46 protein-coding genes and 1 pseudogene (1 of these 47 cut by a window edge) are annotated in these 57,671 nt (G+C 60.0%); 38 read left to right on the top strand and 9 right to left on the bottom strand.

Going from position 1 to position 57,671, the window contains the following annotated elements:
- Positions 1 to 9: 9 nt before the first annotated feature.
- The gene (locus AC1VNY_RS15480) at positions 10 to 564 is read right to left on the bottom strand and encodes a hypothetical protein (protein ID WP_482405794.1); all 555 of its coding nucleotides are present in this window, start codon (positions 562 to 564) and stop codon (positions 10 to 12) included.
- Positions 565 to 2,455: 1,891 nt separating this feature from the next.
- Here AC1VNY_RS15480 and AC1VNY_RS15475 point away from each other — a divergent pair.
- The 3 genes from AC1VNY_RS15475 to AC1VNY_RS15465 all read left to right on the top strand — a co-directional run bounded on the left by AC1VNY_RS15475 (position 2,456) and on the right by AC1VNY_RS15465 (position 9,130).
- The gene (locus AC1VNY_RS15475) at positions 2,456 to 5,560 is read left to right on the top strand and encodes an efflux RND transporter permease subunit (protein WP_482405793.1); all 3,105 of its coding nucleotides are present in this window, start codon (positions 2,456 to 2,458) and stop codon (positions 5,558 to 5,560) included.
- A 791-nt stretch (positions 5,561 to 6,351) separates the two neighbouring features.
- Complete coding sequence (locus tag AC1VNY_RS15470; protein ID WP_482405792.1) at positions 6,352 to 7,302, top strand: sulfite exporter TauE/SafE family protein; 951 nt, start codon at positions 6,352 to 6,354, stop codon at positions 7,300 to 7,302.
- A gap of 688 nt (positions 7,303 to 7,990) precedes the next feature.
- Entirely contained in the window at positions 7,991 to 9,130 is a 1,140-nt protein-coding gene (locus AC1VNY_RS15465) for an MFS transporter (protein ID WP_482405803.1), read from the top strand.
- Between the two features lie 250 nt (positions 9,131 to 9,380).
- On the opposite strand, the gene fcl is transcribed toward AC1VNY_RS15465, so the two are convergent.
- Together fcl and gmd are read right to left on the bottom strand one after the other, a co-directional pair.
- Positions 9,381 to 10,424 (bottom strand): GDP-L-fucose synthase, encoded by a 1,044-nt coding sequence (fcl, locus tag AC1VNY_RS15460; RefSeq protein WP_482405791.1) that lies wholly within the window; start codon positions 10,422 to 10,424, stop codon positions 9,381 to 9,383.
- On the bottom strand, positions 10,405 to 11,490 hold the full coding sequence (gmd, locus tag AC1VNY_RS15455) for a GDP-mannose 4,6-dehydratase (protein WP_482405790.1): 1,086 nt from the start codon (positions 11,488 to 11,490) through the stop codon (positions 10,405 to 10,407). The genes fcl and gmd overlap by 20 nt, the downstream gene beginning before the upstream one ends.
- 1,302 nt (positions 11,491 to 12,792) lie before the next feature.
- Here gmd and AC1VNY_RS15450 point away from each other — a divergent pair.
- The 5 genes from AC1VNY_RS15450 (at position 12,793) to AC1VNY_RS15430 (ending at position 18,567) form a co-directional block, all read left to right on the top strand.
- On the top strand, positions 12,793 to 12,945 hold the full coding sequence (locus AC1VNY_RS15450) for a hypothetical protein (protein ID WP_482405789.1): 153 nt from the start codon (positions 12,793 to 12,795) through the stop codon (positions 12,943 to 12,945).
- Between the two features lie 5 nt (positions 12,946 to 12,950).
- A complete protein-coding gene (gene glmS, locus AC1VNY_RS15445) occupies positions 12,951 to 14,777 on the top strand; it encodes a glutamine--fructose-6-phosphate transaminase (isomerizing) (RefSeq protein WP_482405788.1) in 1,827 nt (608 codons plus the stop codon).
- A 635-nt stretch (positions 14,778 to 15,412) separates the two neighbouring features.
- A complete protein-coding gene (locus AC1VNY_RS15440; RefSeq protein ID WP_482405787.1) occupies positions 15,413 to 15,985 on the top strand; it encodes a transposase in 573 nt (190 codons plus the stop codon).
- A 24-nt stretch (positions 15,986 to 16,009) separates the two neighbouring features.
- On the top strand, positions 16,010 to 16,333 hold the full coding sequence (locus tag AC1VNY_RS15435) for a hypothetical protein (RefSeq protein WP_482405786.1): 324 nt from the start codon (positions 16,010 to 16,012) through the stop codon (positions 16,331 to 16,333).
- Positions 16,334 to 16,377: 44 nt separating this feature from the next.
- A complete protein-coding gene (locus AC1VNY_RS15430) occupies positions 16,378 to 18,567 on the top strand; it encodes a hypothetical protein (RefSeq protein WP_482405785.1) in 2,190 nt (729 codons plus the stop codon).
- A 326-nt stretch (positions 18,568 to 18,893) separates the two neighbouring features.
- Here AC1VNY_RS15430 and AC1VNY_RS15425 read toward each other — a convergent pair whose 3' ends face one another.
- From AC1VNY_RS15425 to AC1VNY_RS15410, 4 genes are all read right to left on the bottom strand, one after another.
- Positions 18,894 to 19,328, bottom strand: a complete 435-nt coding sequence (locus AC1VNY_RS15425; protein ID WP_283064245.1) for a response regulator transcription factor — start codon at positions 19,326 to 19,328, stop codon at positions 18,894 to 18,896.
- 46 nt (positions 19,329 to 19,374) lie between these two features.
- Complete coding sequence (locus tag AC1VNY_RS15420; RefSeq protein ID WP_482405784.1) at positions 19,375 to 20,052, bottom strand: response regulator transcription factor; 678 nt, start codon at positions 20,050 to 20,052, stop codon at positions 19,375 to 19,377.
- Positions 20,049 to 22,721 (bottom strand): PAS domain S-box protein, encoded by a 2,673-nt coding sequence (locus tag AC1VNY_RS15415; protein ID WP_482405783.1) that lies wholly within the window; start codon positions 22,719 to 22,721, stop codon positions 20,049 to 20,051. Before AC1VNY_RS15415 ends, AC1VNY_RS15420 begins: the two co-directional genes overlap by 4 nt.
- Positions 22,722 to 23,500: 779 nt before the next feature.
- Positions 23,501 to 24,817 carry a dicarboxylate/amino acid:cation symporter gene (locus AC1VNY_RS15410; protein ID WP_482405782.1) on the bottom strand — a complete coding sequence of 439 codons (1,317 nt, stop codon included), beginning with the start codon at positions 24,815 to 24,817 and terminating at the stop codon, positions 23,501 to 23,503.
- A 986-nt stretch (positions 24,818 to 25,803) separates the two neighbouring features.
- Between AC1VNY_RS15410 and AC1VNY_RS15405 the strand changes: the two are divergent.
- From AC1VNY_RS15405 to AC1VNY_RS15260, 30 genes and pseudogenes are all read left to right on the top strand, one after another.
- Positions 25,804 to 26,089, top strand: a pseudogene (locus AC1VNY_RS15405) (helix-turn-helix transcriptional regulator).
- Positions 26,090 to 26,327: 238 nt separating this feature from the next.
- Positions 26,328 to 27,377 (top strand): aromatic ring-hydroxylating dioxygenase subunit alpha, encoded by a 1,050-nt coding sequence (locus AC1VNY_RS15400; protein ID WP_482405781.1) that lies wholly within the window; start codon positions 26,328 to 26,330, stop codon positions 27,375 to 27,377.
- Positions 27,378 to 27,381: 4 nt separating this feature from the next.
- Entirely contained in the window at positions 27,382 to 28,134 is a 753-nt protein-coding gene (locus AC1VNY_RS15395) for a GntR family transcriptional regulator (RefSeq protein WP_482405780.1), read from the top strand.
- 11 nt (positions 28,135 to 28,145) lie between these two features.
- Positions 28,146 to 29,126: a PDR/VanB family oxidoreductase gene (locus AC1VNY_RS15390; protein ID WP_482405779.1), complete on the top strand. Its 981-nt coding sequence runs from the start codon at positions 28,146 to 28,148 to the stop codon at positions 29,124 to 29,126.
- 646 nt (positions 29,127 to 29,772) lie between these two features.
- Entirely contained in the window at positions 29,773 to 30,459 is a 687-nt protein-coding gene (locus tag AC1VNY_RS15385; protein WP_016846835.1) for a molybdate ABC transporter permease subunit, read from the top strand.
- 114 nt (positions 30,460 to 30,573) lie between these two features.
- A complete protein-coding gene (locus AC1VNY_RS15380; RefSeq protein ID WP_482405778.1) occupies positions 30,574 to 31,836 on the top strand; it encodes a serine hydrolase domain-containing protein in 1,263 nt (420 codons plus the stop codon).
- A gap of 841 nt (positions 31,837 to 32,677) precedes the next feature.
- Positions 32,678 to 33,778 (top strand): hydrogenase small subunit, encoded by a 1,101-nt coding sequence (locus tag AC1VNY_RS15375; RefSeq protein ID WP_482405777.1) that lies wholly within the window; start codon positions 32,678 to 32,680, stop codon positions 33,776 to 33,778.
- Positions 33,779 to 33,789: 11 nt separating this feature from the next.
- Positions 33,790 to 35,580 carry a nickel-dependent hydrogenase large subunit gene (locus AC1VNY_RS15370; RefSeq protein WP_482405776.1) on the top strand — a complete coding sequence of 597 codons (1,791 nt, stop codon included), beginning with the start codon at positions 33,790 to 33,792 and terminating at the stop codon, positions 35,578 to 35,580.
- A gap of 4 nt (positions 35,581 to 35,584) precedes the next feature.
- Positions 35,585 to 36,307 (top strand): Ni/Fe-hydrogenase, b-type cytochrome subunit, encoded by a 723-nt coding sequence (gene cybH / locus AC1VNY_RS15365; protein ID WP_482405775.1) that lies wholly within the window; start codon positions 35,585 to 35,587, stop codon positions 36,305 to 36,307.
- An 11-nt stretch (positions 36,308 to 36,318) separates the two neighbouring features.
- Positions 36,319 to 36,900 (top strand): HyaD/HybD family hydrogenase maturation endopeptidase, encoded by a 582-nt coding sequence (locus tag AC1VNY_RS15360; RefSeq protein ID WP_482405774.1) that lies wholly within the window; start codon positions 36,319 to 36,321, stop codon positions 36,898 to 36,900.
- 16 nt (positions 36,901 to 36,916) lie between these two features.
- On the top strand, positions 36,917 to 37,207 hold the full coding sequence (locus tag AC1VNY_RS15355) for a HypC/HybG/HupF family hydrogenase formation chaperone (RefSeq protein WP_482405773.1): 291 nt from the start codon (positions 36,917 to 36,919) through the stop codon (positions 37,205 to 37,207).
- 200 nt (positions 37,208 to 37,407) lie between these two features.
- A complete protein-coding gene (locus AC1VNY_RS15350) occupies positions 37,408 to 37,854 on the top strand; it encodes a hypothetical protein (RefSeq protein WP_482405772.1) in 447 nt (148 codons plus the stop codon).
- Positions 37,851 to 38,714 carry a hydrogenase expression/formation protein gene (locus tag AC1VNY_RS15345; protein WP_482405771.1) on the top strand — a complete coding sequence of 288 codons (864 nt, stop codon included), beginning with the start codon at positions 37,851 to 37,853 and terminating at the stop codon, positions 38,712 to 38,714. Before AC1VNY_RS15350 ends, AC1VNY_RS15345 begins: the two co-directional genes overlap by 4 nt.
- 328 nt (positions 38,715 to 39,042) lie before the next feature.
- Positions 39,043 to 39,438, top strand: coding sequence for a [NiFe]-hydrogenase assembly chaperone HybE (gene hybE / locus AC1VNY_RS15340; protein WP_482405770.1), 396 nt, complete (start codon positions 39,043 to 39,045; stop codon positions 39,436 to 39,438).
- Positions 39,435 to 40,526 carry a nickel-dependent hydrogenase large subunit gene (locus tag AC1VNY_RS15335; protein WP_482405769.1) on the top strand — a complete coding sequence of 364 codons (1,092 nt, stop codon included), beginning with the start codon at positions 39,435 to 39,437 and terminating at the stop codon, positions 40,524 to 40,526. Before hybE ends, AC1VNY_RS15335 begins: the two co-directional genes overlap by 4 nt.
- Positions 40,519 to 40,860: a hydrogenase maturation nickel metallochaperone HypA gene (gene hypA, locus AC1VNY_RS15330; protein ID WP_482405802.1), complete on the top strand. Its 342-nt coding sequence runs from the start codon at positions 40,519 to 40,521 to the stop codon at positions 40,858 to 40,860. The genes AC1VNY_RS15335 and hypA overlap by 8 nt, the downstream gene beginning before the upstream one ends.
- Positions 40,860 to 41,813 carry a hydrogenase nickel incorporation protein HypB gene (hypB, locus tag AC1VNY_RS15325; RefSeq protein ID WP_482405768.1) on the top strand — a complete coding sequence of 318 codons (954 nt, stop codon included), beginning with the start codon at positions 40,860 to 40,862 and terminating at the stop codon, positions 41,811 to 41,813. The genes hypA and hypB overlap by 1 nt, the downstream gene beginning before the upstream one ends.
- Positions 41,810 to 44,068, top strand: coding sequence for a carbamoyltransferase HypF (hypF, locus tag AC1VNY_RS15320; RefSeq protein ID WP_482405767.1), 2,259 nt, complete (start codon positions 41,810 to 41,812; stop codon positions 44,066 to 44,068). Before hypB ends, hypF begins: the two co-directional genes overlap by 4 nt.
- A 1-nt stretch (position 44,069) precedes the next feature.
- Entirely contained in the window at positions 44,070 to 44,303 is a 234-nt protein-coding gene (locus AC1VNY_RS15315) for a HypC/HybG/HupF family hydrogenase formation chaperone (protein WP_194456587.1), read from the top strand.
- A complete protein-coding gene (gene hypD, locus AC1VNY_RS15310) occupies positions 44,303 to 45,445 on the top strand; it encodes a hydrogenase formation protein HypD (protein WP_482405801.1) in 1,143 nt (380 codons plus the stop codon). The genes AC1VNY_RS15315 and hypD overlap by 1 nt, the downstream gene beginning before the upstream one ends.
- Entirely contained in the window at positions 45,442 to 46,488 is a 1,047-nt protein-coding gene (gene hypE, locus AC1VNY_RS15305; protein ID WP_482405766.1) for a hydrogenase expression/formation protein HypE, read from the top strand. Before hypD ends, hypE begins: the two co-directional genes overlap by 4 nt.
- A gap of 206 nt (positions 46,489 to 46,694) precedes the next feature.
- Positions 46,695 to 47,807, top strand: a complete 1,113-nt coding sequence (gene ald, locus AC1VNY_RS15300) for an alanine dehydrogenase (RefSeq protein ID WP_482405765.1) — start codon at positions 46,695 to 46,697, stop codon at positions 47,805 to 47,807.
- 556 nt (positions 47,808 to 48,363) lie between these two features.
- Positions 48,364 to 48,558, top strand: a complete 195-nt coding sequence (locus AC1VNY_RS15295; protein WP_168855154.1) for a 4Fe-4S binding protein — start codon at positions 48,364 to 48,366, stop codon at positions 48,556 to 48,558.
- A 187-nt stretch (positions 48,559 to 48,745) separates the two neighbouring features.
- Entirely contained in the window at positions 48,746 to 50,242 is a 1,497-nt protein-coding gene (gene sufB, locus AC1VNY_RS15290; protein ID WP_482405764.1) for a Fe-S cluster assembly protein SufB, read from the top strand.
- Positions 50,243 to 50,299: 57 nt separating this feature from the next.
- The gene (gene sufC, locus AC1VNY_RS15285) at positions 50,300 to 51,052 is read left to right on the top strand and encodes a Fe-S cluster assembly ATPase SufC (RefSeq protein ID WP_482405763.1); all 753 of its coding nucleotides are present in this window, start codon (positions 50,300 to 50,302) and stop codon (positions 51,050 to 51,052) included.
- Positions 51,053 to 51,069: 17 nt separating this feature from the next.
- Positions 51,070 to 52,392 (top strand): Fe-S cluster assembly protein SufD, encoded by a 1,323-nt coding sequence (gene sufD / locus AC1VNY_RS15280; protein ID WP_482405762.1) that lies wholly within the window; start codon positions 51,070 to 51,072, stop codon positions 52,390 to 52,392.
- Positions 52,389 to 53,636: a cysteine desulfurase gene (locus tag AC1VNY_RS15275; protein WP_482405761.1), complete on the top strand. Its 1,248-nt coding sequence runs from the start codon at positions 52,389 to 52,391 to the stop codon at positions 53,634 to 53,636. Before sufD ends, AC1VNY_RS15275 begins: the two co-directional genes overlap by 4 nt.
- Complete coding sequence (locus AC1VNY_RS15270; protein ID WP_028342143.1) at positions 53,633 to 54,004, top strand: SUF system Fe-S cluster assembly protein; 372 nt, start codon at positions 53,633 to 53,635, stop codon at positions 54,002 to 54,004. The genes AC1VNY_RS15275 and AC1VNY_RS15270 overlap by 4 nt, the downstream gene beginning before the upstream one ends.
- Before the next feature lie 162 nt (positions 54,005 to 54,166).
- Entirely contained in the window at positions 54,167 to 54,556 is a 390-nt protein-coding gene (locus AC1VNY_RS15265; RefSeq protein WP_482405800.1) for a HesB/IscA family protein, read from the top strand.
- 173 nt (positions 54,557 to 54,729) lie between these two features.
- On the top strand, positions 54,730 to 55,209 hold the full coding sequence (locus tag AC1VNY_RS15260; protein ID WP_482405760.1) for a TfoX/Sxy family protein: 480 nt from the start codon (positions 54,730 to 54,732) through the stop codon (positions 55,207 to 55,209).
- 121 nt (positions 55,210 to 55,330) lie between these two features.
- Here the strand turns inward: AC1VNY_RS15260 and AC1VNY_RS15255 are convergent, their stop codons facing one another.
- Both AC1VNY_RS15255 and AC1VNY_RS15250 read right to left on the bottom strand, forming a co-directional pair.
- A complete protein-coding gene (locus tag AC1VNY_RS15255; protein WP_028342140.1) occupies positions 55,331 to 56,398 on the bottom strand; it encodes a GGDEF domain-containing protein in 1,068 nt (355 codons plus the stop codon).
- A gap of 316 nt (positions 56,399 to 56,714) precedes the next feature.
- On the bottom strand, positions 56,715 to 57,671 hold the 3' portion of the coding sequence (locus tag AC1VNY_RS15250) for a DEAD/DEAH box helicase (protein ID WP_482405759.1). Its footprint extends 537 nt past the window's final position; only the last 957 of its 1,494 coding nucleotides appear in the window; the start codon falls outside the window, past its right edge; it ends in the stop codon at positions 56,715 to 56,717.

Genomic DNA, 57,671 nt, shown 5'->3' with positions numbered 1-57,671 from the left:
GAGACTTGTTCAATTATTCGTGCAGTCCGTCTGCTCTAAATAGAACGGCCCGCGGACACCCGCGCTGAACGTCTCGGCGGCGCCCAAAGCTTCAATGAGGCGTGCTTTGGGGTCATTCCAGTCGCGTGTTGATCTCAGCGAGCCGAGCGCTATCGCATTACCGCATCCGCACGCATCGAACCCATGGACCGATTCTCCAACTTGGTAATCGTCGGAGATATGGAACAGCCGGGCGGCATAGCCGACAAGGAACGTCCCGCCGTATTCAGCAGAATCCCTCATCCTAGCAAAGCCGCCATGCTTCATTCGAGCTCTCACGGCGTCGATGAAGTCGGTGACCATGTAAGTCATCACATCGATACCCACGCGCGGCCTGTTAGGATGGAAGCCAAACGCCAAAAGCTGTCCCATCCGGAATGAGCTGGTAAAGCCCATGACGAAATCGCCGCTCCGGAATACCTTCCTGTCGTTGCGGACGACGAGAGAATAGTTCGAGTCCAAAGCAGCGCTATCGCCGCCGATGTAAACAGTGCCTTTATTAACCAGTCCAACAATACACGTCATTGCGCCCTCAATCTCCTCAGCTACGGTCCGGAAGCAAATTACGGTTCATCGTGAGAACGAATTAGGTCCCTTCTGACGCATAAAAGAACGACCTGATTTCATTTCAATGGCTGGTCGACCACCGCGCGCCAGGCCTTTGCATGTCCTACCTCATCATTCTAGAACAAAATCAGACGTGAAGCCTAAGAAGGTCGAGCGCGTGAAATGATTGGATCAATGGCGTTATCGTTCGCAACGATGGGCTTACCAGAAGTCACGACGGCCTTTGCAACTGCTCCCTCGACTGGCCAGTTCAGCATCGCCACCTTCGCGCTGCAGTCTGCTATTTAGGCCGATACCCCCGGTCTACGCCGGTTCTATAGTTCGCCGCACGGCGATCTCCGGGCGGAATCTGTATTTGCGGCGACGCAGGTCCGCTCAGAAGATGATCGGGGGCGATGCGGTCCTGAACAAAGCAAGCAATGTACCAATCTGATTACGTATGTTTAAAGAAATTTCGTAGGAGTTCGTCGCGTCAACATCAAATTGAGCTCGCGATGTCGCCTCATTGCCCATCACCGAGATGCCGTGGTCGCCCGGCGATCACTGGTTTTAGGGGTAAGGCCGACGCGGCGAATTATGAGTAGGCGCCTTAGACTGGCGCCGATACAGATTCGGCTTGAATTCTTGCGGCGAGGGCGAGACAAAGCCGTGATCGTCGGGTTTGCAACAGACCGGACGCGGCATCCTGACAGCGCGCCGCGCATGCAGGCGTGTGGCCTTTGTGTGGCTGAGCCGGAGTCACCTCCTAGAGCCAGCGGGTATCATTGCAAAGGCGGCAGCGCGGTGAGGCAATGATGAATCCTCCCCGATACCATGAAAGAGGGAATGCCGCACTTTACCTTCGGCAGTTGGCAAGATTACTCGATTTCGACGATCAGCCTCAGCGCAACCCAGATCGCCTTTTGCTCGATGCGTTTGGTGTGAGGCTGCATCTTACGGATCAGCGGCGGCGTCAGGCTTTTTGTGGAGATCGGCGGCCGAGGCCGTGTCGAAGCCGTGGTCGACCTTGCCGGCGTGGATCATCTCGTCCCCCTCACGCCGGCCAGCATAGATGTCGTCCTATTCATGGCCGTCCAGCGCAAAGCCTTCAATGTCGCGAGAGCAAATCCCTCCTGCACGCGGACTCTCTGAGTCAACCCTGTGCATGTCGGCTTTGCCTAGATACTTCGAGATGAGATTTGCATCCTGCCTCCTGGAAAACGAGTGTCGCAATCGACCGATTCCGAGTCGACCTAGGATGATGACAATGCCCAAGAAGAAGCTTGAGTGGCACACGGCCGCGTACGAGACTGGCCCGTCGCCCGACCCGTCTGTTGTGGAAGTTTGAGTCGGACCGAGAACAAACCTTGGTATAGACTTTGCAGCCCATGCGATATCACCCGCTTACCTTTGTAGAGTTGAGCATCCGCCAGGTTGTCCATACTTTCGATTTCAAAGCTGAATCATTCGATCGAACGGGTCGAAGCCTTGAACTGACGCGATTCACCTAGACGGTTTTGCGCTCCATTCAGACTTGAGCACGAGAGTAAATGGAAACACGTGAGCCCACCTCCACATCCTGAGGCGGACCTCAGGCTGATTACGCGCAAAGAAAGACTTGGGTCTTTATCTTGCGAAGGCGCTCCCTATTCGAGATCGCACTCAGCCAAGCGGGGCCGGCGTCCGTTATAAGCAGCGAGGATGGAAGAAGCGGAAGGCTGAGCCTCTGCTTGGGAACATACGAGCCTTTAGAGCGGCCGCTTTAGTTTCCCTCATAGCAGGGGTCTGGCCGCAGTTGCCGCTTTAATGACGATGGCCGCCGCGCGACTTGCTAGCGAGTCTGCGTCACCCTCTTTGAATGCGAGTCGAGATGACATTTACAGAGCTTTTCATCAAGCGTCCGGTTTTATCTATCGTCGTCAGTTTCCTAATCTTGCTGATCGGCCTTCGCGCGGCCGCTGTTCTGCCAATCCGCCAGTATCCCAAACTGTCTAATACAGTCGTCAATATCACGACCTCCTATCCTGGCGCCTCCGCCGACATGATCCAGGGGTTCATCACCACTCCTCTGGAGCAGGCGGTCGCTTCCGCAGAGGGCGTCGACTATGTCACTTCCTTATCTGTGCTCGGTGCCTCGACGATCCAAGTCTACATCAAGCTCAATTTCGATCCCAACGAGGCACTCACCGAGGTGCTGTCTAAGGTCAATTCAGTCAAATCGTTAATCCCGAAGGAATCGAACGATCCGGTCGTCACTAAGTCAACCGGTCAGGCTACCGCTGTCATGTACGTCGCCTTCTCCAGCGAGGAACTGACGGCCAGCGCGATCTCAGACTATCTCTCGCGCGTGGTGCAACCGGTTATGTCGACCGTCGACGGCGTCGCGGCGGCAGACATTCTGGGCAGCCAGAGTTTTGCGATGCGGCTATGGCTCGATGCTGCGAAAATGGCGGGACACGGCGTGTCGCCGGCAGATGTTTCGGCTGCAATCGCCGCCAACAACTTCCAGGCCGCGGCCGGCCAGACCAAGGGCTATTTCACTATCTCCGACGTCACGACAAACACCGACCTGCGGAGTGTCGATGACTTCAAGCGCATGGTCGTCAAAGCCAATGACGGCGGCTTTGTACGCATGGAGGACATTGCGGCAGTCGAGCTTGCCGCGCAGACCACAGACGTCAGCGTCTCCATGAACGGCGAGCACGCCGTCTTCATCGGCGTCCAGGCGAGCCCGCAGGGCAATCCGCTAAACATAGTGCGAGGTATTCGGGCGCTGTTTCCAGAAATGGAGCGTAACCTGCCGCCGGCACTGAAGATGAAAGTAGCCTACGATTCCACCAAATTCATTCAATCGTCGATCGATGAAGTGGAGAAGACGATCATTGAGGCTGTCGTGATAGTGGTGGTGGTCATCTTCCTATTCCTGGCTTCGCTGCGGTCGGTCATCATTCCTGTCGTCACCATTCCGTTGTCGCTCGTCGGTGTCTGCAGTATGATGCTGGCGCTGGGGTTTTCATTCAATCTCCTTACCCTCCTTGCGATGGTGCTCGCGATCGGTCTCGTTGTCGACGACGCGATCGTCGTGGTGGAGAACGTTCATCGACATCTGGAAGAGGGTGCGCCGCCCCTCCAGGCTGCTACGAGAGGCGCGCGCGAGATAGTGGGTCCCATTGTCTCCATGACGATTACGTTGGCCGCCGTATACGCGCCCATCGGTTTTCTCGGGGGCCTCACCGGTGCGCTGTTCCGCGAGTTCGCGTTTACGCTGGCGGGTGCGGTGATCGTGTCGGGTGTGATCGCTTTGACGCTGTCGCCGATGATGTGTTCGGTCTGCCTGAAGAGCGCTGAGGAGGGGCGGTTTGCAAGGGTTGTGAACCGCGTGTTCGGCGCCACGACACGCTGGTACGGACGCAAGCTCGACCGCTCGCTCGACTATCGCCCGATTACCGGGCTGTTCGTCGTGACCATGCTGGGTCTCGTCGGTTTTCTCTATATGCACACTTCCAAGGAACTCGCGCCGGAGGAAGATCAAGGGATTGTATTCGCGCTAACCAAGGCGCCGAGATACGCCAATATCGACTACCTCGACTATTACGGCGCCAAGCTCGAAAAGGCGCTTCGGAAGTTTCCCGAGACCGATTTGAGCTTCGTGCTCAACGGCACTAGCGGCACGCGGGGAGGGGTGGCCGGCATGTTGCTCAAGCCTTGGGATGAGCGAAAGCGGTCATCGATCGCGCTAAAGTCCTTTGTCCAGGTCGAGCTGTCCAAAATCGAAGGTATTAACGCATTTACTTTTAGCCTGCCGCCGCTTCCGGGAGGCACGGACGGGCTACCGGTGCAGATGGTGATCAATTCGACGCTAGGTTTCCAATCCGTCTATGAGCAGATGTCAAACCTGAAGGATGCCGCGCGCAAGAGCGGTCTGTTCATGATCAGCGATTCTGACCTCGAGTTCAATCAGCCCGTGGTACGAATCAAGGTCGATCGATCGAAAGCCAACGATCTTGGCATCACCATGCAGAATATCGGTAACGCGCTCGCCACCCTACTTGGCGGAAACTACGTCAATCACTTCAATCTGCAAGGTCGTTCGTACCAAGTGATTCCGCAGGTGCCCCGCGAGAAACGCCTGGCCCCGGAAGCGATCGGAAACTATTATGTGAAGACTGCGAAAGGTTCGATGCTTCCGCTATCTACCGTAGTCTCGGTGGAGACTGCGACTGATCCGAACGCACTCACGCACTACAACCAGCTCAACTGCGCGACCTTTCAAGCCGTGCCGATGCCCGGCGTCACGATCGGTCAGGCCGTGGACTTCCTGGAAGCGCAGGCAAAGAGACTGCCCGCAGGCTTCAGCCACGACTTCCTTGCCGACGCCCGGCAATATGTACACGAGGGCAACCAACTGGCCATCACCTTCGCGTTTGCCCTGATCGTCATATTCTTGGTGCTTGCGGCGCAGTTCGAAAGTCTGCGCGATCCCCTCGTTATTATGATCAGCGTGCCGATGGCAATCGTCGGCGCTTTGATACCGTTATTCTTGGGCTGGGCGACGATCAACATCTACACGCAGGTCGGGCTGCTGACGTTGGTCGGGTTGATTTCCAAGCATGGTATCCTGATGGTTGAGTTCGCCAATGAACTGCAGTTCAAGGAGCGACTTGACCGTCGCTCGGCTATAGAGATGGCGGCGCGCGTCCGGTTGCGTCCAATCTTGATGACGACGGCGGCGATGGTCACGGGCCTCATACCCCTGTTGACCGCAACGGGAGCTGGCGCCGCGAGCCGCTTTTCGATCGGGCTGGTGCTTGTCGCTGGCATGTCTATCGGCACGCTCTTCACTCTCTTCGTGCTGCCGGCGGTCTATGTCGCGATCGCGTCCGATCACCGGGCCGACGCGAGTGCCGGTCACGCGAAGAACGGCACCGAGGCTGAACTGACCGGCGCTGCTGATGCCCAGCTGGCCAAACAATAACGATTAATCAATCCGCGTTCGCTCGATTGCTGCTCCGGATAGGGCGTTGTTCGCCGACCGCGGTGATTTCATCGACTCGAAATTCACGAGGGTACCGAAGGATGATGTCCGCCTGCTGCGCCTGTGTCGACCCATCGTTCGCCCGAGGTGAAGGACTGCATCGCAAAAAATGCGGCCGCTTCATGATGCCGGTGTGGTCAGCGATAGAGCCTGGTACGGCCTCATACTTCTCGCGTAACGAGATCGTCGCCACATGCTGCCCAGCTTGGCGAGCGTCAGGCGCCCGGCGAAGAACTTGTAAACGCTGAAAAGGTGATGTTGCTATTATCCCAACGGCACTGGAGAGAATTGCTTTACTCCCGTCTGAGCGCGTCGCATGCTAGTTGAAAACGACGACCTCTGGGTTGCAATGGCCTTATGGCCGAGTTGCCGACAGTTCAAGTCTACCGGGGACTATTCGGAATTGGTCGTCAGGAGCCTCGCATCTACGACCGCCGCGGTCAGGGCTTCGATACGAAAACCAGCGATCGATAAGCCGAAAAATAGACTGACACGTATTAGCTGAGTGATCGCGGTCGGGTAGGGGAAGTACAACGCAGCTTCGTACAACCGAAGTCGATAATAGGAGAAACAATTGAACCTCGTGCTTGGCCACGACCGAAAGCCAATGTGAAGGCGGCCGGAGCTGTGAAGCGAGGGATCAGAATCTGCCGCAATCCTGATGACCAATGTCCACGTCTGATTCGCTGACGTGTGATCGGACGCCCTCCGGACTGGGAAAGTTAAGGAAAATGCCTGAGTTTGATGGTGCTATGTTGTTTTTGGCGGCAACAACGTGTTTTGCCGCGTTCGTAAATGGAGCCATTGGCTACGGCTTTTCGTCGCTCACTGTACCCCTTGCGCTGGTTTTCTACACCAATCGCATTCTCAATCCGGCCATTGTTATCATCGAAGTCGTCGTCAATGTTTACGTCCTCTTCATCAATCTGAAGGGCGTGCCGGCGGTTTGGAGACGAGTGTTTCCCATCTTGCTTGGGCTCTTGCCAGGCATTGCGCTCGGGGGCTATGCGTTGGCCTCACTGCAGCCGGGCTGGATCAAATTCGCCACGTACACGATCATTTTGCCCCTGATCTTGTTGCAAGCCGCGGGCTGGCGCCGCCCTATCGAAGCAAGCTGGCTGATCGGTCTGCCATTCGGGTCGATGCTGGGCATCCTCTATTCGGTGACGACTATCTCCGGACCGCCTTTGGCTATGCTGTTTAACAACCAGGGCCTGGTCAAAAACGAATTTCGCGCCGGCCTGGCCCTGGTTCGCGTAGTGGAATCGAGCGCGACTGCCTTTGTCTATTACAAGCTCGGCCTTTTCATTTCCGAAAGCGGCAGCCTGCTTTATGCCTTTATACCCAGTGTTTTGCTCGGCATCCCACTGGGATCCCACGTCATTCGGCGGCTTGATCCGGAGATGTTTCGACGCATTTGCATGAGCTTTGATGCTTGGATCGTGGGCTTCGGTCTGTCACGGGTGTTGATCGAGCTCGATCTCGTGCAGAACGCCTGGGCTTACAGCGTGATGACGGCGACAATACTGATCGATTTTTGCTTGCTATACTCATTCTTTACCACGCACAGTCCGACTTGGTCAGAGCGACAGTCGCGGCGCTCCGCGGATATAAGGCGCTTGAGGGATGCCGACGACCGGCTCGCTATCGAACGCGCGCGCTTCCTGGACCTAACCAGATAGCAAAGGTAATTGATGACTGCACGCGACGCCGATGCTGCCCTTCTTGGCGCCAACATAAATGGTAGCGGGGATTTGATTGATTGCTCCATGACAACCCAGCGCTCTGACGCCGGGAATTTGGAATCGCAGCTCTGATTTTCCGTCACGTTCGGATGGTCTGCCGCGATCCGATGCCCCGGTGTAGTGTAGAAGTTCCCCGCGGTCAGCTCCGGTCCTCCGTGAATGTTCGTTGTATTGAGCTCGGGCGTAGCTCAGCGCCTTTGCTTTTACGAGAGCTTCCAGACTGACAGAAAATGCTGCCGGGGAGCTGACGGCCGAGTTTGCGCGAGCTGTGGTGTTCTTCTCGAAGTACACGCAAGGTCCGGGTGCCGTCGGCTTTGTGCGCTTTGCGACAAAGCCAACTCGAGTTGTTGCGCCTCTGACCGTCGGAAACAAGCAAAGACTAGCGTCCTTCGTACGGCTAGCCTATCCGAGAAAGATAGGCCAAACCGGCGTCCGCGGCTTGACGATCATTCCGCGTTGGCGCTTGCCCTCTGGGGGGCTCGAGTTTTTGCGATGGCATCGCGTTTGCAGGGATAAACAATGTCAACGCGAGGCCATCGTCGTCGAGCTGCGGACCGCTTGCAGGCGGCGCACACAGGATGAGGGGCGCCGCGCTCACCAGCCCCTTCTCTCAGGAGTGCCTGTGATACCATCTGCCAATTGGGCTGCCGGCCTGCTTGGGACGCGGCTTGCGTTTTTTGTTGCCGGATTTGGCCTCGCGGCGTGGGCGCCTTTGGTGCCGCTCGCCAAGGAGCGGCTCGCGGTAGATGACCGCATGCTTGGTCTTCTGCTGCTCTGTCTCGGAATGGGATCCGTTCTCGCTATGCTTTTGACCAGCGTGTCGAATGCGCGGTACGGCAGCAAGCCCATTATCTTCGCGGGTGGACTCGGCCTCGCGCTTATCCTGCCGTGGCTTGCTATCGCCGGAACACCTCTTGCGCTCGGTGCCACGCTGTTTGCGTTCGGCGTTTCACTGGGTGCGATCGATGTAGCCATGAACATCTATGCGATTGAACTGGAGCGCGCCACCGGCCGTCCATTGATGTCCGGCTTCCATGCCCATTACAGCATCGGCGAATTCACCGGCTCTGCCGCCGTGACTTTGTTCCTTTCGCTTCAGCTTGGTCCGCTTTTTTCGACGTTGGTGTGTTCGACGTTTATGATGATCGCGATTGTGTCGGCCTGGCCGCGGTTGACCGCGACGAGTGTAAGGCAGCGGGGGCCTGTGTTTGTCTTGCCCCATCGCAGTGTGGTGCTAATAGCTGCGCTCGCGGCTATCACGTTTCTTGTCGAAGGTGCAATGCTTGATTGGAGCGCTTTGCTTCTCGTTGGGCAAGATCTTCTCGCTGAGGCGCATGGAGGTCTTGGCTGTATGCTCTTCGCCATCGCGATGACTGCGGGACGTCTCGGCGGAGATGCCGTGGTGGAGCGAATCGGCGACCGTGCCACATTGATGCTCGGAACTCTACCAATCATGATAGGCTTCCTGGCTGTGGTCGCCGCGCCGGTTGCGGGGATTGCCATGGCGGGGTTCCTTCTTATTGGATTGGGTATTTCAAATGTTGTACCTGTACTGTGTCGCCGCGCCGGCAAACAGAAGGTGATGCCGGTAGGCGTTGCAATCGCGGTCATCACGACAGCTGGCTACGCGGGTATACTGATGGGTCCCGCCAGCATCGGGCTCGTTGCACACATGACCGGCTTACCTTTTGCGTTCGGCATGTTAGGCGCGCTCATGTGCATCGTCACGCTGTCGGCGCGGATGGTTATGGCCGAACATCGCTAGGCCGCCGATCGAGAGGAAAAGCACACCGGCACGTTTCGAGCCAATGATCGGCTGCGGCGCCGGCGTTCAAGGCTGAGAGTCGATCAGCTCTCAACCTGATAGCAGTAAAACGGTACGTCTCGATCACAACCATTCCTCTGTTCCTGCGAGTTGGCTCGCTGAACCGTAGCTAGGATGTGCGTGTCACTTGGATGATCGAGCGTCCAACCGAGCGCTGCTGACGAAGAGCGTTGGGCAACGCGCGGCAAAGTTAATCGTCACGCGAGCGACGGGGCCAGCTAGGGGATACCCGCGCACGGATCCTCGGATGGGCCTGCTTACGCCACTTTTCGGGGATAAGCAGTGCCGTCCATTTGCTGTCGGCGAGATATGCCCGATACGCTAGCTGAATGCCATCTTCCAGCGAGGTCTGGGCACGCCAGCCGAGCCCGGCCAGACGACTGATGTCGAGCAGCTTGCGCGGCGTGCCGTCCGGGCGCGACGTGTCGAAGCTGATCTCACCGCGAAAACCGACGGCGGCCGCGACCATGAGTGCGAACTCGGCGATGGTGATGTCCTCGCCGGTGCCGATATTGACCAGTTCCGGCGAGGAATAGGTCTTCATCAGATGGATGCAAGCGTCGGCGAGATCGTCGACATAGAGGAATTCGCGGCGCGGCGTGCCGGTGCCCCACACCGCGACGTTGCCGGCGCCCGAAACCTTGGCCTCGTGGAAGCGGCGGATCAGCGCGGCGACGACGTGGCTGTATTCGGGGTGATAATTGTCGCCGGGGCCGTAGAGATTGGTCGGCATCACGCTGATGAAATCCGCGCCGTACTGGCTGCGATAGGCCTCGGCCATCTTGATGCCGGCGATCTTGGCGATGGCATAGGGCTCGTTGGTCGGCTCCAGCGGGCCGGTCAGCATCGAATCCTCGCGCAGCGGCTGCGGCGCCAGGCGCGGATAGATGCAGGACGAGCCGAAGAACATCAGCTTCTCGCAGCCATTGGCGTGCGCTGCCTGGATCACGTTGCTCGAGATCGCCAGATTGTCGTAGAGAAATTCGGCCCGCAGCGTGTTGTTGGCGACGATGCCGCCGACCTTGGCGGCGGCGAGGAACACGGCCTGCGGCCGCTTCGCGGCAAACCAGGCGTTGACCGCGGCTTGGTCGCGCAAATCGACCTCGCTGCGCGACACCGTCAGGAGATCGGCCTGCTCGCGCGCCAGCCGGCGCATCAGCGCCGAGCCAACCATGCCGCGATGGCCGGCGACGAAGACCGTCTTGCCCTTCAGCTCAAACGCCGTGCTTGCCATTGGCCGCGTCCTGCCTGGCCTCGACGAGATCGCTGGCGACCATTTCCTTCACCAGCTGCGCGAACGGCGTCTTCGGCGTCCAGCCGAGCTTGGCGCGCGCCTTGCTGGCGTCGCCGATCAGAAGATCGACCTCGGTCGGGCGGAAATAGGTCGGATCGATCTGCACCAGGGTGTTGCCGGACGCCTTGTCGACACCGACCTCCTCGACGCCCTTGCCGCGCCATTCGATGCTGCGGCCGACCTCGGCAAACGCCAGCTCGACGAACTCGCGGACCGACCGCGTCTCGCCGGTCGCGAGCACGAAGTCGCCTGGCTCGTCGACCTGCAGGATCCTGTGCATGCCCTCGACATAGTCGCGGGCGTGGCCCCAGTCGCGCTTGGCGTCGAGATTGCCGAGATAGAGCTTGTTCTCGAGGCCGACCTCGATGCGGGCAACGGCGCGGGTGATCTTCCGCGTCACGAAGGTCTCGCCGCGGATCGGGCTCTCATGGTTGAACAGGATGCCGTTGCTCGCGAACATGCCATAGGCCTCACGGTAGTTCACCGTGATCCAGTAACCGTAGAGCTTGGCGACGCCGTAGGGCGAGCGCGGATAGAATGGCGTGGTCTCCTTCTGCGGCACCTCTTGCACGAGCCCGTAAAGCTCCGAGGTCGAGGCCTGGTAGAACCGCGTTTCCCTTTCCATGCCGAGGATGCGGATCGCCTCCAGCAGCCGCAGCACGCCGATCGCGTCGGCGTTGGCGGTGTATTCCGGGCTCTCGAAACTGACCTGGACGTGGCTCTGGGCGGCGAGGTTGTAGATCTCGGTCGGCCGGATCTGCTGCACCAGGCGGATCAGATTGGTCGAATCGGTCATGTCGCCATAGTGCATCAGGAACGACACGTTGCCGAGATGCGGGTCCTGGTAGAGATGGTCGACGCGCGCAGTGTTGAACGAGGACGACCGGCGCTTGATCCCGTGCACGGTGTAGCCGAGACCGAGCAGATATTCGGCGAGATACGCGCCGTCCTGCCCGGTAACGCCGGTGATCAGCGCAACGCGCCGCTTTGAATCCTGAGCCGCCATGGTTTCTCTTAGTTCCGCCGGAACGAGGGCGCCCTTTCGAAACGCGATTTGCGAAGCGCTTTCTCGATCTAGATGCGCAAGCGCGCACCATCCGCAATAAGGGAAAAGCGATCGTTACTCTAGTCATACACTTCACATGGAAATGCGCACTATATACATTGATTTATTCTCGACTGTACCATTCAGATTCAAGAAAAGAACGTCAGCTAACACACGCGACCGGCCTGACACCCCGCGATGATCCTAAGCAAACGAGCTGAACGAAAACGCCGCACACGCAGCCCAGTTAGACGCGCTGCTCCAGCGATGTTTCCTGTGAGATAGATGCCGACGGTCTGTGTTCCCTATCCATCTCCAGGTACATGCTGTATCCATTTTGCGTGGTCCGCCACGGTCGAATAGAGCGATGTGCTGAGGTGCGGTTGTCGTCGCATTTATTGGGAATGACGGCATGCAAGCCAGCGCACAGTGAAGCTGCACACCAATCTCGTGTTCTACAAAGCGCCGCACCTAAGAGTCCGAATAGAGCACGTAATCTGGTCAATAGGGGCATCGACCTCTGCGCTTCTGCCAATAGTGCAGCTCGCGTAGGAAGTGGACGGTAGACGCAAGACGAAATGATGAAGAGTAGCAAACGTCGGTATAGTTCTTCGAACGTTTCGATATCGAAAGCTTACGTTCGTACAATAGGGTGTTCGATGCCAATCGTATAGCTTACATCCGAGTATGATGAGCGTCTTAAGCCGGCACGAACACAGGACAATACATACTAGAGCGGCTGCGTAAACACACCGACACCCAGCCATGTGGAGAGTGCCGTGAGGCTGCATCCTTCTGTCCAATGGAGCGCGGCCGGTGCAAGCCTCTCGTGGAGACCCTCGGTGAGGTGCGGGGACTCAGTGCCCCCACACTAGCTGCTAACCGGATCGGCCGCATCGCCGCTCGTTTCTCGGGAGTTTGAGCTGAAGAGCCGTGAATGGCTCATCAGCGACGATGAGCCAAATAAGACATGACATTTTACTGTGAGACAACTGGTCTGTCGATCTGGTTCAAATGTCCTCAATCTATGAAGCCTGACGCCCTGCGCGATATATCCTCGCACCAGGCTTATTGCGACGCCGGTCGTTATCGTCGCCATCGAGCAACAGATCTGTTTGTGCCAGGGTTAGATGCCGCACCAAGCCGCGCAAGCGTGCCTGCATATAGAGCCCACCTCGAAGCAGTCACGCCATTCGCAGCCGCATCGCAGTTTGTACTCGATAGCGGACAACCAAAGGCGGAGCGTGGCTGGGCGAGGCGATGATGGTTGAAGAAACCGAACTCACGCCTGTGAATGCGACGGTGACAGGCAACTGCATCAAATTCAAAACTCGATACCCATTCCCAATTGAGCGCGAATTTCGTGAAAATGCTCCTTTAGGGGACGTTTGGCTTCTTGAACTTGGGCTGCACTGATCGATATGTGTGGAATAGTAGGCATCTTGGGACGTGGTCCGGTCGCTGGGCAATTGGTCGCTTCTCTCAGACGATTGGAATATCGGGGCTATGACTCCGCGGGCGTCGCGACGCTCGAAGGTCTCCGTATCGAGCGCCGGCGCGCTGAAGGTAAGCTGAGAAACCTTGAGGAGCGGCTGCGCGATTATCCGCCGTCGGGTCATAGCGGTATTGGTCACACTCGCTGGGCGACGCATGGAAAACCGACCGAGAGCAATGCTCACCCGCACGCAACGGAAAATGTGGCGGTCGTTCATAACGGGATCATTGAGAATTTCCGCGAACTGCGGGACGAACTGGAGCAAAATGGAGCTCATTTCAGTTCAGAGACCGACACCGAGGTGGTGGCGCATCTCGTCGAATCGTACCTCAAGAATGGCTACTCGCCGCAGGATGCGGTACAAGCCTCGCTGCCACGACTGCGCGGAGCTTTCGCTCTGGCATTCCTGTTCAAAGGCCATGAGGATCTTTTGATCGGCGCGCGCAAGGGGTCGCCCCTTGCGATCGGGCATGGTACCGGCGAGGTTTATCTGGGATCTGACGCGATCGCACTCGCACCCTTGACCGATGCCATCACCTATCTTGAAGACGGCGACTGGGCCGTGCTTACCCGCACGATCTGCATGATCTATGGCGCAGACGGGACTGTCGTCCATCGGGAAACATCAAAGTCTGGCGTGTCGTCACTCCTGGTGGACAAGGCGAACTACCGTCACTTCATGGCCAAGGAAATCCACGAGCAGCCGACAGCGGTCGGGCAGACATTGGCGCATTATCTCGATATGGCGGCCGAGCGCATAGCCCTGCCGCTCACACTACCGTTCGACTTTAACTTCATTCAGCGCATCTCAATTACGGCGTGCGGCACGGCAAGCTATGCCGGTTATATCGCCAAATACTGGTTCGAGCGGCTGGCGCGCCTGCCTGTCGAAATCGATGTTGCGTCCGAGTTCCGCTACAGGGAGGCGCCTCTGCGCCACGGTGATCTCGCGATCGTCATCTCGCAGTCGGGGGAAACTGCCGACACGCTGGCTGCGTTGCGCTATGCCAAGAGCCAGGGCCTGCACACGATATCCGTGGTCAACGTCCCGACGTCGACGATCGCGCGCGAGAGCGAATCCGTGCTGCCGACACTGGCCGGTCCAGAAATCGGCGTCGCCTCCACCAAGGCATTCGTCTGCCAGCTGGCGGTGATGGCGGCGGTTGCCGTCGCAGCAGGCAGGGAGCGCGGCATACTGTCCGAGATCGATGAATCGAAGCTCGTACGCGAGCTCATCGAAGTGCCTCGGCTGATTGCTGCGGCGCTGTTGGTCGAACCACAGATCGAGAAGCTCGCGCGTGATATCGCAAAGTCGAGCGACGTGCTCTATCTCGGCCGAGGCACATCGGCGCCCCTGGCGTTAGAAGGCGCGCTCAAGTTGAAGGAAATCTCCTATATCCACTCGGAAGGTTATGCCGCCGGCGAGCTCAAGCACGGACCAATCGCATTAATCGATGAGACCATGCCCGTGGTAGTGATAGCGCCTTACGACGACGTCTTCGAGAAAACAGTCTCGAACATGCAAGAAGTCGCCGCTCGAGGCGGCAACATTATTTTGATCACCGATGCGAAGGGCGCTTCGGACGCGACGGTGGATACGCTCATGACCATTGTGTTGCCAAACATGGCTGCAAGCTTTACGCCCATGGTTTATGCCATCGCGGTGCAACTGCTAGCCTATCACACCGCCGTGGTTATGGGGACGGACGTGGATCAACCGCGTAATCTTGCAAAATCGGTCACTGTTGAATAGACGCGGCAGGAACGTCGACGTGCTCTCCCGCGGCAGTTCTGCGATACAAGAACATGACAGATAATAGTCTGGCGCGCCGCCGCGTCCTGACGGAGATTATGGAGACTACGATCTGGGTAGGCTCTGTCCGGCGCCAACTAACCCTCGGAAGGAGGGCGATCCGATGGCCCGAAAAGGCGAGCTTTCGGCCGCCTTCATTCGTGATGGACGCCTAGCATTACAGTTGCAGTTTTCGTTTGAGGTGAGCGGGCCGTGCGTCGGCCTGGTGAGCTCGCCGCCAGAGCGACCATGCGAGAACACGGTCGATCGAGATGCACCGTTGAGCGAGCTTGATAGCGATGCGACGGATTTCCTGGATCGGCCAGCGACGCCGCGCACGATCGAAGATGCCCGGATCGAGGCAGTGATCGTCCGCACCCTTGAGACGAAACCGCCCAACGCCACTCACTGGAGCTCGCGCAGCATGGCGAGGGCCAGTGGACTGTCGGTCTCGACGGTACAGCGGATATGGCGCACCTTCGGCCTGCAACCGCATCGGTTGGAGACCTTCAAGCTTTCAAACAATCTTGACGTCGTCGCCAAGGTTCGCGACGTCGTCGGCTCTACGTGGCCCCGCCCGAGCGAGCCATCGTGCTGTGTGTCAACGAAAAGCCGCAGATCTAGGTGCTGGATCGGAGCCAACCCTCGTTCCGCATGCGGCCTGGTCAGGTCGAACGCGCAGTCACGACTACAAGCGCCATGGCACGACACCGCTATTTGCCGCTCTCGACATCGCAACCGGCCTGGTCATCGGCAAGTGTTACGGGCGCACCACGCGCCACAAAATTCCGCAAGTTTCTGATGAGATCGAAGTCGCCGTGCCGGACGATCTGGACGTTCTTCTCGTCATGGACAATTGCGCAACCCTTAAGACGCCGCTGATCCGTAACTGGCTGGCCAAGAGACCGCGCTGGCACGACCATCTGACGCCAACCAGCTCATCCTGGCTCAATCAGGTCGAACGTTTCGTTGCCCGCATCACCGAGCGCAAAATCAGGCGCGGCATCTACCGCACCGTGGCGGAGCACGTGCTGAGATCACGTCCTTCATCGAACAGCACAACGCCGACCCCAGCCCATTCCGATGGACCAAATCAGCCGACGACATTCTCAGCTCCATCGAACGCTTCTGCGCTTACAATGTGTCAGCCAAGGCCTGAAACGAGATGAACTTCTGGTTTAGGACACTAGATTATGCGCGATGTCCCGCATACGGATTTTCGCCCGAAACGTCCGCGCGCCCATTGCTGCGCCGATCGCGGGCAATTTCCCGTGGAAAATGAACTCCCAATGCAAGGCTATCAAGTGGCGGGGTGCTGCCCCAGCGCGCTCGCGAAAATTGCGCGCTTCAGGCTTCGGTCATGGGCTGCAGGTGATGATCCCGCAGCTGAGGCGGTCATCTCGGCATCGCTGTCTTCAGCAGCACAGCAGCTGCGATGGAAGTGGACCCGAGGCGACATGGGCTTGTGCACCGGGAAAAACGCTTTTGGTCAGCTACTCGTCAGCGAAGCGGTCTAGCCAGGAAGGCTGCGCATTCTCGACTCTTCTATCGGAGATAAAATATGACGGGCATCGGCCGAGCTGGCAAACCGCACGTTGGAGCAGGAGCCGACAGCACTGGGGTATCGAGCAGTTCGAGCCTGGAGTTCGGCCTCGTCCCTGGGGAACGCAGTCAATCTTTCGACGCCGTCGTGGAGCGGATGCGCTCCGGGCCTCAAGATAGAACCGCGCCGCTCGTGAACCGGCAACCAACTTCGGATGTGGCGGCGCCAGGACGAGACGAGATTAAGGCAGCGAAGCGAACGGTGGGCAGCCTGCTTGAGGACCTTAATACTTGTCGTAGGGCAGCCACGCGCGGCCGGACCTCGTCCGAGAGGCAAGAGCTGATCGATCAAGTCGTCAAGGCAGGCTTAGCAGTTCTGGACTACTACGCTGCTCTGCCCCCAGGTTTGGCGGGGCGCATTCTGCCCGACGATCGGGCTCGCCAGCTCCGCGATGAGACGCTGGGCGCGGCCGACGAATGTAACGCCGTGGCCGCTACGATTTTCGATGGCCTCGAGAAGGGCAGACAGAAAGCAGCAGCCCTGCTCGGCAGGATCATCCGCACCGCTTCGCCTGATCAGCTGAACCGCGTGCTTTCAGGCGTGGAGCCCTACTATGAGCATTGCATGGAGTGGTGGAGAAAGAGGGCATTGCGCTCGGAGCGGATGCAGTCCGTCTGCGCGGCTACTGCCGGCCTACCAAGCAGCACGCCCGAGATGCGGAAGTCCGAAGAGGCCGCGCTACGGCTGCATACCGGCTATGCACTCAATACGAAGTGCAAGTATCTGGAATCGCAGATCACTCTCGCGCAGCTCTCCCTAGCGAGCAGGTTGGGACCAGCCGTGCGAGACGCCCTCATCGATGGAAACGGGCGGGTGCGTCTGCTCGGGACCTTCATCGAGGATGTTGTTCCGGCATTCGACTCGACGGCCGAGGCCGTGATGAACAGCAACGGAGCGGCGCTTGACGCTGAGCACCGCGACGTTCTGGAAGGAGTCATGGCGCGGCTTTCGGAATTTGCATCAGGAGTGAGCGGCATGGTTTCCAGCCTGACGGACGCCGGAGCGGGAGCCGATCTGCCGTTAAAATTGCTGGACCAGATCGTGGAATGTGCGTGGCTTACAGCGGACGAAGTCACGCGGCTGCTGGCAGTTCAGCCAAAGACGCCGGCCACGATTGAACCGCCGGCTTGGGCTGCGCTGCCGGAACATACTGCCGGGGTGGGCGAAGGCACTGCAGCGCGCAGGAAGGGCAAAGGCAGGCGCGCAGCGGCCGCAGGCGAGGGGAGTTCGACAGCTGGGAGCGCTGAGCCGCAGCTCGCCGGGTCCGACGCTGGCACGGGCCCAACACGCAAGGTTATCGTACTCTCGGATCTGGGTACAAAGAAACTCACGAGCGCGGAGGAGGCCCGCGCGCAGGCGTCATCGTCGGCGAGCGGAAACCTGACGATGTGGCAGGCTCCGCCCTCGAGAGAAGCGCTGACGGGACTGCTCAAGCGATTGGACGAACTTTTGCAGTTCGATCTGCCGGCTCAGCAAAGCGCCGTCTCACAAGCGCGTCAGATGAAACCCGAGGACGCCGACCACGTCCTAAATATCGTCGTCGAGCGCCTCCACAGACAGGCCGCCGAGATCGAAGCCTGTGTAGCCGCGGTGGAGGAGCCTCGTCGAAGTGGCTTGCTCACGCCTGCGCAAGTGCCCGAAGTGCACGACAAAATAGTCCGGCTCAAGGCGATGTATTCCGAGGTGCAGGGACAGGCAAACTCATTGAAGAGGCAAAGAGCCGCGATCATGATCGATTGCATGAAGAGCTACGGCTTTCCCTCGCAGAAATACCTTGAGCGGTTGCGGGCGGCCGGGGAGTTGGAGCCTCCGGATCCACCGCGCGCGTTGAGCGGCGATCCGGGGACGCTGTTCGAGACTAAGCTGCGGCCCAAGGCACTGCGCAACGGTGCGGCGGCGAATCCGATGTGGGTGCACATCCATACGAAGCGGCCGGTACATGCGTGGCAGTTGGCGACGGCAGCTGACGCCGACTTCGCCGCTTGCCATGTGAAATCCAATGAACAGCGCGGCTACAATCGGCACTGGCAGAGCGCGCGAGCCGCGATGGGGCACGAAAACGTCGTGATCCACCGCGGCAAGCTCACGCCTGCATTCTGTAGGTCCTTGTTGAACAACGCAGTTGGCGGCCTGTCCGACGTCAGATAATTTGAGACTGACTAGGCTTTTCGCGAAGAGAGGCTCTGGCTCATCTAGGTTAGCATTACAGTTGCATGTTCCTGAGAACTCTGAATCCATGGCGACCATGATTCGGGATCTGATGATTGGTGGCACGTCGGTTGAAGATACGCTGACGCTGTGGGCTTCGTCGTTGGCGACGTGACGGATTCAATGAACCCTATTGGAAAGCGCCAACCCGACTTCATGGAATTTAAACGACAGGGCAGCGGGCTTAGCTTCCAAGAAGTTGATCGGGATCGTGTCTCGCGCGAAGCGCTCAGATCAGACATAAGATTGGCGGCCGGTTGATCGCTTCAAGTGTTTCCGCCGCCGCCGTTCTCCTCCAGTGCGGCATCGAGGTACTCGATCAGCGTATGTCCGGCGAAGGGCTTGGCCAAGAAGCCAGCCGCTCCCGCGCTCAGGGCAGAGGCGCGCACGCGGTCATTGGGGAAGGCAGTAATGAAAATGAATGGCACACCGTAGCCACGGGTCCGCATTTCCGCGAGCAAGTCCAAGCCGCTCATAACCGGCATCTGCACATCCGTAATTACACAAGAGGTTTCGTTCAACCGCGGTGACCTCAAGAACTCCTCGGCCGACACAAACGTTTGAACGACGTAGCCACGCGATTTCAAAAGGTTCTCTGTCGCCGCACGGACCGATGCGTCGTCATCAACGACAGAAATCAAAGGCGTGGACAAGACAGGCCCTCCTGGCGCGGGACTAGCGACTGCCGAGGCATTAGCCATCCCTGGGCGAAAAGTGGGCTTGCGCGGTTAAATTGTAAAATCATACTTAGGTTTGTTCGGGACGGTTAGCACGGAGTCCCAGCGTCTCAGTCATCCTGATCAAATCCGCCAGCGACCGGGCCCGCATCTTTTTCATCACGTGTCCCCGATAGATCTTGACCGTAATCTCGGCGAGCCCCAGCTCGGCAGCTATCTGCTTGTTCATCAAGCCGGTAGCGACTAGTTTCATAACTGCCTGCTCGCGCGGGCTGAGGGTCTCAAATAGGGACTTGAGGTTCACGACGGTCTGCTCGGCTGCCCGTCTTTTGCGATCACGTTCGGTCGCCGCGATCACAGCGTCCAGCAGTTCCTGATCGCGAAACGGTTTTGTGAGAAAATCGACCGCTCCACCCTTCATGGCCCTGACGCTCATGGGTATGTCGCCATGGCCTGTAATGAAGATGATGGGAATATGAATGTTCGACTTGGCTAGCTCAGTCTGGAACTCAAGGCCGCTCAAGCCAGGCAGCCGGACATCAAGAACCAGGCAGCTAACGACGTCCGGAAGCTTGCTCTGCAGCATTTCTCGGGCCGATCCGAATGCAACGACGTCCAGGCCGACGGATTGAAAAAGGTTTGTAAGCGACCGACGCATCGAGAGGTCATCTTCGACAATGAAGACAATCGCATTTGCCGATGCCTCTGCTCTGCTGCCTTCGCGCTGGGAGTTTGAGCGTTCGTTCACGACACCACCTCCTTGTGCAACGGCAGGTCAAACCGAAAGCTCGCTCCGGGCCCCTGCCTGTGGACGATAGAAAGACGCCCTCCGTGAGCTTCCACAATCGAGCGGCAGATTGAAAGGCCCATGCCAAGGCCGCTCGATTTTGTCGTGAAGAAGGGGTCTAACACCCGATCGACGTCATTCTCCGCGATGCCGACGCCACTATCAGTCACCGCAAGCCGCACGTGTTCCATATCGTCCCTAGATGACTGGATCAACAGTTCGCGCGTCCGGTCCGTAACTGCGTCCATAGCTTCGATCCCGTTCATCACCAGATTGATAATCACCTGCTGCAGCTGAATCCGGTCTCCGAGGACGGCGGGCAGCGCTGCCGTCAGCTCTGTTTTCAGTGTCACCTGGTGGCTAACCAGCTCACGATTCACCAGCGCGATGACGTCCTTAACGACGTCATTGATGTCGAGCGGCAGCATTTCGATCTCGCCCTTTTTCGCAAGGGCACGAACGCGACGGATGACCTCGCTTGCCCGGATTGCGTCTTCGATTATCCATTCAACGGATGAGCGCGCGGCGGAAAGATCAGGAGTTTTGCGGCCCATCCAACCGAGGCACGCGTCGGCGTTGCTGATAATCGCGGCGAGTGGCTGGTTGATTTCGTGGGCGATGGAGGTGGTCAGCTCTCCTAACGTCGTCACGCGCGTCACATGCGCGAGCTCCGCCTGTGCCTTCCGCAGCTCTTGTTCGGCCTGATCTGCGCGGATAATAGCGGTGATGTCGGTGCTGACGCCACGGTAGCCAAGAAAATTGCCGCTTACGTCAAAAAATGGCTTACCGCTCGTCCGGACGTAGATCGGACATCCCATCCGGTTGACGGTGCGATAGACCAAATCACGAAATGGCAGATGTGCCTCTAGCCTTGCACGATGTTGCCGCCATTTCTCAGGTTCGTCTTCCAAGTCGCAAGCAATGTCCCAACGCGGCAGGCCCAGGAGGCCTGTGGCCAGGATTCCCGCAGCGCTGGTATGTTCCGATAAGTGAGTGACTTTATGGTCTGGCCCGGTTTCCCAGAGCCAGTCGGAAGCTGTTTCAGCGTAGTCGCGAAAGCGCTGCTCGCTTTCGCGCAGCGCAGCAAGTGTGCTTTCCAGGCGCTCTCTGGCTGCGTATTGCTCAGTGACATCCATATGTGTCCCGATGAGCTCGGCGATATTGCCGTCGGAGCCAACCACGACATGGGCCACAGAATGTATGTGCCTCATCGAGCCATCCGGGAGCAAGATTCGAAAATCATATTCGAAGCGGTCTTGCTCGCCGTCTCTCGCAAGTCGCTGCACTTCCTGAAGCCGCGGCAGGTCGTCCGGATGGATCCGCGAACGAATAGTCTCTATGGACACGGTCTCTTGCGGGTCGAAGCCGAAGAGGCGATTCACTTCGGCGGAGCGATACACAAAATCGAGTCCGTGGACGTCCCATGACCAACTGCCAGTATGACTGAGATGCTGGGCTTCGGCCAGATAGGCCTCGCTGCGGCGTAGCTGCTGCTCTACTTGCTTTGTAACTGTGATGTCCGTCGCTGCCCCGACAAACTCGATTTCGCCAGAGGCAGTTGTCGTGGCTCGCGCCTGCGCGCGGATGTGCTTCACCGAGCCGTCCGGTAGCAGCAACCGGTATTCATGCTCGAACTCCTGTGGGTCTTGCATCGCTCGATCGATCGTCTGTTGGACGGAAGCTCGATCTTCCGGGTGCGTGCGCTCGACGACGAGTTGCGGGCTTGGTATCGTCTTCGGATCCAACTGGAAAATTCGAAAAAGCTCTTTTGACCAAAAAACCTCGCCAGTGGCGAAGTTCCAGCCGAAGCTGCCCGTGTGGCTCAACTCCTGCGCTTGAGCCAAATGGGCTTCGCTGCGCTGTAAGGCAAGCTCCGTCTGCCGTTTTTCGGTGATATCTTCGCAGGAAATCAGGACAACCGACTTGTCATCGGCCCAAAGCATGGCTTTGGCATTTTCTCGCACCCACAGGACCGCGCCGTCTTTTCTGACTTTTTGGGCGTCCCAGGTTTGCGATTGACCGATATCTTCAAGGCATCTGCGAATGCATGTGCGAGCGAACTCGCGATCCTCCTCCAGAAAGAGCCTCAGAACGGATTGACCGATGAGTTCGGAGCGCGCATAGCCGAGGTGTGTCGCGCCGAACGTATTGACGTTGAGGACGGTACAGGCTTCGTCGACCATGACATACATGGCCGGATTGTGCTCAAAGATTGCGCGCCACCGCTTTTCACGGTCCTTCAAATCGGCCGTGCTGCGCCGGAGTTCGGCCGCGGTCTCATGCGCAGCCTCTCTTTCCTGGCGGATCTTTCCAATCAGGTGCGTTCCGACAATCGAGACGGTAAAGAATGCGACAACCACCAGAAGAACTTGGGGGTCGTCGATCCGCAGACTGAACGCCGGCGGCGCAAAGTAGTACGCCAAAGCGGCAATAGCTAAGACCGAAAGCGCGGATGACGCGATAAAGCTGCCGATCAATGAAAACAGCAATATAACCAGCAAATAGCCGAACGCCGTCGCAGCGAAATGTGTTTGAAGGTACAAGGAAGCTAGCGTCACCACCGCCAGCGTTATGCTGCCGAAAGTAAACTGCGTGGCGGAACGTTTGAAGTTATTGATCTGGTTATACATTTTTGGACCGTCCGGCCCTTTCTCCGGCGGGTGAGTTATAACATTTTAGGCAAAAATGGGGCAATCCTTTCCGCTCCACGCTCAAGAGCGGTTCCGGGTAAATTGCTTACAGCTGAACTCAGCACGTGCCGAAGAAAGGCGCATTACAAACCTAGGTATAGTTGTTCTAAACCTTTCCAAATGGCGCGCCGACGTGCGTACAATCGAGGCTCAGATGTCTGTTTTCCTTCACTGCAATAGCCCTTTGGCAGGCGCGCGCGGCCGTGGAGGCCGCGGCCGGGCACAACTGTATGCGGCCAAGGCCAGCGGCGGGGTAGCTGTGAGCCGCGGGTCTGCCAGGACGTGACGCTGAACAATGAGACGCCCGTCGTTGAATCTCTAAGGAGCGCCGACAAGCAGTAGAGCACCGTGACGTTTGCTCTATGCGATCCATCCCGACCTGGTGAAGGTGCCGATCTAGTTCACGAGTCATCACTGCCGCAGCATCGATGGACGAGGCCAGTTCGCTGGCCACGCACCAAGCCGTTTCATGGATAGATCCAGTACCTTTGCCCGTCAGGCCGCCAGGTTCGGTCGGAATTTTATTGTCTGCCCCGGCCGCCCTTGCGCCGTCATCTGGATCGCGTTGGGGCGCGACACCGAGTCGTGGTACGAGCCGCAGATTCCGCGAGAAGAACTCCGGCTCGCAGTTCATTTGGCTGTGCCGATTTGAACTGCGAAAAATTCGGAGTTGGCTACGCTCAGTTCGAGCGTGCCTTGAAACGGACAGGACCTGGAGCCTATATCCTTGAGCTTCGTGTATCGGCACCGGCGGTGGGCTGCTCGAGCCGGGCATGTAGCGTCGCGTCGTCGAGCTCGCCCTCCCACCAGGACACGAACACAGCGGCGATGCCATTGCCAGTGATGTTGGTAAGGGCTCGCACCTCGCTCATGAACTTGTCGATCGAAAATACGATCGCCATGCCCGGCACCAATGCCGGGTTGACCACCGACAATGTCGCGGCGAGTGTAATGAAGCCTGCGCCGGTGACGCCGCTTGCTCCCTTCGAGGTCAGCATTGCCACGAGCAAGATCGTGAGCTGCTGGCCAAAGGTCAGATCGACCCCGAGTGCCTGGGCAATGAACAATGTCGCAAGCGTCATATAAATGTTGGTGCCGTCGAGGTTGAAGGAGTAGCCGGTTGGCACCACGAGGCCGACCACGGGCTTTGAGCAGCCCAGCCGCTCGAGCTTCTCCATCAATTGCGGCAGCGCGCTTTCCGAGGACGAGGTGCCAAGCACGATCAGAAGCTCGTCCTTGATATAGATAATGAACTTGAAGATCGAAAAGCCGACGATCCGCGCGATCAGGCCGAGCACGACGACCACAAATATCGCGGCCGTCGCATAGAATAGTACGATCAGTCCGATCAGATTACCGAGCGCCGCCGGCCCGAACTTGCCGATTGTGAAGGCCATCGCGCCGAACGCGCCGATCGGGGCGGCTTTCATGATGATGGCGATCACGCCGAACACTGCGTGCGCGACGTCGTCAATCATGCCGCGCAGTCGTTGTGCGCGCTCCCCCAGCGCCATCAGCGAAAAGCCAAACAGGATCGCGAACAGGAGCACTTGCAGAACATCGCCGCGGGCGAGGGCGCCGACCACAGTATCGGGAATGATATTGAGAAAAAAATCGACGGTCTTCGAGGCTTCCGCCTGCTTGACGTAGTTGGCGACCGCCGCAGCGTCCGGTTTGACCGCAAGACCATGGCCGATTTGGACCAGGTTGCCCATGACAAGGCCCAACACCAAGGCAAAGCTCGATACGATCTCGAAATAGACCAGCGCTTTAACGCCGACGCGCCCAACTTTCTTTGCATCCTGGATATGTGCGATCCCGGATGCGACGGTGCAGAAGATGATCGGTGCGATCACCATCTTGATCAGCTTGATGAAGCCGTCACCAAGCGCCTTGACCCAGTCGTTGGTCGCGACCGACGGCCATAGCCAGCCGACGATGGCGCCAATCACGATCGCGATCAACACCTGAACGTAGAGAATTTTATACCAAGTCTGCGACGCGCGCGCGGGCGCCGCAGTTGCCATGGTGGTCATGACGCTTCCTTCCCGAATACAGTCGAATGCGAGCCGCTGCGTCGTTAAGAGGCGACGGCATCATACGAGGCTGTCATTTTAGCCGTGTCCGATTGAAGACGATTCCGGGAGCCGGCGCGTCATTCCAAAGGCAGGCGTTCAGTTACGTTATCCTTTTTCGTCAAGCAAGATCCGCACCAGAGCCAACCTGCAGTCGATCGAGTCGCCATCGGATAAGCACCTGTCTTCTGACGAGGTCTTTGAATCTTCGAACGGCATTTGTGAGGTCGACGCGAAGGCGTGGCTCAGCGTCATGCCGCATTTTGCTGGCAAGTGTCCCGAGGCACGTCTTGGCATAGAAATCCTAGAGTGATCAGTACTCTTCAAGTGCGGGGCTTGATGCAACAGTACGTTACATTGGTAAAATTGATTGTTTGGATCGTAGGCATCCAGGCGATGGAAGCGTGCAACATCTAGCGGGTTGGTCGATGTGAGGTCGTATCAGCATCGGCGCTCGCCGAGCCGATAGCGTTACGATGGGGTTCTCGACTCGATCAGTCTGCTCTGAACTCTTTGCCAGCAGGGCGAGACCAACTTATTCTTGCTGCGGATATACTAGCGAGTTCGAATCGAGTTACGACAATCGGATGGCGGTGGATGTGCTCCGGTATGGTCCTGTAAAACCGATAGTTCGGCAGAATTTCTGCGCATCATCCTCATTGTGAAGGCGCCCGATCAGCTTGCCATGTCCATCCGTGCAGGGTGCGTGTTTGCAGCCGCGAGTGGCGATAGACCAAGGTCGTGGGCTGGACGGTCGCTAGATAATGGACGGGCGCCAGATAGGAGTGAGCTTTGCCGCCAAGTGCAGCGGACGAGTAGCGCTTTCAACTTGGGGTGCCGAAAATCGCTTCCTCGATATTCGGTATCCCTCCAGAGAGCGCGCTTCTCCATGATGATGGCGCGAAAGTGCCGCCGTTCGCGGCCGGCCTCTCACCTGGAGCTCTCAAATGCCCGATTCAATGTCAGATCTATCCACGCGGTTCCTGCGTACGCCGGAGGCTGCGCGTTATCTTAGCCTATCCGGCCGCACGCTCGAAAAGCACCGCACATATGGCACGGGGCCAGCGTATCGAAAGATCGGCGGTCGCGTCATCTACGCACTGGATGATTTGAGAGCATGGGCCGATCTCGGCATCAAGACGTCGACGTCTGATCCCGGCAAGGGAACGGTGCTGCCGGCCCAAGAAGCGCCCAATGCGGCGTCCCTACGCAGGCCAGGAACCTCGCCGATAGCCGAGGCAGCGACAGTGCAGGGACGAGATGCAGCGGGCTGTGCACGATGGCGAGCTTGGATTCATGCGGTAGCTGTTTTGGTGCGCCGCAAAAACCTTCACCGAGCGGAAGTGCGATCGGGCAGTTTGGACTATTTCTGTATACAGAAATTCCATTGCGAGTCCGCATATTCGTCACTTTTTCGGCTCGTTTCGAATTGATGTATACAGTCAGTGTCCCTAAGCGAGGAATCGGCACCATGAGCCATTGCTTTCCGACGAACGTCTGGTACGCGGCCGCTTGGGATGCAGAGGTGAAGCAGGCGCTGTTGCCGCGCACGATCTGCGGCAAGCACGTTGTGATGTATCGGCGCGCCAACGGGGAGGTGGCGGCACTGGAGGATGCGTGTTGGCATCGGTTGGTGCCGCTCTCAAAAGGGCGTCTTGAGGGCGACAGCGTCGTCTGCGGCTATCATGGGCTGAAATTCAACGCGCAGGGCCGCTGCACCTTCATGCCCTCGCAAGAGACGATCAACCCCTCCGCCTGTGTGCGTGCCTATCCTGTGGTCGAGCGCGATCGCTTCGTCTGGCTGTGGATGGGTGATCCGGCGCTGGCCGATCCACGCCTGGTGCCGGATATGCACTGGAACGATGATTCCGCTTGGGCCGGTGATGGTGACACCATTCACCTGAAATGCGATTATCGTCTGGTTGTCGACAACCTCATGGACCTGACGCATGAAACTTTTGTGCACGGTGCCAGCATCGGCAATGACGCCATCGCGGAAGCGCCGTTTGACGTCACCCATGGTGAGAAGACCGCTACCGTAACGCGCTGGATGAAGGGGATTAGCGCCCCGCCGTTCTGGGCCAAGCAACTGCAAAAATCTGGTCCGGTGGACCGCTGGCAAATCATTCGTTTCGAGGCGCCGTGCACCATCAATATCGACGTCGGAGTGGCGCCCGCCGGAACAGGCGCGCCGGAAGGTAACCGATCGGCCGGCGTCAATGGTATTGTCCTCAACACCATTACGCCCGAAACGGAAACGAGCTGTCATTATTTCTGGGCCTTCGTGCGCAATTATCGCCTGAACGAACAGCGCCTGACCACCGAACTCCGCCAAGGCGTTTCTGGCATCTTCCGCGAGGACGAGATCATTCTCGAGGCGCAGCAGCGCGCAATCGACGAAAATCCAGACCGGGTCTTCTATAATCTCAACATCGATGCCGGCGCGATGTGGGCTCGCCGCTTGATAGATCGCATGATCGAGGCCGAGAATCCGTCGCAAGGTCGGCAGGCCGCGGAGTAGGGGCATGGTCGAGCGCGACAGTGATCGTTCAGTCTCGCAAACAGTACGCGCCCAGCTCAGCTTGCGCGACCTGATCCTTTCGGGTGACTTGCGGCCAGGCGAGCGGATCTCCGAGTTGCAGGCTGTGGAGACGACCGGCGCATCGCGCACCCCGGTGCGAATGGCGTTGGTTCGGCTGGAGGAGGAAGGACTTCTGGAAGCGATCCCTTCTGGCGGCTTCATGGTGAAGGCATTCTCCGAGAGAGATGTCCTGGATTCAATCGAACTGCGTGGTACGGTGGAGGGGCTGGCCGCGCGCTTTGCCGCCGAGCGCGGTGTTTCGTCGCGCGATCTTGAGCCTCTAAAAGGATGTCTTGACGAGATCGACGGCCTGGTGCGGCGGGATCCAATCTCCGTCGAGGCTTTTTCCTCCTACGTCGCGCTCAATGCGCGTTTTCACGCGCTATTGACCGAATTGTCGCGCAGTCCTCCCTTGATCCGGCAGGTCGATCGCGCGTCGGCGCTCCCATTCGCCTCGCCCAGCGGCTTTGTGATGACCCAATCGACACTGCCGGATGCGCGCCACACACTCTTGATTGCACAAGATCAACATCGCGTCGTGATCGATGCAATCGAAAATCGCGAAGGCGCACGGGCCGAAGCAATCATGCGCGAGCACGCCCGAGTGGCGGCGCGCAATCTGCGCCTGGTGCTCAGGAACAAGACGCATTCTGACCTGCTGCCAGGACTGGCGCTCATCAGGATGGCAGGCGATTAAAGGAAATCTCCATGCGGTTCATTGAAAGCTGGACACCCGCAACGCTCGTCGCGGCGCGCGATCTGACACCTTCGATCCGCGAATTCCTGATCAAACCGGAAAACTTTGATGGCGCGGCTTATCCGGTCGGCAGCCATATCAATATCGCCGTCACTATCGATGGGCGCCCGGATACGCGATCCTATTCCTTGGTCGGCGAACCCGACCGAACCGGCTATCGTATCGCCGTGCGGCGCGCGGAGGACTCCCGCGGCGGCTCGCAGTACATGTGGTCGCTCGCGCCGGGCGCCCGACTGACCATTACATTGCCGGCCTCTTTGCTGCCGATTGACTGGGCGCGCCGGCACTACTGCCTAATCGCGGGCGGCATCGGCATTACGCCACTGATCGGGGCAGCTCAGGCGTTGGCGCGCCGCGATGCCGACTTCACTCTGCATTATGCCGTGACTTCTCGTGAGCAAGCCGTCTATTTGGATGTTCTCGCTCCCCTTCTGAACGAGCGGCTTATTGTCCATGCGGGCAACGAAGGGCGCAGGCTCAATTTGGATGACTTGTTCGCTTCGCTGCCGCCCGACGCCTTGACGCTCTTGTGCGGTCCGATCCGGATGCTCGATGCCGCGCGCCGGGCCTGGACCGGTGCAGGACGCGCACTATCCGACCTACGTTACGAGACCTTCGGTTCGAGCGGCTCGCTGCCGACCGAGGGGTTTCGGGTGCGCCTTGCAGATCAGGCCATTGAGATCGAGATTCCGCGCGATCGCTCGTTGCTGGACGTGCTCAATGGGGCCGGTTACGAGGTGATTTCGGATTGCCGTCGCGGCGAGTGCGGCGTCTGCGCCATCGATCTCGTCAAAATCGACGGTGAGCTTGACCACCGCGACGTTTTCTTCAGCGAGCAGCAAAAGCACGCGAACGAAAAGATCTGTGCATGTGTTTCTCGCGCCCGCGGCGCGATCACGGTCGATATACTGCACCGCCCGGACGTACTATAGGTTCGCTGCAACTCCTTATTTTAGGTGGCAGATCGTTGCCTCAGAACTCGGCAACTAACGTATCCCTAAGGCTTGCTACGTTCACAGAACAGTGCGTGCATGATTGCCGGATGGCGGTCCGGGCCTGTCTTTCCCCTCGACAAGGCGAAAGTTGAGTACGCAATGAACTCCGAGAGCCGGTGGCGTCCATTTTCGCAATGGGGCTGTGACGGGGGCTCTGCGCTTATACACGCAGGCCCTTGAGCGACACTAACAAACAACCAACATGTCGAAGCAGCATCCACGTCAGGATTTGCATCGAGACATTGCGGATGCGCATCTCGGGCGGCCACTCTGCCGTCTCATTCTGTCGTCGCTGTCTGCTTGAGAACAAAGATGCCGGAAACTTGACAGCGCGTTAGGTTCACCCCGCAGTAGCTCTGGCAGCCATGCGCGTTTTTCTCACGTTGGGCACAGAGCCCACCACATTTCGCAAGCGGCACGGGGATTGCTGGATGACGAGCTGAGGAGCGGCCGCCGTCAGGCCGGTCGAAGCTGCCCTGTCACAGGAGTTTCCGATGAGCCTTGCGATTCTGCTTTTGCTCGCAGAAACGACGCGATCGCTGCGCCGGTATGGCGACGTGCTCTCGCCGGTGGGCTGACGGTCATGGATGCCCTTTCGCCAGAAATCTGGCAATCCGTTGCGCTCACGGTCGAGCTCGCCAGCGTGACGACAATGATCCTGCTGGTGATTGGCGCGCCGCTCGCGTGGTGGTTGGCACGGTCAAAGACGGTTTTGAGCGAGGCGGTGGCGACAATGGTCGCGCTGCCGCTTGTGCTGCCACCCACGGCGCTCGGTTTCTGCGTACTCGTCCTGCTCGGCCCGAACGGACCAGGGGGGCTTCTCGCCTCTTTCTGGGGCGAGCACACGCTCGCCTTTACCTTTGCGGGAATCGTGGTCGGATCGGTCCTCTCGGCGCTCCCTTTGGTGGTGCAGCCGATCCGTAGCGCCTTTGTTGCGATGGGCAACCACCCGCAGGAAGTTGTGGCGAGCCAGCGCGTTTCTGCGTTGTTCGCGTTCATTACCGTCGGCCTGCCGCTGGCACGGCTGGAGTTCCTCAAGGCTGGCCTGGTTGGTTTTGCTCATACGATCGGCACATTCGGTGTCGTGATGATGATCGGAGGCAACATTCCTGGGCGCACCAAAGTGTTGTCGGCCTATGTCATTGACTACGTCCAAGCATCGCGTTGGCGCGAGGCAGGTTGGGTTGCCGGCGGTATGGTAATGTTCGCCTTTGCGGTCATGTTCACTTTGACCCTCATCGACAAACGATGTGCCAGGAGAGGCACGTGAGGGGCAGGCGCACCAAGCCGGATCGAAGCATCTTCGGCGTACTGGCCAAGCTGGCCGGTCATAACCGAGCAGCAGTATTGCAAGTCAGATCCGTCCATTCTTGACGAGGACACAATGAATAAGCTCGTTGCAGCCGCGGCGGCCGCTGGTATCAGCTTCAATTCAGCACACTCCGCGCCTTTGCCCGAGGCGAGGGCCGATGACGTCGGAGTTTCCAAGCAGCGCCTCGCCAAACTGGACGAGTTCTTTGCTGGCGAGATCGCAGCCAAGCGCGTGCCGGGCGCAGTGGTTGCAATCGCCAGAGACGGCAAGCTCATTCACTACAAGGCGTACGGGCAACTCGATCCTCAAAAAGGAACCTCCATGAGGCTCGATGCGATCTTCGCGCTCGCGTCAATGACCAAACCGATGGTGGCGGTTGCTGGGCTTACCCTCATGGAACAAGGTCGCCTGCCACTGCGGGCAAGACTTACGGATTACTATCCCGAATTTGCAAACATGAAAGTGGGAGTACCGCAGCCTGACGGTTCGTTAAAATTCGAAGCGCAGAGTTCCCCGATCTACGTCCACGACCTTTATCGCCACACATCGGGTCTCACCTATGGCACGCCGCCGGACAGCTCAGACCAAGTGGCGCGTCTCTATCCGGATTTCGCAGCGCCACCGGTCAAAGGCGATAAGCAGGCTTTCATCGAAGGCATTACCAAGCTGCCGTTGGCGCACCAACCGGGAACGGAATTCGAATACGGCTTCTCGACCGACGTGCTTGGCGCTGTCGTGGAACAGGTTAGCGAGCAGTCATTAGGCGAGTATCTTTCCAGCAACCTGTGGAAGCCGATCGGAATGCTGGATGCCACTTTCCATTTGTCGGGATCGCAACGCGAGCGCCTCGCGCGTCCATTTAAAGACGATCCACTGACGGGAAAGCCACAAGGCATCGAGCTCCTCGAAAGTCCGACGAAGTTTGACTGCGGAGGAGCCTGCGCATTCGCGACAGTTGGTGATTACGTTCGCTTTGGACAAATGCTGCTAAACGGCGGGGAGCTCGATGGGCACCGCATCCTCGGTCCCAAGACGGTGCATCACATGATCTCCAACCACCTTGGGCCAGAGATCAAAAACAAGGTCGCTAATGTGGAGCCGCACCGTGCCGGCTTTGGGTTCGGGCTCGGAGTGGCTGTACGCATGAGCGAGGGTCTCTCGGCCGTTCCAGGCAATCCAGGTGAGTTCACCTGGACCGGCGCTTACGGAACACAATTTTTCTGTGATCCAAAGGAGCGTCTGGTGGTGGTGGTTGGAACGGCTGCGCCCGGAGAGATCCGCAGGTACTACCGCGAGCAAGTTCAGAATATCGTCTATGCCGGCATAGTTCGCTAGCTCGCTTGCCGCCGGAAAAGCTCGATGAACAGATTGGTGATTGGCAAGTGATGCTTGCTGCTGCGGATCGACATCAAACTAAAAATACCACACCGTCGTCTGCTATCCGCGTCGGGCGAATCGGACCTAGTGCATAGAAACGGCGAGATCGCCTCTGCCATTGCTGCGAGGCTAACCGCAGAAAGGTGTGGTTTCGTGATGCGCCAAGCCATCGCCTCGCTAGCGTTTGGCCCGCGCGATGGACGATGAACGCTTCTGGTGAAAGCTCTCAAATGCGCCTTGCGCCCGTAATCCTGGCAGGCTTGGTACCGAGTGTCATTGACCCAAGGCGGATCGGATCGATCCGCCCTGACAGGTGGAGGCGGTGTACTGCGGCGCGGAGGGCTCGCTACCGCGCCTTTCTTAGTCGCCGGTTCGGGTTGTTGGTGGTGACTGCCACTTTGGTGTCGTTGCGCTGTTGCGACGGTCGCGGCCTCCAATGCATCGGAGAATGGTGAACGAGTCCCATTGAAATCGCCGATCCGTGTGGTGCCGCGTGAACTGCGGCAATTGTCGTGCCGGCCGGTATCGTGCCGTGCTTAAAAGAGCGAGTAAAACGCATTGGCCGCGAGGAACGAGCTATTATGCTGCATTGTTGGAGTTCTCACGTCGACGATCAAAACCGGACACCATTAGCACGACGAGCCGCTCAGTTGCGCAGCTTGCGCCTAGCTCGCCGATCTCACTGCAAATCACGGAGTGGCGGCTTGGAAACTGTCAGATGTTTGCCGATCGGTGGCCCGTTTTTTGCTGCTGAATGTGAGCAATTCGTCAGGGCCGACGAGAAACTTGGAAGGGGTCCATGAGTGGGGCAACGGAAACGTTCTACAGCGTGATCAGACGCCAAGGTATCACGCGTCGCAGTTTCCACAAGTTTTGCAGTCTGACGGCCTCGAGCTTCGGACTCGGCCCGCTCGCCGCAAGCAGGATTGCCAACGCCCTGGAGACCAAACCGCGTATGCCCGTCATCTGGCTGCACGGGCTCGAGTGTACCTGCTGCTCGGAAAGCTTTATCCGCTCGGCCCATCCGTTAATCAAAGACGTACTGTTGTCGATGATTTCGCTCGACTACGACGATATGATCATGGCTGCGGCAGGTCACCAGGCTGAAGCCATCCTCGAGGAAGCCCGTCTCAGGTACAAAGGCAGATATGTGCTTGCCGTCGAAGGCAACCCGCCGCTGAATGAGGGGGGCATGTTCTGCATTGACGGCGGCAAGCCGTTCGTCGAGAGGCTCAGGTGGATGGCGGAATCATCCATGGCGGTCATTGCCTGGGGGACCTGCGCATCCTGGGGCTGCGTGCAAGCCGCCAAGCCCAATCCGACCGGCGCTGTACCGATCGATAAGGTGATCACCGACAAGCCGATCGTCAAGGTTCCCGGGTGTCCCCCCATCGCAGAGGTCATGACCGGCCTAGTGACCTTCATCACCACGTTCGGAAGGCTTCCTGAGCTCGATCGCCAAGGACGCCCAAAGATGTTTTATTCCGAGCGCATCCACGACAAGTGCTATCGACGTTCGCATTTCGATGCCGGCCAATTTGTCGAGGCATGGGACGATGAGTACGCCCGCAAGGGCTACTGCCTGTACAAGATGGGGTGCAAAGGGCCGACCACCTACAATGCCTGTTCTGCCCTTCGCTGGAACGGCGGCGTTTCATTCCCCATTCAATCAGGCTACGGCTGCTTGGGCTGCTCCGAAGACGGTTTTTGGGATAAAGGTTCGTTTTACGACCGGCTCACGACCATCCAGCAGTTCGGCATCGAGAAGAACGCCGATCAGATCGGCATGGCCGCTGCCGGCGCGGTTGGGCTGGCCGTCGCCGCACATGCGGCGATCACGGCCGTGAAGCGATTGACTCACAAGCCGGATCGCGCAGTTCCCAAAGATAAGCCGACTTAAAGGGGGCGACGGTGGCGGTCCAGACACCGAATGGGTTCAACCTCGATCGTTCCGGCAAGCGAATTGTGATCGATCCGCTGACCCGGATCGAGGGCCACCTGCGCGTCGAAGCCAACCTCGATGCGGACAACGTGGTCCGCAATGCAGTCTCGAGCGGCACGATGTGGCGTGGAATCGAAGTCATTCTGCGCGGGCGGGATCCGCGCGACGCCTGGGCGTTCACCGAGCGGATTTGCGGTGTCTGCACCGGCACCCATGCGCTCACCTCGGTGCGTGCCGTTGAAAACGCGCTAGGGATCACCATTCCGGAAAATGCGAACTCGATCCGCAACGTCATGCAGCTTTGCCTGCTTGTGCATGATCATCTCGTGCATTTTTATCACCTGCACGCGCTGGATTGGGTCGACGTCATCTCTGCGCTCAAGGCCGATCCCAAGTCCACCTCGGCGCTGGCGCAGTCTATCTCGCCCTGGCCGCTGTCGTCCCCTGGTTATTTCAAGGATCTGCAGATCAGGCTCACCAAATTCTTCGGATCAGGGCAGCCCGGTCCGTTCAAGAACGGCTATTGGGGTCATCCGGCATACAAGCTGCCACCTGAAGTGAACTTGATGGCCGTGGCGCATTATCTGGAGGCGCTCGACTTCCAGAAGGAGATCGTCAAGATCCAAGCAGTCTATGGCGGCAAGAACCCGCATCCGAACTGGCTGGTCGGCGGCGTGGCCTGCGCGATCAATATCGATGGAACTGGTGCGGCCGGTGCGATCAATATGGAGCGTCTTAACCTGGTGTCCTCGGTCATCGACCGTTCAATCGAGTTTGTCGAGCAAGTCTATCTGCCCGACATTGCGGCGATCGGCTCGTTCTATAAAGACTGGCTGCATGGCGGCGGACTTTCCAGCAAAAGCGTGATGTCCTATGGCGACATCCCCGAAAATGCTAACGACTGTTCCGCGAAAAGTCTCAAGGTGCCGCGCGGCGTCATTCTTGGCGGCAATCTTGAGGAGATTTTGCCGATCGACCATGGCGACCCCGAGCAGATCCAGGAATTCGTCGCGCATTCATGGTATAAATACCCTAGCGAGTTCAGCGGACTGCATCCTTGGGAGGGCATCACCGAGCCGAACTTTGAGCTAGGGGCAAAGGTCAAAGGCAGTAGAACAGATATCAAGGAGCTCGACGAAGGCGGCAGGTATTCCTGGATCAAAGCGCCGCGCTGGCGCGGCCACGCCGTCGAGGTCGGGCCGTTGGCGCGATATATCATCGGTTATGCGCAAGGCAAAGCCGAATTCAAGGAGCCGGCCAACAGACTGCTCAAGGGGCTCAATCTTCCCCTGAGCGCGCTGTTTTCGACATTTGGCCGTACTGCGACGCGGGCACTCGAGTGCCAGTGGGCGGCACATCAGATGCGCTATTTCCAGGACAAGCTGGTCGCCCACATCAAGGCAGGCAATAGCGCAACCGCCAACGTCAGCAAGTGGAAGCCGGAAAGCTGGCCTAACGAGGCCAAGGGCTACGGTTTCACCGAGGCGCCGCGCGGCGCGCTCGGGCACTGGATCAAGATCAGGGACACCAAGATCGACAATTACCAATGTGTCGTACCGACCACGTGGAACGGGTCTCCTCGCGATTCCAAGGGCAATATTGGCGCCTTTGAAGCTTCCCTGATCGGTACCCCGATCGCGGACCCGCAGCGGCCCCTGGAGATCTTGCGTACGATCCATTCCTTTGATCCGTGCTTGGCCTGCTCAACCCATGTGATCAGTACTGACGGCCAAGAAATGGCTTCAGTCAATGTTCGGTAGGGACATGGCCGACAAGGCTCCGCAAAACCCTACCGCCGTTGATGCGCCACCGACTGTAAGCGGCGGCGGCGGCGGTGGCGCCGCTTACGTCTATGAAGCGCCGGTGCGACTGTGGCATTGGGTCAATGCGGCGGCCATTTTGATGCTGGGCGTAACCGGCTATCTCATTGGAACCGGGACACCGGCGATGCCGGGAGAGGCTAGCGGCAATTTCCTATTCGGCTATATCCGCTTTGCGCATTTCTCTGCGGGATATGTGCTCGGCGTCGGCTTTCTGCTGCGCATCTACTGGGCCCTGATGGGAAACCCGCATGCCATGCAGATCTTTCGCGTGCCGCTCTGGCGCAGCTGCCTTTGGCGCGAAGTGTACGATGAGATGCGCTGGTACGCGTTTCTCGCAGTTGAGCCCGAGAGGCGCGTCGGGCACAATCGGCTGGCTCAGCTTGCGATGTTCTTTATGTTCACGCAGACGATCACGTTCATGATCGTCACAGGCTTTGCACTTTATGGACAAGGCGCGGGCCGTGACAGCTGGCAAGACAAGCTGTTCAGCTGGGTATTTGCAATCTGGCCTAACAGTCAGGACGTCCATACCTGGCATCATCTCGGGCTGTGGGTCGTCGTGACCTTTGCGCTGGTTCACATCTACGCGGTGATCCGGGAAGACATCATGTCGGGGCGGAGCATCTCCTCGATGATTTCGGGTCAGCGTCAGTTTCTCGATTGACTGGGAAGCGGATGCTGACTCCGGAAAGCAAGAAAAGGATCCTGGTGCTCGGCATCGGCAATATCCTGTGGGCCGACGAGGGATTCGGCGTGCGAGTGGTAGAGGAGTTTCATCGGCGCTACACCATCGATGACAACGTCTCCATCCTCGATGGTGGCACGCAGGGGCTCTACCTTGTCAGCTTCCTTGAGCAGGCCGATTGCCTGATCGTGTTCGATGCCATCGACTATGGACTTTCGCCCGGGCAGTTGAAGCTTGTGCGGAATGACGAGGTGCCGAAATTTACCGCTGCCAAGAAACTGAGCCTGCATCAGACCGGCTTTCAAGAGGTCTTGAGCGCAGCCGACCTGCTTGACCGCTGCCCGCGAGAGCTCGCTCTGATCGGCTGTCAGCCGCTGGACCTGGAGCGTTGGGGCGGTCCGCTGACGGCTCCGGTGCGCTTTCAGATCGGGCCTGCGATTGAACTGGCTTGCAAATTGCTAGTCCAGTGGGGCTCGCCGGCGAAACTGCGGGCCTCGCCGCTGCCTGTATCAGAACGGCTGTTGGGGAACAATATCGACCATGTCAATTATGAAAGGGCGCGGTCGATCTAGCGGCCCGCGGCTATTCATGTGCCTCGGCTTACCAATGACGATTGTTGAGACCGACGGCATCACGGCGCTATGCGAGTATGGCGATGAACAGCGGCGTGTCTCAGTCATGCTGCTCTCCGGCGTGTCGGTCGGCGCCAAGGTCCTCGTCCATATCGACACAGCGGTGCGGCTCTTGGAGGAGGACGAAGCAAGGCGGATCTCGGAAGCACTCGACGGGTTGGAGGCCGGCCTCAATGGCGAGGACTGCGATCGCTTCTTTGCGGACTTGATCGGTCATGAGCCGCAATTGCCCGACCACCTGCGCTAGCGGCGCCGCGTGCGGACATCGCGCTACCGCGCCTTGCCCGCAAATCGAATCTGCATCGTATCCAACCTATGCCCAGCAGATGTCAAGCGCTTACGCCCGCTGATCTGGGCGCGCACGCGATTGCAGCGAGACGATCGATTGGCATGTGCCTTGCTAATACCTCGCCGAGCAGAACCAGAAGGCTATCAGAAAGGCGTCTGATGAAATTCCAGCCGGCGCAGCATGATCTGGCGCGGCCCGCTCTGTCCGAGGTAGAGAGAGCAAACGCCGGTGCACATCTGGCCGGGCAGGATCCCGGGAGGTGGGGCGTGGAGCTGCCGTCGGCAGCGGGTCCCGTAAATTCGCTCTGGGCCAACCACGTCGCAAACGCGCTTTCTGAACAGATCAAGGCGCACTGGCGGCCCATGCAAGGGGGCGCCACCGCGCGCAGCGCCGGTGGCGAGCTGGGCGGGCGGCTCGGCCTGCGTGGCCCGCCGACGCAGATCGAGTGCCATCAGCGCGGCGCACTCCGCCGGGTCGGCAAGAGTCAGATCCGTTTGGTCAAGATCGACCGCATCTCGGCACCGAACGTCGGACCACACGCCGGTGGCGCCTGCACCGCCGATAGCATTGCCTCTCGGCAAGCCCCACGGAACGTCGCATCATGAAAACAGCGGCGCGCATCGGATACGAAGGCGCTGCTGCGGCGGCTCGCGGGTTCCCCGTGGATGCGGATAGTCGCGACATCGTCCATAGCGGGCCCACGGCTGTGGCGGCGCTGGCCAAGCGCGCCTGGCGCGATGCCGACGAGCTTGCAAAAAATTGTCCGAATGCCATCACGCTGCTATCGAACGCCGCTGCCGCCGCTCGTGACCAGAAGAGCGGCGCAGGCACGCAACTGTACAGGCTTTCGAATCTCAGTGATCTCGAGCGCAACCTGATCGCCGAAGTGCTTGGGGAAGGCGAGGTCGCCGGCGTCGTTGCGCTGCCAGATGGCTCTCAGGCGAAAATCCAGGAGTCCGTGCTTGCGGGAATCTGGCGCGTGCGCATCGGGACGGATCCGGCACACGAATATGTTGAGGTCGGGCCGATCCCGCAGATTGTACAGCGCGCCGCAACGGATCTGACGTCGACCGATCTGGTGATCGGCGCGGCGCCGGACGGCGCGATGAACGTGCTGCCGGTGCTCGCCGAAGCACGCGAGCGGGCCCGCACCTGGCGGTCTGGCATGCGCGCGCATGTCATCAATCTCACGCTGTTGCCGATGAACGCCATCGACCTGGCGTTTCTCCAGCAAAGCGTGGGCAATGGTCCGGTCCAAATCGTCTTTTGCGGCTACGGCGCATGCCGAGTGCAGGCGACTGCGACACGGAATGTGTGGTCGGTGCAGTTCTTCAATTTTATCGACAACATCATCCTGGATACGCTTGAGATCGGCGGCGTGCCGATTGTTGCGTTGGCTGCCGACGAGGATTTCGAGGATTCCGCCGAACGCCTGCAGGAAATCATGAAGGCTTACGTCACGTGAAGAGCTCGGAGAATGTTTGGCATTCGGCCAGTTCTCACGGACGGCGCACGCGTCCAGCGTGGCGTTGGCTGGATCGTGCACAACCGACCAGAGAGCGATGGCGACACAGACTGCTAAGCGAGTGCGTTGCGTTCCAAAAACTGGAAGCGTCTTCGACTTTCGCACGTCGAAGTTCTGCTTCGCGTCGGTTCAAAATGATGCCTGTGCGCGAACAGGACCTTCGCAGGAGCAAGCACGCCGACGTGTCGGCGTCTGAGGAGATGCTCGTAGCAGCCGATTGGGATATCGCCGGTCGAACCGTGCGTACGCGACCGACCTTGAACGATCCGTGTTCAGGGTCCAAGCGATCGGGCTTCGCACGTGCAGAGGCAAGGCCGTTAGCATGATGGGCGCGCCTTGGGCCATGAAGGTGGTCGTCTTCCTGCGTAACAGCGCCTGCCAACGGCATGCTGGGCGGAAATCGAACCTGCGCTTGCGAGTCCGATCCCGCAACATTGAGCTTGGTGTCATCGAAATCGCATCATTGGGCTCGATTGCCTGTTGCTCCCTGCTTTCGGCGATCTCCGCACGCAACGATATGGGTGGCGCCCGCGCCGAAGCAGCGGTCCTTGCCACGATGCGGCCGCCCAACCGCCGAGCGATAAATCATATCGATGCGCCACGTCTCTGTCTGATCGACAGCCGGCATTTTTTGCGCGAGATGATGACGGAGCGGTGCGCATGAGTCTCGTCGCTCGCAACAAAATCGATGTCACCATATCGCTTGCTGCCGACGTCATCGCCGCGGTCGAGATCCTGCCGCGAGTCCGGCCGCCACTGGCACGGCTGTTCGCCGGCAAACCGGCATCGGCGTTGCTCAAGGCGCTGCCGCATCTCTTCACAGTATGTGCCGCTGCGCAACAAACCGCATTGCTGTCCGCGATCGAGGCGGCACGTGACGAAAAGATCATCCTCGGGACGACACAGCGTCGTATGATCCTGGTCGTTGCCGAGCGCATCTCAGAATTGCTGCGGGGCCTCTTGGTCGGGCTTCCTACGCCGAACGTCGGTGCGGCGGCGATCCGGTCGCTCATACGGGGACTGTCAATGCTTGTGAGCAGCGCACGGCCAGCACGCGGGTCTGCTCGGCGCGAGGCTATAGCGCAGATTGTGGCTGCGCTCGCGGCACTCGGCATGCCGGTTGAAGATGGCGCGCCGAGGCCTGGTAGCCCGTTCGCGCTTTGCATTGCAGCGCTTGACGAAGTCGACTTGAAGTCCATCTCGATCGCGCACTCGTTCCTGTCCGTTGCCGACGACCGCAACATCACCGAACGGCTGCTCGGCGATGACCCGACATTTTGCCATTGTCCCGATCTTGGTGGGCATGCGCCCGAGACGGGTCCATGGGCGCGCCAAATGACGCGTGATCGGCTCTGGCTGGGTCGGTCGGGTGCGGTCGCGCGGCTGAAGGCTAGAATTGCAGAAATCGGGCAGCTATGCGATTGGCTCAAGGCCGGTGCTCATATCGAATCGGCCGAGCCTGGGATCATCGAACGCTACAAGCTAGGTCCTGGACGAGGCGCGGCCGCGGTCGAATGCGCCAGGGGCCGCCTCTATCACGCGGTCGAGCTTGATCCTCAGGGCCAGATATCCCGCTTCGAATGTCTTGCGCCGACGGAATGGAATTTCCATTGGCGCGGACCGCTTGTCCGGAATCTGCTGGGCGCGGTGCTGACGGCGAGACGACATCAGAAAGCGGTTCGTGCGGTGATTGAATCGCTTGATCCCTGCGTCGGGTTCACACTGAAGTTTCGCAAAGTTGACGATGCATGAAATGGCGCTTTGTCAAAGCATCGTCGAAATCGTCGAGGAGGAGGCGCGTCGCCGATCGTTTTCCCAGGTGCGGAGCGTCTGTCTGGAGATCGGGGCGTTGAGCCATGTTGCGCCTGAAGCGATCAGGTTCTGCTTTGCTGTCGTTGCAACGCGGACCATTGCCGAGGGCGCGGCCCTTAAAATCATCGAATGTCCCGGCGTGGCCTGGTGCATGATCTGTTCGAAGAGCGTCAAGATTGCACGACGCGATGAGTGCTGTCCACGCTGCGGCAGCTATCGCTTGCAGGTAACAGCAGGCGAAGAGATGCGAGTGAAAGAGCTGGAGATCGATTGATGTGTAGCGTATGCGGCTGCAGCGGACAGGCGTCTTCAACCGAACGCGCCGAAGCGCATGATGCCCAAGGCAGCGCTCGCGACCGTCCCCATGTGCAGGACAATTGCGATCGCCAAGAGGCGCATCTGCATGGCGACCAGGGCCTGCAGCAATCACACCAAGCCGGCCATGACCACCCTCATCATCCTGGCCGTCCTCAGGCGCATGGTGGGCAGGCGTTTGTGAGCCGCGGCGCCGATCCGGCTGCCTTGAAGGTCGCGGACATGAGCTGCGAGCATGTCATTCAGGTCGGGCGCGACATCCTGGGCAAGAATAACAGGATCGCGGCGGAAAACCGCGCCCTCTTCATGGCCGACGAGCTGCTCGTATTTAATCTTATGTCCAGTCCTGGTGCAGGCAAGACCTCGCTGCTGGTCCGCGCCGTGTCCGAGCTCAAGCGCAGCTGCACGATCGGGGTCATCGAGGGCGATCAGCAGACCTCGAACGATGCCGAACGCATTCGCTCGGCCGGCGTGCCGGCTATTCAAGTCAATACCGGTAAGTGTTGTCATCTCGATGCTGCCATGATTGGTGAGGCGTATCGCCGCTTGCGACCGCTCACGCGCGGTATTCTCTTCATCGAGAACGTCGGTAATCTGGTCTGTCCCGCTGCCTTCGATCTAGGCGAGGCCTGCAAGATCGTGGTGTTGTCGACCACCGAAGGCGAAGACAAGCCGCTCAAATATCCCGATATGTTTGCCGCTTCTTCGCTCATGCTGATCAACAAGATTGATCTGGCATCGCTGCTTGAGTTCGATTTGGGCAGGACCGTCGAATACGCAAGACGCGTCAATCCCAAGATCGAAGTGCTCACGGTCTCGGCGCGGACCGGCGAGGGTTTTGGCTCACTCTACGCTTGGATCGATAAGCAGGCAGCGCATCAAAGGCGCGCCTTGGAGGATACAAGGCGATGAGCGCCGACATGGTCTGCGACCGAACACGGCTGCGCGTGCGCGTGAGCGGGGCCGTGCAGGGGGTCGGCTTTCGCCCCTACGTCTATGGCCTCGCCAGGCGATACGGATTGGCGGGGTTCGTCGTCAATGGCCCCGAGGGCGTCACAATCGAAGTCGAGGGTAACCGGGCGTCCGAGTTTGTCGCCGCTTTGCCGCTCGAGCCGCCTCCACTGGCACGTATCGACCACATCTGCGTTCAGCGGACCGGGGCGCTCGCGGCACAAGATTTTTCGATTCGCACGAGCGAAGGGGGCAGGTTGTCAACGCGGATCGTTGCCGATGCCGCGACCTGCCGGCAATGCCTGGGTGAGCTATTCGATCCAGAAAATCGCCATTACCTTTATCCCTTCGTCAGCTGCTCCCATTGCGGCCCGCGCTACACGATCGCCGAACAGCTTCCGTACGATCGCCGCAACACGGTCATGAAGGCTTTCAGGCTGTGTGCCGCCTGCGCGGTCGAATATGCTGATCCAGCGAGCCGCAGGTTTCGCGCGGAGGCGATCGCGTGTCCGATATGCGGTCCTCGGCTTAGCCATGGGGTCAACGCCATTGTTGCGGCGATTGCCGGCGGCCAAATCGTGGCGATAAAGGGGCTCGGGGGGTATCAGCTGCTTTGCGATGCGCGCAACCAGGACGCCGTGCAGCGTTTGCGCAGCAGAAAGCAGCGCCCCCAGAAGCCGTTCGCGGTCATGGTCGGTTCTATAGAGCGTGTCAACGAAATCGCGGAAGCGAACGCGGTAGAGCTTGGGCTGCTCGAATCCGTAGCACGTCCCATCGTCCTTTTAGCTTCGCGCAATGATTTGGCGCCCGCGACGGCTCCTGGCTTATCGCGCGTAGGTGTCATGCTGCCGGTAGCGCCACTGCATCACCTCATCTTTCATGCGTTTCACTCGACAGGAGCATGGCTTGCGGGGGCAGCCCCGGTCATCGTCGCAACCAGCGCCAATTCTTGCGGCGAACCGCTCGTGATCGACAACGCGCAGGCGCTGCGGCGGCTCAAGGGGATTGCCGATCTTGTCGTGACCCATGATCGAGATATCCTGACGCGTGCCGATGACACCGTGCTGTCGGTGGTGGCCAGCCGGCCTCGGTTCGTTCGCCGGGCACGTGGCTATGTTCCCGAACCGATCCGGCTTGCGAGGTCTGTGCCAGTCGTGCTCGCCGTCGGCGGCGCGCTGAAGTCAACCGTTACCATCACGCGGGGCAACGAAGCCTTCGTCTCCCAGCATATTGGCGATCTTGATACGGCCGAAGGGATCTGTGTGTTCGAGCAGACGATCCACCACCTCACATCGACCCTTGATGTGGAGCCTGTCGTCATTGCCCATGATCTGCATCCCGATATGGCGTCGACCCGATTTGCGCAAGCAAGCGGCCGGGCACTTGTCGCCGTCCAGCATCACCACGCCCACGCCGCCGCCGTCATCGCTGAGCATGGCCATGCCGGACCTGCGCTTGCCTTGGTGCTCGACGGCCATGGCTTCGGTTCCGACGGCGGTAACTGGGGTGGCGAGCTACTGTTGTGCGAAGAAACGAGTTTTCAACGCATCGGGCATCTCGCGCCCCTGCAAATGCCTGGCGGCGATCGCGCAGCCCGCGAGCCGTGGCGTATGGCAAGCGCAATATTGCAGGCGCTCGGCCGGGGTCATGAAATCGTGCCTCGCTTTGCCGCGCAGCGGCAGGCTGGGCGTGTGTCAGCATTGCTCGATCAAGCGGGCGGGGCCACGACGACCAGCGCGGGCCGGTTATTCGATGCCGCGGCGGCGCTGCTGGGGGTTGTAAGTTTGCAGAGCTATGAGGGCGAGGCCGCGATGAAGCTCGAGGCGCTGGTGCGGCGGACTGAGATATTCGAAGCGGGCTGGACCGTCGACCGCGGCGTGCTGTCGCTTCGTCCGCTATTTTCGCGGTTGATTGCAGACGACATCGACGCCGCGGACGGAGCCGGGCTGTTTCATGGCACCTTCGCCGCCGCCTGCATTGACTGGGTCAGGCGCGCTGCGCGGAGAACCGGCGTCAATACCATCGTTTTAAGCGGCGGCTGTTTTCTGAACGCGGTGCTGGTGGATGAAATTGAGCGCGGTTGCCGCAGCGCAGGCCTCACTCCGCTGGTGCCACGGCAGCTGCCGCCCAACGATGGCGGCTTGAGCCTTGGGCAGGCCTGGATTGCCGCTCTGCAGACTGCCGAACAGTCGTCAGCCCTGGAAGGAGCAACCTGACATGTGTCTTTCGGTCCCGGCAAAGATTTCGAAAATTCTTCCCGACGATATGGCGATCGTGTCCATCGATGGGGTCAGCTTGGAAATATCGATCGCTCTCATCGAGGAGCTCGATGTCGGCGACAGCGTTCTTGTCCATGTCGGCTACGCGCTATCCAAGATTAACCCGACAGAAGCCAAGCGCACGTTGGAGCTCTTGCAGGAGCTGGGCAGTGCAGGGCAGGAACTCCGATGATGAAATATGCCGATGAATTTCGTGACAAGACCATCGCACAGGGGCTCGCGCGGGCGATTGGCGCCGAAGCTGGTGCGCGACGGGCTTACCGGTTCATGGAATTCTGCGGCGGACACACTCATGCGATCTCCCGCTACGGCCTCGAGGATTTGCTGCCCGCGAACGTTCGCATGATCCACGGGCCCGGTTGTCCGGTCTGCGTTCTGCCCGCCAGCCGGATCGACATGGCGATCCGGCTCGTCGAGCGGCCGGAGGTCACTCTGTGCGTGTATGGCGACCTGATGCGCGCGCCCGGCTCGCAGGGGCAGTCCCTCATGCGCGCCAAAGCGCTCGGCGCAGACATTCGGATGGTCTATTCGACGCTCGACGCTATCCGGCTCGCCGAACAGGCACCAAACCGGGAGGTGGTCTTCTTTGCTATCGGATTTGAGACCACGACGCCCCCGACCGCGGTGATGGTCCGGATTGCTGAAAAGAAGCGGCTGAGGGGCCTCAGCGTGTTCTGCAACCACGTGCTTACGCCCTCTGCGATGCACAGCATTCTCGAGAACCCGAAGATGCGCAACATCGGTGGGGTCGCAATCGATGGCTTCGTCGGTCCTGCACATGTCAGTACGATCATCGGTACGCAGCCTTACGAGCCCCTGGTGGAACAATTCGGTAAGCCGATCGTCATCGCGGGATTTGAACCGCTCGACGTGATGCAGGCGATCCTGATGCTGGTGCGGCAGGTGAACGAAGGCCGCTACGAGGTGGAGAACCAATACAGCCGTGCAGTGACGCGCCAAGGCAATCGACGCGCCAAGGACGAGGTCTCGCAGGTATTCGAACTGCGTGAGCAGTTCGAATGGCGGGGGCTTGGGCTCGTCTCCAACAGCGGACTGAAGCTCAAGCGGGCTTACGCGGGATTTGATGCCGAGGCGCGTTTTGCGATGCACGAGCTGCATGTCGCCGACAATCCGGCATGCGAGTGCTGCGCGATCCTGCGCGGCGCCAAGCGGCCGGTTGACTGCAAGCTGTTTGGAACCGTCTGCACGCCGGAAACACCCATCGGGTCCTGCATGGTTTCCTCGGAAGGCGCTTGTGCCGCGTATTGGACCTACGGCCGAGTTCGCGATGATCAAGTGAGACGGTTGTCATGAGCCTCAAGGATTATCATGGCAAGCTCGACGTCGAGAACGGACGCGTTGATCTTTCCCACGGATCCGGGGGGCGCGCCATGGCACAACTGATCTCCGGCCTTTTTCACCAAGCCTTCGGTAATGAATGGCTCGCCCGCTGCAATGATCAGTCGGCGTTTGAGGTTGCGGCAGGCAGAATGGTGATGACGACCGACGGCTACGTGATTTCGCCACTGTTCTTTCCCGGCGGCAATATCGGGTCGTTGGCGGTGCACGGCACGATCAATGATGTCGTGATGGCCGGCGCGCGTCCGCTCTATCTGTCGGCTAGCTTCATCATCGAGGAGGGTTTCCGGCTTTCGGATCTAAGGACGATTGCGCAGTCGATGGGCGCGGCGGCGCGCGGTGCCGGCGTTAACATCATCACCGGGGATACCAAGGTCGTCGAGCGCGGCAAGGCGGATGGGTTGTTCATCTCTACGACCGGGATTGGGGTTCTGGCCGATGGGATCGATCTGTCCGCCGACAAAGCAATGATCGGGGACCGTGTGCTGGTGTCGGGCAGCCTTGGCGATCATGGGGTGGCGATCATGTCAACCCGCCAGAACACCGCTCTTCAAGTTGAGATCGTCTCGGATTCCGCATCGCTGCATGACCTGGTGGCCGTCATGATGGCGGCTGGCGGGCGCGGCATCCGCGTGATGCGTGACCCCACGCGCGGCGGTCTTGCCGCCACTCTCAACGAGATTGCGCATCAATCTGGCCTCGGGTTCCGTCTGCAGGAAGCAGCCATTCCGGTTAAGCCCGCGGTTGCGGCCACCTGCGAACTCCTTGGGCTTGATCCGATCCATGTCGCCAATGAGGGTAAGCTCGTTGCGATCGTCGCGTCTGATGTCGCTGATGCCGTACTTGCAGCCATGAAGGCGCATCCGCTTGGGTGCGATGCAGCCGATATTGGCGAGGCCGTAGCTGACGATCACAAATTTGTGCAAATGGCGACCAGTTTTGGCGGCGGACGAATTGTCGATTGGTTGTCAGGCGAACAATTGCCTCGGATCTGTTGAACACGCCACGCCCATTTGCGGGGAGCATGAGGGAACGATGATTAGCTCAGCGAGCATGGTCGTCTCAACCCGCTTCGCATCTGCTTGTTTGAAATCCTGCGTAGCTGGTCCAAGATCGCTGAATTCCTGCGCCATTTAGGCGCCAGCCTCGCAATATCGTTACGCTCTTGCGATTAAAAAAAAACCTCTAGGCAGGGAGTTTTCAAATGAAGGTCGGAGTCCCCAAGGAAATCAAGGCGCACGAATATCGCGTGGGCCTTACCCCTGGAGCCGTCCGCGAATACGTGGCAGCGGGCCACCGCGTGATGATCGAGACCAATGCCGGCGCCGGCATTGGTGCAACCGATGACGATTATCGCGCCGCCGGCGCAACGATTCTCGATTCGGCAGGCGAAATATTCGCGTCGAGCGAGATGATCGTAAAGGTTAAGGAGCCTCAGCCGTCCGAATGGAGCCAGCTGCGGGAGAGCCAGATCCTCTTCACTTACCTGCATCTGGCGCCAGACCCGGAGCAGGCCAGGGGGCTCCTGAAATCTGGGTGCACCGCGATCGCTTATGAGACCGTAACTGATGCCCATGGTGGTCTTCCACTGCTGGCGCCGATGAGCGAGGTCGCGGGTAGGCTTGCGATCGAAGCTGCGGGTAGTGCGCTGAAGCGCAGTGCAGGCGGACGAGGGCTGTTGATCGGTGGGGTGCCCGGTGTTCAGCCGGCTCGGATCGTGGTGATCGGAGGCGGCGTCGTCGGCACGCACGCCGCACGCATGGCGGTCGGTTTGGGCGCGGAGGTCACCATCATCGACCGTTCGATACCCCGGCTCCGCGAGTTGGACGAGCTATTCGAGGGGCGTGTTCGTACCAGATTTTCCACCATCGAATCCGTGGAGGAGGAGGTATTTGCGGCCGATGTGGTGATTGGTGCGGTGCTCGTTCCCGGAGCGAGCGCGCCGAAGCTGGTCCGCCGGAGCATGCTGAGCTCAATGCGTAAGAGGGCGGTCATCGTAGATGTCGCTATCGATCAAGGCGGCTGCTTTGAGACATCGCACCCAACCACTCACGCTGATCCAACTTACGAAGTGGATGGCATCATTCATTACTGCGTCGCGAATATGCCCGGCGCTGTGCCGTTGACCTCGAGCCAGGCACTGAACAACGCCACGCTGCCGTTTGGTTTGGCTCTGGCCAACAAGGGCTTTTCCGCCGTGCTCGAGAATCCGCACCTGCGCGCGGGCCTCAATGTCCATCGGGGCCGGCTGACTTACAAGGCGGTTGCCGAGAGTCTCGGGCTCCCCTTCTCTCCGATCGAACGGGCTGCGGCCTGATTCCCAGAGGCCCACACGGGCGTTTCCTCCCTGACTTGGGCCACCCTTCGGGGTGGCTTTTTTTCGGCTCCCTCGATCTGCTCAGTCCTGCTGGCCTTTCTTTGGAGCGCGGAACGAAGCCGAGGGATCACCAGACGATCGCTTGGCTTTCGGTCGTCCCCGTGATGCGAGCCAAGTACCTCCGTCCTCTACAGGGAAAGCAGGTTTTCCGGTGATCCGCGGGGATTGAACATTGCCTGCCGCAGCTCGCCCAGAGGGACCGCGATCATCGAAGCGACCTTTATCTGCGCGATCGGGCACGACGTTTTCTGGCTGTGCTGTGAAGAGGCGAACTGGGCTGGCGAACGCGGCCTCGTCGGCTGACCGCCGCCGGACCGACCCTGCGGTCCAACTATGTGTCGAGATCGAGCTGCCGAGAGGCCGATTGTAGCATTTGCGACAATCGTTGAGGCGGCGACATGCATTGGAAAATAGCCGAGAAAAATCAAGCCCAGGCTCTTTGGCATAAGACTTGAAAGCAAGAAGCGGTCCGCACTTTGCTTATGGAATCGCAGTAATGGCCTACAAGATAATCGCGTCCCAGTGCACCGTCTGTGGCGCGTGTGAATTCGAATGTCCCAACGCGGCGATCAGCCTGAAGAACGATATATATGTGATCAATCCGGCCCAGTGCACTCAATGTGAGGGTCATTTTGACGCGCCGCAATGCGCTGTCGTTTGCCCAGTGCCCGACACCTGCGTGCCGGCATAGGGGGTAGCCCATGAGGGGGACTCCGGCACAAAGCAGGATGAAGACTCTAGCGACAGTTGTCTGGGTCGGGGGCCTGATTCTCTCACGCGCTGATCCCGCGTTGGCCATGACTTGCGCGATCAGCTTGGAGGGGCGCGCGGGGCAATCATCGTCGGCTGGAGTTTTCCGTGTGGGAGCGGAGTAGACAATGGTAGCTGTGCCAGAGACGGTCGAGCGCGTCCGGCGCATCGACGTCGACCAGTATCGATATGGGTTTGAGACGCTGATCGAGTCCGACAAGGCCCCGAAGGGGCTGTCGGAAGACACCGTCCGCTTCATCTCCGCAAAGAAGAATGAACCGGCCTGGATGCTGGAATGGCGCCTGGAGGCGTATCGCCGCTGGCTGACCATGACCGAGCCGACCTGGGCGCGCGTCGACTATCCGAAGATCGACTACCAGGACATCTACTACTACGCGGCGCCGAAGCCGAAGAAGACGCTGTCCTCGATCGACGAGATCGATCCGGAAATCCTCAAGACCTACGAGAAGCTCGGCATCCCCTTGCGCGAGGTCGCGATCCTCGAGGGCGTCGAGCCGCCGCCCGGCGGCGAGCAGACGCCGAACCGCAAGATCGCGGTCGACGCCGTGTTCGACTCGGTCTCGGTCGCGACCACCTTCCAGAAGGAGCTGAAGGCGGCCGGCGTGATCTTCATGCCGATCTCGGAGGCGATCCGCGAGCATCCCGAGCTGGTGCAGAAATATCTCGGCACCGTGGTGCCGACTTCGGACAATTACTTCGCGACATTGAATTCGGCTGTGTTCTCCGACGGCTCGTTCGTCTACGTGCCGCCGGGCGTGCGCTGCCCGATGGAGCTGTCGACCTATTTCCGCATCAACGAGCGCAACACCGGCCAGTTCGAGCGCACGCTGATCATCGCCGACAAGGGCTCCTACGTCTCCTATCTCGAGGGCTGCACCGCGCCGCAGCGCGACGAGAACCAGCTGCACGCCGCCGTGGTCGAGCTCGTCACGCTCGACGATGCCGAGATCAAGTATTCGACGGTGCAGAACTGGTACCCGGGCAATTCGGAAGGCAAGGGCGGCATCTACAATTTCGTCACCAAGCGTGGCGACTGCCGTGGTCGCAATTCGAAGATCTCCTGGACCCAGGTCGAGACCGGTTCGGCGATCACCTGGAAATATCCGAGCTGCATCCTGCGCGGCGACAATTCGAGCGGCGAGTTCTACTCGATCGCGATCTCGAACGGTTTCCAGCAGGTCGATAGCGGCACCAAGATGATCCATCTCGGCAAGAACACGTCGAGCCGGATCATCTCCAAGGGCATCGCCGCCGGCAAGTCGCAGAACACCTATCGCGGTCTCGTCAGCGCCCATCGCAAGGCCACCGGCGCGCGCAACTACACCGCCTGCGACTCGCTTCTGATCGGCGACAAATGCGGCGCGCACACCGTGCCCTATGTCGAGGCCAAGAATTCCTCGGCGACGTTCGAGCATGAAGCGACGACGTCGAAGATTTCCGAGGACGTGCTGTTCTACTGCATCCAGCGCGGGCTCTCGCAGGAAGAAGCCGTCGGCCTCGTCGTCAACGGTTTCGTGAAGGACGTACTGCAGCAACTGCCGATGGAGTTCGCGGTGGAAGCGCAGAAGCTGATCTCGATCAGCCTTGAAGGTTCGGTTGGCTAATCCATCCCGCTAACGGCGCGGCCGACGCGCCTCGGGGTGATGCTCAGGAAAAATCAGATGTCTCTGCTTGAAGTGAAAGATCTGCAGGTTCGTGTCGAGGAGCGTGAGATCCTCCACGGGCTGTCGCTCACGGTGAACCCGGGCGAGGTGCACGCGATCATGGGGCCGAACGGCTCCGGCAAGTCGACGCTCTCCCACGTCATCGCCGGCAAGCCGGGCTATGAAGTCACCGGCGGGCAGATCCTGTTCAGGGGCGAGGACCTCCTGGAGATGGAGCCCAACGAGCGCGCCGCCAAGGGCGTGTTCCTGGCGTTCCAGTATCCGGTCGAGATCCCCGGCGTCACCACCTGGAATTTCCTGCACGCGGCGCTCAACGCCCAGCGCAAGGCGCGCGGTGAGGACGAGATCTCGTCGCCGGCCTTCCTCAAGAGGGTCCGCGAGGTCGCCAAGTCGCTGAACATTCCACAGGACATGCTGAAGCGCGGCGTCAATGTCGGCTTTTCCGGCGGCGAAAAGAAGCGCAACGAGATCCTGCAGATGGCGCTGTTCGAGCCGGCCGTCTGCATCCTCGACGAAATGGATTCCGGCCTCGACATCGATGCGCTGCGGATCGCGGCCGACGGCGTCAACGCGCTGCGCTCGCCTGAGCGCGCGATGGTCGTGATCACCCACTATCAGCGGCTGCTCAACTACATCGTGCCCGACTTCGTGCACGTGATGTCGAAGGGCCGGGTGGTGAAGAGCGGCGGCAAGGAACTGGCGCTGGAGCTGGAAGAGTCCGGTTACACGCAGTTCGAAGACGCTGCCTGACAAACGCGGGTTTTGTGATGAACGTTGTTGCGAAGACCGAGACCGGGCGCGCGCTGGGCGATGCATTCGCCGTGGTACGCGACCGTCTGCCGGGCGAGGGCAAGATCGCCGATCAGCGGCGCCAGGCCTTCGAGGCTTATGAACGATCAGGCCTGCCGCATCGTCGGATCGAGGACTGGAAATACACCGACCTGCGCGCGCTGATGCGCGAAGTGCTGCCGCTCGCGGCGTCCCCGGATGATGCCGCGCTGGGCCGTGCCAGGGCCGTCGTAGAGGCCCGCGCGATCGATGGCGTCCGGCGCCTGGTGCTGGTCGACGGCGCGTTCGCGCCTGATCTTTCCGATTGGCAGGATCTGGAGAAAGGGCTCTCGATCAATCCGCTGCGCCTCGCGCTGGAAGCCGGCGACGAGATCGTCGCGACGCAGGCTCTCGCGTCCGATGTCGCCAACCCCATGATCGCGCTGAACGGTGCGATGGCGACCGACGGGGTCGTCATCGACGTCGCCAACGGCACGGTGCTGACCCAACCGCTGCACATCGTGCATGTCGCATCCGGCACCGCGCCGGCCTCGACGTTCACGCGGTCACTGCTCCGGCTCGGCCGCGATACCAGCGTGACGCTGGTGGAGAGTTATCTCGCCGCCGACGGCGCCAAGGCCTACCAGACCCATGACGGACTGGTTGTTGCGATCGGTGACAACGCACGGCTCGATCACGTGCGCCTGGTCGAAGACAGCGTCGATGCCTTCAATATTTCCTCGGCGACGGTGTCGCTCGGCGCGCATGCTCATTTCAACACCTTCGGCCTGACCTCAGGCGGTCATGTTAGCCGCTATCAGCTGACGATCACCTGCGCCGGCGAGGGCTCGACGGTCGAGACCAACGGCGTCAATCTGATCAACGGCACGCAGCACGCCGACACCACGCTGTTCATGGACCACGCGGTGCCGCACTGCGCGAGCCGCGAGATCTTCCGTGCCGTCGTCGACGACCGTGCCCATTCCGTATTCCAGGGCCGCATCATCGTCCGTCCGGACGCGCAGAAGACCGACGCCAAGATGATGACCCGTGCGCTGCTGCTGTCCGACGACGCGGAAGCCGACAACAAGCCCGAGCTCGAGATCTTCGCCGACGACGTCACCTGCGGTCACGGCGCGACCACCGGCGCGCTCGACGAGAGCCTGCTGTTCTACATGCGCGCCCGCGGACTGCCCGAGAAGGAAGCGCAGGCGCTCCTGATCCAGGCCTTCGTCGGCGAGGCGATCGAGACCATCGCCAGCGACGCGTTGCGCGAGGTCGCAATTGCCACCGCGCAGCGCTGGCTTCAGGCGAGGGCGTGAGCATGCACAAGGCGGTCGCCAACGGTAGTTACGACGTCGCACTGGTGCGGCAGGATTTCCCGGCGCTCGCCATGCAGATCTACGGCAAGCCGCTGGTCTATCTCGACAACGCGGCCTCGGCGCAGAAGCCGAATGCGGTGCTCGACCGCATGACCGAGGCCTACAAGAGCGAATACGCCAACGTGCATCGCGGCCTGCATTACCTCGCCAATGCCGCGACCGAGGCCTATGAAGGCGCCCGCGGCAAGGTGGCGAAGTTCATCAACGCCCGCCGCAGCGAAGAGATCGTCTTCACCCGCAACGTCACCGAGGCGATCAATCTGGTGGCGTCGTCCTGGGGCGGGGAAAACATCAAGGAGGGCGACGAGATCGTCCTTTCGATCATGGAGCACCACTCCAACATCGTGCCGTGGCACTTCCTCAGGGAACGCCATGGTGCCGTGATCAAGTGGGCGCCGGTCGACGACGAGGGCAACTTCCTGATCGAGGAGTTCGAGAAGCTCCTGACCCCGCGCACCAAGATCGTCGCGATCACCCAGATGTCGAATGCGCTCGGCACGCTGGTTCCGGTCAAGGACGTGATCCGGCTGGCGCACGCCCGCGGCATCCCGGTGCTGGTCGACGGCGCGCAAGGCGCGGTGCACCTGCCGATCGATGTCCAGGACCTCGATTGCGATTTTTACGCCTTCACCGGACACAAGGTGTACGGACCGACCGGCATCGGCGCGCTCTATGCCAAGCACGAGCATCTGGTGGCGATGCGGCCGTTCAACGGCGGCGGCGAGATGATCCGTGAGGTGGCCAAGGACTGGGTCACCTATGGCGATCCGCCGCACAAGTTCGAGGCCGGCACGCCGCCGATCGTCGAGGCGATCGGGCTCGGCGCTGCGATCGACTACGTCAATTCGATCGGCAAGGAGCGCATCGCCGCGCATGAGCATGAACTGCTGACCTATGCGCAGGATCGCCTGCGCGAGATCAACTCGCTGCGCGTGATCGGAACCGCCCGCAACAAGGGACCGGTGATCTCGTTCGAAATGAAGGGCGCGCATCCTCACGATGTCGCGACCGTGATCGACCGCCAGGGCATTGCGGTGCGCGCCGGCACGCATTGCGTGATGCCGCTTTTAGAGCGGTTCAACGTCACGGCCACCTGCCGTGCATCCTTCGGGATGTATAATACCAGGGAAGAAGTCGACCATCTGGCGCAGGCGCTGATCAAGGCGCGGGAATTGTTCGCATGACCGATACAGCCGAAGTCAAGACGGCCACCATGGAAACCACCTCGGCGCTGCCGGCGGAGGAGACCGAGCGCATGAGCGGCGAGATCGTCGCGGCGCTGAAGACGGTGTTCGATCCGGAAATCCCGGCCGACATCTACGAGCTCGGCCTGATCTACAAGGTCGATCTCAAGGATGATCGCTCGGTCGATATCCTGATGACCCTGACCACGCCGAATTGCCCGGCCGCCGGCGAATTGCCGCAGATGGTGGAGAACGCGGTTGCCAGCGTTCCCGGTGTCGGCGTCGTCAACGTCAATCTGGTCTGGGATCCGGCCTGGACGCCGGACCGGATGTCGGACGAGGCGCGCCTCGTCCTCAATATGTGGTGATTCGTCACAGCGTTTTCGAGCGAAGTGGATGCCGGTTCGCGTGAAGAAAACGCGTCAGAACAAGAGGTAAAGGTTCTGATCAAGTCAGAACCTTTACGGATTGGACTTAGGCTCAAGAAGAACGGCAATTGATTTGCCGCTGGGACTGACCACATGAGTGACATGACGCAAGCTTCACCAACCCCAGCCAAGCCGAAGCGGCCCCGCCCGCAGGTCATGAAACTGACCGATGCCGCCGCGGAGCGGATCAGCGAGCTGACCAAGCGCGCCGACTCGGAGATCGTCGGGCTGCGCGTCGGCATCAAGAACGGCGGGTGCGCCGGACAGTCCTATACCGTCGAATACGCCCACGAGATCCGCCCGACCGACGAAGTGGTCGAGGACAAGGGCGTGAAGATCCTGGTCGATCCGAAGGCCGTGCTGTTCCTGCTCGGCACCGAGATGGACTATGTGGCCGACAAGATGCAGGCCCAGTTCGTGTTCAACAACCCGAACCAGATCTCCGCGTGCGGTTGCGGCGAATCGGTGCAGCTCAAGCCGGCCACGGTCTGACAGCATCGTCCCGGCCAAGTGCGCAATTGCGCGCGGGGGCCGGGACGCAATAACCACCAGCATTGATTGTTGATCCGATCGTCGTCCATACTGCCTTGTCGAGAGGCTGCGGCGTATGGGTCGCGGCCCCTCGTGCGCAATTGCGCACTCGGCCGGGACGCGACGGTGGGCACATGGACCGCGAATTCCTCACCGACCTGTTCGCCGATTTCGGCCCGGTGACGCTGCGCCGGATGTTCTCCGGCTACGGCATCTCGGCTGACGGCACCAATTTCGCGCTGGCCCTGCGGGCTGGGCTCTACTTCCGTGCCGACGAGGAGACCATTCCGCAATTCGAGGCGGAAGGCTGCGGGCCGTTCCAGTATCAGACGCGTTCCAAGACGGTGACGGTGAACTCCTACTGGCAGCTGCCGGCACGGCTGTTCGATGATTCGGAAGAACTCGCGGTCTGGGCACGGTCGGCGCTCGGCGCCGCCCAGCGCGCCGCGCTGCGCAAGCGGCCGAGGAAACGAGCGGCCGCGCGGACGGCGAAGGCGCCCGCGAAGAAGGCTACTGCAAGGAAGGCTGGCAAGAAAGCGGCTGCGAGAAAGGCGGTTGCGAAGAGGCCGTCGGCGAAGAAGAAGCGATCGGCAAGGAAGCGCTCCTCATCGTGAGGCAGCCAATCCATCCACGTCATTGGGAGCGAAGCGAAGCAACCCATGATTCCGCATATGCGGTTGCGGTGAATTGCTTCGCTTCGCTCGCAATGACGGTGGAGGCAGTTGAGCGAGCAGATCACGCCACGCGGGTCTGGATCTCGGTGCTGTATTCGGGATCGGCCTCGCAGATCACACGGTTGCGGCCGGCGCGCTTGGCGGCATAGAGGCAAGCGTCGGCGCGCTCGATCAGCGAGTCGGTATCGTCGGACGGCTTTAGCATGGAGACGCCGACCGAGATCGTGACACGGCCGAGGATCTCGCCAGTCGACTTCTTCTTCAGCTCCTTGGCCATCACGGCGCGGCGGATGTGGTCGGCGACCGTCAGCGCCTGCCGCAGCGCCGTGTTGGGCAGCACCACGGCGAATTCCTCGCCGCCATAGCGGGCGGTGATGTCCTGGCCCTTGATGTTCTGCTTCAGCGACTGCGCCACCAGCCGCAGCACCTGGTCGCCGGTGAGATGGCCGTAGGAGTCGTTGAACGACTTGAAGTGGTCGATGTCGAACATCAGGAGCGACAGCGGCTCGCCGCTGGCGAGCGCGGCCTGCACCGCCATGTCGATCGAGCGGTCGAAATATTTCCGGTTGCCGAGGCCGGTGAGCGGATCGGTCAGGCTCTCGGCGCGGATCGCCTCGAGGCTGTGTTGCAGGTCGCTGATCTCCGACTTCGACAGCGCGAGCCGGTTCTCCAATGCCTGATTGGTCTCGCGCATCTCGCGTGTCGATTTTGCCAGGCTATCGACGATTGCCTTGATGTGATCGCGGGTGGTCGCGCTCGCGAGCTTGTCGCTGGCGCCGACGAGGCTGGCGTCATAGGTTGCGGACACGCCGAGCGCGTCGGTGATCAGCTTCATGACGGCGTCGATCTCGCCGATGACGCGCGCGCCGACCTTGTCGATACGGTCCGAGGTCTTGATGTGCGAAAGATAGGTCTCGTAGATCTGCTCGAGATCGGATTCAGAGAGCTTGCCGCTGCGCGCCAGCGTCTCGTTGATGACCTTGTTGAGCGGCGCGTTGTATCCGGTCGCGTAGACGTACCAGATTTCGTAGTTGCGGGGGACGGCGGTCTGGCGAAGCGAGCGGATCTGGCCAAGTGCGACTTCGGCAAAGGCCAACGTACGTTCGTGTTCGTCCAGCAGCTTGACCACTGTCACGCCCTCAATGCACGCAATGCCGATTAAGCCCGGCAGCAATGACTAAACTATTGGGGCGAGGGTACGGGACGAGAGTGAAGGCAAGGTAAATAGTGGAACTACGGGGAAGCCGGCTGCGACGACCATGCGGCGCGCCCGATGCTTGTCCGTCTTGAGCGGCACTTTCGGACGCTCTTCGTTTGCCCGCATTGCGATGCGAAAACTGCGCGCATTTGCATCAAACGCCGGGAATCGACGTGTGCACCGGTCGCGGGCGGCAACAGAGATTGGCTGGACTACCGCCGCTGGCGCGGCGGCGTCGGAGCAGGCCTTACGCGCGTGCGCGCACAGGTCGCAGCAGGAAGGCGGGCAGGTGCGAATGATCGGCGGGCTCGTGGTCCACCTCGCGCTGCGGCCGCCGTGGCTCGGCACGCCCGATCGACGGTACGTGCGACGGAGCGGCCTGCGGAGCCGAATTGCGGCCGTGGCGCGGTTCACGCTCCGGCTTCGCTGCGCGCTCTTCGCGGGGCTGCCGCTCGCGACGCGCTTCGCGTTCACCGTGACGCGGCTCGCGCTCACCGTCACGCGGCTCGCGTTCACGTCGCGGCTTGCGGCCGCCACGGGCGCCGTCGCGCGAACCTTCGCGGCTGCGCGAGCGGCGCGGCGCGGCGTCCTCGTCGGAGCCCTCGCTGTGAACGGTGTAGTCGCCCTCGGCGCGCGGGATCGGCTGGCCGATCAGCTTCTCGATCGCAGTCATCGATTTGCTATCGAGCGAGGTGACGATGGAGATCGCGGTGCCGGTGCGTCCGGCGCGGCCGGTACGGCCAATGCGGTGGACGTAATCGTCCGGGTGGTGCGGGACGTCGAAATTGAAGACGTGGCTCACCGCGGGAATGTCGAGACCGCGGGCGGCGACGTCGGAGGCGACGAGCAGCGGAATCTCGCCCTTGCGGAATTGATCGAGGGCCGCGGTGCGGGCGGATTGATCCATATCACCGTGCAGGGCGCCGACACTGAAGCCGTGCTTCTGGAGTGATTTGTGAAGGACGGCGACTTCGCGCTTGCGATTGCAGAAGATAATCGCGTTGTTGAGATCCTTGGCGTCGCGCAGCAGGCGGCGGAGGATCTCGCGCTTGTCATGCGCTTCGCGGCCGGCCGGGACCTGCAATTGCGTGACGGTGACGGCGGTGGTCGCGGGTTTGGAAACTTCGATCCGGGCCGGATTGTGCAGGAAGGCCTCGGTGATGCGGCTGATCTCCGGGGGCATCGTCGCGGTGAAGAACAGGGT

Source organism: Bradyrhizobium ferriligni (assembly GCF_056837965.1).
The sequence above is the reverse complement of the archived record's forward strand: the minus strand, read 5'-3'. Positions and strand labels throughout refer to the sequence as shown.

Excerpts from the sequence above, each read along its gene's own strand:
- glmS (WP_482405788.1), top strand. The coding sequence starts at position 12,951 with ATGTGTGGAATAGTAGGCATCTTGGGACGTGGTCCGGTCGCTGGGCAA.
- gmd (WP_482405790.1), bottom strand. The coding sequence starts at position 11,490 with ATGGCGGCTCAGGATTCAAAGCGGCGCGTTGCGCTGATCACCGGCGTT.
- AC1VNY_RS15350 (WP_482405772.1), top strand. The coding sequence starts at position 37,408 with ATGAAATTCCAGCCGGCGCAGCATGATCTGGCGCGGCCCGCTCTGTCC.
- AC1VNY_RS15410 (WP_482405782.1), bottom strand. The coding sequence starts at position 24,817 with ATGACCACCATGGCAACTGCGGCGCCCGCGCGCGCGTCGCAGACTTGG.
- AC1VNY_RS15260 (WP_482405760.1), top strand. The coding sequence starts at position 54,730 with ATGGACCGCGAATTCCTCACCGACCTGTTCGCCGATTTCGGCCCGGTG.
- AC1VNY_RS15390 (WP_482405779.1), top strand. The coding sequence starts at position 28,146 with ATGCGGTTCATTGAAAGCTGGACACCCGCAACGCTCGTCGCGGCGCGC.
- AC1VNY_RS15345 (WP_482405771.1), top strand. The coding sequence starts at position 37,851 with ATGAAAACAGCGGCGCGCATCGGATACGAAGGCGCTGCTGCGGCGGCT.
- AC1VNY_RS15375 (WP_482405777.1), top strand. The coding sequence starts at position 32,678 with ATGAGTGGGGCAACGGAAACGTTCTACAGCGTGATCAGACGCCAAGGT.
- hypA (WP_482405802.1), top strand. The coding sequence starts at position 40,519 with ATGCATGAAATGGCGCTTTGTCAAAGCATCGTCGAAATCGTCGAGGAG.
- sufB (WP_482405764.1), top strand. The coding sequence starts at position 48,746 with ATGGTAGCTGTGCCAGAGACGGTCGAGCGCGTCCGGCGCATCGACGTC.
- AC1VNY_RS15385 (WP_016846835.1), top strand. The coding sequence starts at position 29,773 with ATGGATGCCCTTTCGCCAGAAATCTGGCAATCCGTTGCGCTCACGGTC.
- AC1VNY_RS15265 (WP_482405800.1), top strand. The coding sequence starts at position 54,167 with ATGACGCAAGCTTCACCAACCCCAGCCAAGCCGAAGCGGCCCCGCCCG.
- sufD (WP_482405762.1), top strand. The coding sequence starts at position 51,070 with ATGAACGTTGTTGCGAAGACCGAGACCGGGCGCGCGCTGGGCGATGCA.
- AC1VNY_RS15425 (WP_283064245.1), bottom strand. The coding sequence starts at position 19,328 with ATGGCTAATGCCTCGGCAGTCGCTAGTCCCGCGCCAGGAGGGCCTGTC.
- AC1VNY_RS15380 (WP_482405778.1), top strand. The coding sequence starts at position 30,574 with ATGAATAAGCTCGTTGCAGCCGCGGCGGCCGCTGGTATCAGCTTCAAT.
- AC1VNY_RS15360 (WP_482405774.1), top strand. The coding sequence starts at position 36,319 with ATGCTGACTCCGGAAAGCAAGAAAAGGATCCTGGTGCTCGGCATCGGC.
- AC1VNY_RS15435 (WP_482405786.1), top strand. The coding sequence starts at position 16,010 with ATGCGCGATGTCCCGCATACGGATTTTCGCCCGAAACGTCCGCGCGCC.
- ald (WP_482405765.1), top strand. The coding sequence starts at position 46,695 with ATGAAGGTCGGAGTCCCCAAGGAAATCAAGGCGCACGAATATCGCGTG.
- AC1VNY_RS15475 (WP_482405793.1), top strand. The coding sequence starts at position 2,456 with ATGACATTTACAGAGCTTTTCATCAAGCGTCCGGTTTTATCTATCGTC.
- AC1VNY_RS15430 (WP_482405785.1), top strand. The coding sequence starts at position 16,378 with ATGACGGGCATCGGCCGAGCTGGCAAACCGCACGTTGGAGCAGGAGCC.
- AC1VNY_RS15400 (WP_482405781.1), top strand. The coding sequence starts at position 26,328 with ATGAGCCATTGCTTTCCGACGAACGTCTGGTACGCGGCCGCTTGGGAT.
- AC1VNY_RS15395 (WP_482405780.1), top strand. The coding sequence starts at position 27,382 with ATGGTCGAGCGCGACAGTGATCGTTCAGTCTCGCAAACAGTACGCGCC.
- AC1VNY_RS15335 (WP_482405769.1), top strand. The coding sequence starts at position 39,435 with ATGAGTCTCGTCGCTCGCAACAAAATCGATGTCACCATATCGCTTGCT.
- hypB (WP_482405768.1), top strand. The coding sequence starts at position 40,860 with ATGTGTAGCGTATGCGGCTGCAGCGGACAGGCGTCTTCAACCGAACGC.
- AC1VNY_RS15315 (WP_194456587.1), top strand. The coding sequence starts at position 44,070 with ATGTGTCTTTCGGTCCCGGCAAAGATTTCGAAAATTCTTCCCGACGAT.
- hypE (WP_482405766.1), top strand. The coding sequence starts at position 45,442 with ATGAGCCTCAAGGATTATCATGGCAAGCTCGACGTCGAGAACGGACGC.
- AC1VNY_RS15415 (WP_482405783.1), bottom strand. The coding sequence starts at position 22,721 with ATGTATAACCAGATCAATAACTTCAAACGTTCCGCCACGCAGTTTACT.
- AC1VNY_RS15480 (WP_482405794.1), bottom strand. The coding sequence starts at position 564 with ATGACGTGTATTGTTGGACTGGTTAATAAAGGCACTGTTTACATCGGC.
- AC1VNY_RS15270 (WP_028342143.1), top strand. The coding sequence starts at position 53,633 with ATGACCGATACAGCCGAAGTCAAGACGGCCACCATGGAAACCACCTCG.
- hypD (WP_482405801.1), top strand. The coding sequence starts at position 44,303 with ATGAAATATGCCGATGAATTTCGTGACAAGACCATCGCACAGGGGCTC.
- hypF (WP_482405767.1), top strand. The coding sequence starts at position 41,810 with ATGAGCGCCGACATGGTCTGCGACCGAACACGGCTGCGCGTGCGCGTG.
- cybH (WP_482405775.1), top strand. The coding sequence starts at position 35,585 with ATGGCCGACAAGGCTCCGCAAAACCCTACCGCCGTTGATGCGCCACCG.
- AC1VNY_RS15450 (WP_482405789.1), top strand. The coding sequence starts at position 12,793 with ATGGTTGAAGAAACCGAACTCACGCCTGTGAATGCGACGGTGACAGGC.
- AC1VNY_RS15355 (WP_482405773.1), top strand. The coding sequence starts at position 36,917 with ATGTGCCTCGGCTTACCAATGACGATTGTTGAGACCGACGGCATCACG.
- sufC (WP_482405763.1), top strand. The coding sequence starts at position 50,300 with ATGTCTCTGCTTGAAGTGAAAGATCTGCAGGTTCGTGTCGAGGAGCGT.
- fcl (WP_482405791.1), bottom strand. The coding sequence starts at position 10,424 with ATGGCAAGCACGGCGTTTGAGCTGAAGGGCAAGACGGTCTTCGTCGCC.
- AC1VNY_RS15470 (WP_482405792.1), top strand. The coding sequence starts at position 6,352 with ATGCCTGAGTTTGATGGTGCTATGTTGTTTTTGGCGGCAACAACGTGT.
- AC1VNY_RS15295 (WP_168855154.1), top strand. The coding sequence starts at position 48,364 with ATGGCCTACAAGATAATCGCGTCCCAGTGCACCGTCTGTGGCGCGTGT.